Consider the following 56,166-nt stretch of genomic DNA (forward strand, 5'->3'; position numbering starts at 1 on the left):
CGGCAGATGCGCGCCCACCGTCGCGGCCATGTCGGGGGCGGCGCGCACACGCGTGGCATCCAGCGCGACCAGGGCGCGCAGCGCCCCGGCCAACGCTTCGGCGTCATCGGTTTCGGCGAGAGCGGCTTCCGCCGGCCCGGCCAGCGCGAAGGTCTCTTCGGCATCCTCGCGCGCGCCCAGGCCCAGACGCTCCAGCGGAATGAAGAAGGTGCCGCGCTCAGGCGGGCGGTGCGGCTCGCGCGCTTCGGCAACACCGACGAGCAGCAGAAGCGGAAGGCAGCGAATCAGAGATTTCGGCACGCCGATTCTCCTCGGAACGAGGGACCACCATCCCAGACCGCCGCCGCTGCGGCAAGACGACTCAGTCGCGCGCGGCGCGCTTGCGCTCGTGCTCCTTGAGAAAACGCTTGCGGATGCGGATGGCCTTGGGTGTGATCTCCACCAACTCATCGTCGTTGATGAACTCCAGCGCCTGCTCCAGGCTCATCTTCACGGCCGGGGTCAGCAGCACGTTTTCATCCGAACCGGAAGCGCGGACATTGGTCAGCTTCTTGCCCTTGAGGACATTGACCACGAGATCGTTTTCGCGCGAGTGGATGCCGACGACCTGGCCTTCGTAGACGATATCGCCGGGCTCCGCCATCATTCGACCGCGGTCCTGCAGGTTGAAGATGGCGTAGGCCAGCGCCTTGCCGGCCTCGTTGGAGATGAGCACACCGTTGTGACGATTCCCCACCGCCATCGCCGCGCGCGGCGCGAAGCGGTCGAAGTTGTGCGCCAGCAGGCCGGTGCCCGAGGTCAGCGACAGGAACTCGGTCTGGAAGCCGATGAGCCCGCGCGAGGGGATGTCGTAGGACAGTCGCACGCGCCCGCTATCGTCGGTGTGCATATCGGTCATCTGGCCGCCGCGCTCGTTGAGCGCCTGGATGATCGCGCCCTGGTACTCGCCGTCGATATCCGCGGTCAACCGCTCCCACGGCTCGTGAATCTCGCCGTCGACCTCGCGGGTGATGACCTGCGGCCGGCCGACGGCCAGCTCGTAGCCCTCGCGGCGCATGTTCTCCAGCAGCACCGAGAGATGCAGCAGGCCGCGCCCGGAGACCCGGAACTGGTCAGCCGAACTCTGCTGCTCGACACGCAACGCGACGTTGACCTTCAGCTCGCGCTCCAGGCGCTCGCCGATCTGGCGGCTGGTGATGAACTTGCCCTCGGTGCCGGCCATGGGCGACTTGTTGACCTCGAAGGTCATGCTCATGGTCGGCTCGTCGACCTCGAGCAGCGGCAGCGGCTCGGGCGCGGAGGGGTCGCAGAGGGTCTCTGAAATGCCCAGCTCCTCGACGCCGGTCACGGCGATGATCTCGCCGGCAGTGGCGCCGCTGACCTCGCGCCGGTCCAGACCGAGGAAGCCGAGCACCTGCAGCACGCGCGCGCTACGCTTGGAGCCGTCGCGGGCGAGCACGCTCACCGAAGTGTTCGGGGTGATGCGGCCGCGCTTGATGCGACCGGTACCGATGACGCCGACGTAGTTCGACCAGTCCAGCGAGATCACCTGCATCTGGAAGGGGCCGTCCGGATCGACGTCGGGGGCAGCGACGCGATCGACGATGCTCTCGAAGAGCGGGCTCATGTCGCCTTCGCGCACGTCCGGCTCCAGACCGGCGTAACCCTGCAGCGCCGAGGCATAGACGATCGGGAAATCCAGCTGATCATCACTGGCGCCGAGGGCGTCGAAGAGATCGAAGACCTGGTTCACCACCCAGTCCGGCCGCGCGCCGGGGCGGTCGACCTTGTTGACGACGACGATGGGCTTGAGGCCCAGCGCGAAGGCCTTGGCGGTGACGAAGCGCGTCTGCGGCATCGGGCCGTCGACGGCGTCCACCAGCAGCAGCACCGAATCAACCATCGACAGTACGCGCTCAACCTCGCCACCGAAGTCGGCGTGGCCGGGGGTGTCGACGATGTTGATGCGGTAGTCGGTACCGTCGCGGCTATCCTTCCAATCCAGCGCGGTGTTCTTGGAGAGGATGGTGATGCCGCGCTCCTTCTCCAGCGAGTTGGAATCCATGATCCGCTCGCCGTAATCGGTGCGTGCCTCCAGCGTGTTGGACTGGCGCAGCAGCTTGTCGACCAGCGTGGTCTTGCCGTGGTCGACGTGGGCGATGATGGCGATGTTGCGAAGCGATGCAGTCATGAAATTGGTGCGATGCACAAAATGCGGCAAAAGGCGGCGCATGGTACGCCCTAGCGGCGACCGAAGCGAGCGCGGCGCGCGCTAGCAGCTTCTGTCAAAGTGGCCCGACCTTTTTTCTGGAGCCTTCATGCGCTACAGCGTGCCTCTCGTCGCTCTGCTGTTGACCCTCGCCACGCCACCGGCCGAGGCGAACTGGTGGGAACGCCTTTTCGGCAACGCCCCACAGGAAAGCGAGACCAGCGAAGACAGCACCGATTCCGCGCCCACCGCGACCCGGCTGGGCAGCGACACCATCGCGGACGGTCTGCGTGCGGCGCTGGATCAGGGCATCTCGCGCGCGGTGGCCGAACTCGGGCGCGAAGACGGCTTCTGGGGCAACCCCGCTGCGCGCGTTCCGCTGCCGCCCGCGCTGGAAGGCCCCGCCGAGCTCATCCGCCGTGCCGGCGGCGGCGCGGCAGTGGACAGCTTCCGGCGCAGCCTGAACCGCGCTGCTGAGCAGGCAGTGCCCGAGGCTGCGCAGGTTTTCGGGCAGGTCCTGCAGGCCATGACCCTGCGCGACGTACGCAACATCCTGCAGGGCGCCGAGGACGCGGCCACGCAGTACTTCCGCACCGAAACGGCCGAGACGCTGCGCGCGCGCTTTCGGCCCGTGGTGGCGCAGAGCATCGACCGCGCCGGCGTCGGCCCCGCCTACGACGCACTACTGCGCAACGCGGGTCCCTATGCGGCGCTGGTGGGCGCTCCGGAGAATCTGGAGGGCCACGTCACCGAGCGCGCTCTGGACGCCCTTTTTGCGCGCATCGCGACCGAAGAGGCACGCATCCGCAGCGAGACGGCCGCGCGCGGCAGCGAACTTCTGGAGCGCGTCTTCGGCGGCTGAGCCACCGGCGTCGGCTTCAGGCGCCCTCTTCCTCGGCCATCTCCGCGCGCGCCTGGGCGTCCTCGCGCAGGCTGTCGTTGTCGCGCAGATTGGCCTGCGCCATACCGGTCACGGGGTGCTCGGAACCCAGCGCCTCTTCGAGGATGCCGGCGGCTTCCTTCAGCACTTTCTCGGCGGCATCGAAGTCCTGCTGGATCTGCAGAGCGGTGCCGAGGTTGTTGAGGGCCACGCCGACATTGGCGTGCGCATCCCCCAGCGCCGCGCGGTAGGCATCCACCGAGGCGCGATACATTTCCAGCGAGGCTTCCATATCGTCGGCAACCTCGTAGGTCTCTGCCATATCGCCGTAGAGCGCAGCCATGGCTTCGCTTTCCTCGGCGCCGGCATCGCTCAGCAGCGCTTGGGCGCGCTCCAGTCGGGCCATGCCGGCTTCGGCATCGCCGCCGTTGGTCAGCAGCATGCCGTAGTCGGCCAAGGTACGCGCCAGCGCCCTCGGTTCGGCGTCAACCTGCGCTTCCTGAAGCCCGACGGCGCGCTGATAGAACTGCTTGGCGTCCTCGTCCTGGCCGCGCATATGAAAAAGCCACGCCGTGTTGGCGACGGCCTGAGCGTATTCGGGACTCTGCTCGCTGAACTCGCGGGCATCCTCCAATGCCGACAGGCAGAGTGGATTCGCCGCCTCGATGTCGGCGTTGTCGACCAGCTGCCGGCACTTGTCGTTGGCGGTGCGCAGCTCGGCCACCTCGCCGGTTTTGCTCTTGCTCTGCCCGGCCTCTTCGGCCGTGCCGCAACCGCTCAGCATGAGTCCCATCGCCGCTGCCGTGAGAATCGCCTTCATCGGTCTCCCCGCTTCGATGCAAAGCGACGACCTTGCCGGTCGCCATCGCGCAGCGCAAGCACGCCGCAGGCCTGTACACAACAGCAACAGCCGTGCGCGCAGCCTTAAACTGCCGTGATGAATCTGCGCCTACCCCAGCGTTTCCGCTATCTACGCGCCCGCGGACATGCGTGGCTGCAGACACATCCGCGGACGCTGGACGCACTGGAGTTCACCGGCTGCCTGCGTAAGGGTCCCGAGGCCATTGCGCGCGGCGTCTTCATCGGCATTTTGGTCGGGCTGACACCCACTGTCGGCGGTCAAACGCTGTTGATGATCCTGGGATGCATGATGCTACGCGGCAATTTTCCCAGCGCCTTCGCGGTGTCGTGGGTCAGCAACCCCTTCACCGTCGCACCGCTCTACTGGCTCTTCCACGGCATCGGCAAGGGAGTGTTTCAAAACCTGTCGCTCTTCGACAGCGACGCCTGGTTCGTGCAGGGCATCGGCGATGACATCGTCTTTGCCGGCCTGGGCAGCCTGCTGTTGGCGCTGCCCGCCGCCTTCGGAAGCTATTTCCTATCGCACCGAATCTCGGCGGCCCTTCTCGCACGCCGTGCCGCCCGCGTGCGCGCCTAGTACTAGTCAGCCACCGAGCGCAGCTCGTCGAGCAGCACCTCGCCGGGCCAATCGCGACGGCCGTCGGCTTCGGCCTCGCGGATGAGGGCCACCATGCGCGCGTTCACCGGCGCCTGTCGCCCCAGCCGCTCGGCCAGGCGAAGGACCTCGCCGTTGATCCAGTCGATCTCCGTGCGTCGGCCACGCTCGAGGTCCTCCCACATCGAGGAACGCGCCAGCGGATCGATGGCCAGCATGCGGTTGCCCAGCCGTCGGAACAGCCAGTCCGGCATGCTCAGCGCGGCGGGCAGCCAGTGCGGCGGCAGCGCCGTGATCTTCGCGGGCCGGATACCGACGGCTTCGAGCAGCGCCAGCGTCTCGCGCTGAGCCATCGCCACGCAGCGGCGATAAGCGCGCTGGCTCAGCTCGGCCTTGAGCGGAATACCGGAGAGCGCGTTGACGGCGTTGTTCAGATTCAGCAGCAATTTCGACCACAGCACGGCGGGCATGTCGACGTGGCGCTGCAAAGGTAGGCCGGCCTTGTCGAACACCGGCTGCCAAAGATCGAGGATGCTGCTGTCAGCGACCTCGAGATCACCCTCGGAGCCGTGATGAAAGCGCCCCTGCCCCTGATTGACCACGTTGAAGGGCACCATGCCGGCCAGCACCGGCTGATCCGGCAAGCATTCGGCCAGCACCTCGGCGTTGTGCAGCCCGTTCTGGAAGCTGATCACCGGCACGTCGGAGGCGAGGTGACTGGCCAGCTCGTGGCCGGCGGACTCCGTCGCGGCGGACTTGACGGTAACCAGCACAAGGCTGGCATCGGCCGCAGCAGCGGCTTCGGTGCGGAAATCCACCGCGCCCGGCGCCAACACAGCGTGGAAGCCGCGCAAGTCGCTGAGGGTCAGCCCGTGGTCGGCCACTTCCGCGGCGATACCGGCACGACCGATGAAGCGCACCGGCGCCCCCGCGGCGGCGAGCCGGCCGCCGATATAGCAGCCGACGCTTCCCGCTCCGATGACAACGATGCAGCCGCGGGCTTCCGGCATGCGCTTGCTCCTCCTGCCTATCAGTGATCGTCCGGCGGGCGGCCGCGCAGGCGCTTGCGCGCGCCGCGCTGCTTCTTGGCTTCGAGGCGACGACGCCGGCTGCCCCGTGTCGGCTTGGTGGCGATGCGCGGCCGCGGCGCGCGGGCTCCCAGGCGCAGCAGGCGCGCCAGCGCCGCAAAGGCGTCGCGCCGGTTCATATCCTGGCTGCGATGCGCCTGCGCCTTGATGACGATGCGCCCGTCGTCGCTGATACGGCCGTCGGCTAATGCGAGCAGCCGTTGTTTCCAGGCCTCCGGCAACTCGGTATCGGCGAGATCAAGGCGCATATGCACCGCCGTGGAAACCGCGTTGACGTTCTGCCCACCCGGCCCACCGGCGCGCACGGCGTGCCAGCGCGCCTGCGACAGGGCGCGCTCGATCTCGGCTTCCGGGCTAGGCTTCATGCGTGCAGCCTACCCATACCGCCCCGCTCGCCGCCACAACAACCACCCCGCTTGCCCCGGCCGCGTCCAGTTGCCGACCGGGCGCGTAGGAAGATCATGCTGCGTACCCCCTGCCTTCTCGCTGGCCTGCTGAGCGCGACGGTTCATGCTGCGCCTTACGAACCCTATGTCCCGGCTACCGGCGAGCAGGTGCTGCTGCGCGTCGCGCCGGACGACTCGGAGGCCGCATCACGCGTTCGCGCTCTGCGCGAGGCCGCTCGCGCGGCCCCCGGTGATGTCGACGCTGCCGTGCGCTTCGCGCACGCGGCCATCGAGCGCGCCCGCGCCACCGCCGACCCGCGCTGGTACGGACAGGCCGAGAGCGTGCTCGTGCACTGGGAGGACGCACCGAGCACACCGGTAGCCATCCGCGTGCTGCGCGCAACCATCGCCCAGCACCGGCATCGCTTCGAGCAGGCACTGGCCGAGCTCGACGCGGTCATCGCCGAGCAGCCCGGCCATCCGCAGGCGCGCGTCACGCGCGCGGTGATCCACAGCGTGCAGGCGCGCTACCAGCAGGCGCTGCGCGACTGCGCGGCGCTGCTTCGCGTCGGCGAGCTGCTGACCACGACCTGCATGGCGACGCCGCGCAGCCTCAGCGGTGAGGCAGAAGCTGCGCTGGCACAACTCGACCGCGCGCTGGCGCGCGCGCCCGGCGACGCCGGCACGCGACTATGGGCGCTGACCGTGGCAGCCGAAATTGCCGATCGCCTGAACCGCGACGATGCCGACGCGCGCTATCAGCGCGCCCTTGCCGCGGAGGGCGCCGGACGGAATCTCTATCTGAAACTGGCCTACGCCGACTTCCTGCTGCACAACGACCGACCCGACGAGGTCGCGGAGCTGCTGCCGCCCTACGGCGACACCACTGAGGCGCAGATCCGCATCCTGCGCGCCCGCGCGCAGCAAGGCGAGCCCGTGGATCCCGGCCCGCTACGCGCCCGCCTCGACACCATCCGCACGCGCGGCAGTGAGCCGCACTACCGCGAGGAAGCCATGACGGCGCTGCATCTCGAACAGCGCCCGGCCGAAGCGCTGTGGCTGGCGCGCGAGAACTGGCGGCAGCAGCGCGAACCACTCGACGCGCTGCTGCTGCTGCAGGCGGCCCTCTCCGCCGACGACCCGTCGGCTGCCGCGCCCGTTCGCCGATGGATGCGCGACAACGGCGTGCAGGATCACCGGCTGCAGGCGCTGCGCGAGCAGCTCGCCGATACTGAGGAGGCCAGCCTATGAGGCCGGTGCTGCTTTCGGCCTTGCTCTTGGTCGTCGCGGCAACGGCGACGACAGCGGCGCACGCCCACAAGCCCAGCGACAGCTATCTGCGCCTAAGCGTGGCCGGGGACACGCTGACCGGCCGTTGGGATATCGCGCTGCGTGATCTGCACGAGTTGCTCGATCTCGACACCGACGGCGACGGCGCCATCACCTGGGCCGAGCTGCGCGCCAGTCGGCATGCCGTTATCGACACAGCCACGGGCGCGCTGCGAATCGACGGCGACGGCCGCGCCTGCGCGCTCGACTTCGGGCCACTGCGCGTGGTCGATCACAGCGACGGGCCCTATGCGGTGCTGGCGCTGCAGGCGCAATGCGCGGCGGCGCCACTGGAGCGCTTGCGCATCGACTACCAGCTGCTCTTCGAGCTGGACGCCAGCCATCGCGGGTTGCTGAATCTGCAGTTCGGCGGCACGCACAGCGCGATTTTCGCGAGCAACGCGCGCAGCCGGGAATTCGATCGCACACTGACCAGCGGCTGGGTGCTGTTCTGGAACTACCTCCACGAAGGCGCCTGGCACATCTGGGTTGGCTTTGATCACCTGCTCTTCCTGCTCTGTCTGCTGCTACCGGCCGTGCTGCAGCGCAGCCCGGAAGGCTGGGTCGCTGCGCCCAACGGCCGCGCGGCCTTCCTGGGCGTGCTGAGCGTCGTCACCGCCTTCACCGTGGCACACGCGATGTCGCTTTCGGCAGCCGCGCTCGACTGGCTGCGCCTGCCGACGCGCTGGGTGGAAGCCGCCGTTGCGGCCACCATCATCTTCGCTGCGCTCAACAATCTGCTGCCCATGGTGCGGCGGCGGCTCTGGCTCGTGGCCTTCGGCTTTGGCCTCGTGCACGGCGCCGGCTACGCCGGCGTGCTGGCCGGCCTCGGCCTGTCAACGGCGAGCCTGGCGCTGGCGCTGCTCGGCTTCAATCTCGGTGTTGAAGGCGGTCAGATTCTGATCGCGGCAGCTTTCATGCCGCTGGCCTGGTGGGCGAGACACGCGGGCTGGTATCGCCACGGCGTGGTCGTGCCCGGTTCGGTGGCCGCCATCCTGCTCGGTGGCGGCTGGCTGCTGCAGCGGCTTTTTCACATCCGTCTGGAGGGACTCTGGTGAGCTATCGAAACAGTGCCGTCGCACTTCTGCTGCTGACCGCGACCCCGGCCGCCATGCCCCACGGCGCCGGCTACGAGCGCGAACCGGAAGCACCGGCCGAAGTCTTGCGCTTCCGCTACGCCGCCGGGGGCGCCATGGACGGGGTGCAGGTGCAGGTATCGCGCCCGGAAGACGGCGGGCTGTTCCAGGTCGGGCGCACGGACCCGGCCGGTCGCTTCGCCTTCGTGCCGGACGAAACGGGCGAGTGGACAGTGACAGCCGACGACGGCCAGGGCCATCAGTTGCAGGCGCGCATCGCGGTGGGCGCGGCGACGCAGCAGGAGGCAGCGCAGCGCGTGATGATCCCGCCGCTGGCGCTGCTCGGAGCATTGATCCTCAGCCTGCTCGTCAACGCCGGGCTGTTCTCGGCCTGGCGCGCACAAAAAAAGCCCCGCCACTAGGGCGGGGCCAGAAAGGCCGTGATCGGGCGCAGACCTTGCCCGTCACGGCATCGAGATCGATGGGGGTCATATCGATCTCGAATTGGGCTGGCCTCTCGTACTACGAATCGAGAAGCCGGTTCAGAGGCAGTCGGAGGTGAATCCGCTAGCCCCAAGTAATGCATCCTCGGGTGTGCCAGCGGCGCCGAAACCGACGCCCCCGAGAGGCGCGGAATCCCGCGCCTCCGGAGCCTGCTGGCATTCGTCGCCTACGAAAGCGGCGAGGTCCTGCGGCGGCGGCGTGGCCACCGGGCCATCCTCCTGCATCGGATCCTCAACCATGCCCGGGGCTTGGCTGCCAACACGGTCGGTGGCGCCGTCGCAGGCCGCCAGCCCGAAGCCGGCGATCGCAATAAACGCTATGGCAATACGCATATCAAGCCTCCCTTAGTTGGCCGGCGAGCCGGGCAGCGGGGTGTTCAGATAGGGGAAGCGGTCGAGATAGGTCACGCCGCCTGCGGTATCGGAGCCGTTGGAAGTACCTGCGGTCGGCCCGAGCGCACGCGCGCCGTCAGTGACGATCGCGCCCGCGTTCACCACGGCAGGGCCGCCCTCTGCGCCTGTATCGCAGAACTGCAGCCCGTTGGGATTGCCCGCCGTGATGCTGCCCAAGGCGGCTGTCAGCGCGATGTCGGTGACGTCGTCATAGGGACGGCGGCCATTCGGGAAGCCGGCCAGATCGCAGGCGAGCACGCCCATATCGCTCTGATCCGACGGCGCCACGGGGGCTACGGCAGTGTTCAGACGCAGGATCTCGCCGGGCGCGCCTTCGCCGTCGGCTATGGCCTGGGGCTGGTTGAGGCCCGGCACGCCGGTCAGGAAGACCTGCACGAGATCGTTGCGCGGGGTTTCCGGCACGGCCGTTCCAAACAGGCTACTGGCCACCACCGGCAGCACCGGGTGGGTCACGAAATCCAGGAACTGGGGATCGTCCACCGGCTCGCTGTGGTTGAAGCGATCCTTCTTGTCGAGGCCGATGACAACCTCGTTGACCAGCGGGTTGCCGAGACGCGAGACCTGCACCCAGGGCCCACCCTCGACGGCCGGCGCACCGCTTTCACCGTCACTGCCGCTGGGCATATCCGGGAAGGGGTTCATGACGCGGGCCTGCCGCACGCTGGCGGTCGTCCAGGCACCGACGACAGGGTCACCATCCGTCAGGCAGCTGGTCGGCACCTCCATCGCGATGCTGGTGACGTTCTTGTCGCCGACGATATTGCTCTCGCCGTCGCGCGGGCCCAGAGGGTTCGTATTGATCAGGTCGAAGACCTCGCCAAGGTTGATGACGAAGCCTTCCTGGCGCTGGCCAACGAAGACGCGACCCTCACCACAGGTGCCCAGATCGATGCCATAGACATGATTCTGCGCATAGCTCTCATAGTCGCCGTTGAAGCTCTTCTCACCGATGAAGTCGATCGGCTTGCGGAAGCTAGTCGTACCGTTGCCCTGGCCGGCGGCGTTGCCGAGATTCGTCAGCGCCATCGGGTCGGCGCTGCTACGGCGGTCGCCTTGCTGCAGGGTTACCTGATAGCTCTCGACGCGGTTGACACCCTCGAGCCGACCGGCGTCGGGGCCGATGCCATCGGGCACGGAATTGATCAGCGGAATCGTGACCGGGTTCTCGGCGCCGGTGTCGATGGCGGCGTTGTTGATCTGGGTATCGAAACGGAACTGGAAGCTCAAGTCTTCCTGCGCATCGCCGTTGTTGTCGATATGGATCTCGTAGAGAGCGTTCGGATCCATCGAGAAGTAGTTGGGGCCACCGTAGCTGTCCTGCAGCGGGTGATAGTTCGCGATGAGAGTGACCATGTCATCGCGGCCTTCCTCGTAGCTGCGGAACATGTAGAAGTCGGTCCCGTCCACCTTGGGCATTTCGGTGATGAAGGGGGCCTCGCGGTGGCTGGAAGCGCCCGCGGAACCGGCGGCGGCAATGGCCGCGCCGGACAGCAAGCCGGCAATAAGTGTCTTTGACTGCATCGGTGTCTCCTGTCGACTGGTACCGAACCTCTACGCTGCTCGTCGGCTGGCGGATGCAGTTGTGGAAGCCACGAAAGGAGTTGGCGCACGGCGCGGAATGATCTGGCCGGGGCGGGCCGAAGGGTGGAATACGCGGGTGCTACCACACGGCGCGGAAATGCCGTATATTGGGAGATGCAGTTGCTTCAAGAAGAGTGTTATCAGCGTGAAGCGACCCTTTTCGGTCGCCGGTACATTGATGCGTTCCTTGATGGCTTGCACCCTGGGACCTCGGTCCCAACTTCAACTTTATCCCGTATGAGGAATGTGTCATGAGCGATACCGCTACCGGAACCGTCAAGTGGTTCAACGATGCCAAGGGCTTCGGCTTCATCACCCCCGCCGAGGGTGGCGATGATCTCTTCGCCCACTTCAAGGAAATCCAGGGCTCGGGCTTCCGCAGCCTGACTGAAGGCCAGCGCGTGGAATACGTTCCGCAGCGCGGCCCGAAGGGCATGCAGGCCACGCAGATCCGCGCTATCTAAGCGCGGCTGCCAAGCCCTGTAGTTAAAGGGCCGCGACCTTCGGGTCGCGGCCCTTTTCTTTGGGCGATCGCTCAGCCCATATGGAAGAAGTTGAGCTTGTGGCCGTCGAGGTCGCGGAAGTAGCCGCCGTAGAAACCGCTCATGCGCTCGCCGGGAGCGCCTTCGTCCGTCGCGCCCAGCGACAGCGCCTTGGCGTGCAGCTTGTCGACCGCCTCGCGCGAGCCGGCGGCCAGCGCCACCATGACGCCGTTCCCCACCGACGCCGGCTGCCCGTCGTTGGGGCGGATGACACCGAGCATGGGCGCGCCGGGACCGCTGCCCCAGATGACGAGCCGATCGCTTTCCATGAAGCGCTTGGCGCCGAATTCTGCGAGCAGGGCGTCGTAGAAAGCGCTGGCACGGGCGAGATCATCGCTACCGAGCGTGACGTAACCGATCATAAGTCTCCTCTTTGAGTGCACATCGGGTGATCGCCGCACCAGCCGGAGCCCGGCACGAACAACCGGCACAATACGCCAGGATGGCCCTCCGGTCCCAGCAACAGGAACACTGCTGATGCATATCGCCAAAGCCTTTGCCGCCGGCTTTGCCGCCACGCTGATCTTTCATCAGGGCGTCTACGCGCTCTTCCACGCCCTGGGGCTGCTACCGAACCCGCCCTTCAATATGGCGCCGACCTGGCCCTTCGGTGTGCCTGCCGTGCTCTCACTGGCCTTCTGGGGTGGCGTCTGGGGCATCGTGCTGCTGCCACTACTCAGAACGCCGCGCACGGCCAGCTACTGGTTCGGCGGCATCGCCGCCGGCGCCGTAGGCCCGAGCGCGGTCGCCCTGCTCGTGGTCTTTCCACTCAAGGGCATGCCCGTGGCCGCGGGCTGGGATCCGCTGGTCATCGGTGGCGCGCTGATTCTGAACGGCGCCTGGGGCTTCGGAGTTTGCTTCTTCCTGCGCTGGCTTGAGGCCTGAAGCTCGGACGGCCGTCGCGGGCTAGAATGACGCCATGCTAGGCGGATTTCTCATCGGCGGGCTGATCGGCGCGCTCTTCAGCGGTTGGTCCGGATTCTTCATCGGTGGCCTGATCGGTTACTTCGTCGCGCGGCCGCTGCTGCGCTGGGCGATCCGTGCCCGCTTCGGCCAACTGCAGACCCAATTCCTGGACAGCGTCTTCGCCGTCATGGGCGCGATCTGCAAGGCCGACGGTCAGGTCACCGACGACGAGATCCGGGTTGCCGAGCAGCTCTTCGAGCGCCTGCGCCTCGATGAAGCTGCACGCGCGCGGGCAAGAACTGCCTTTGCGCGCGGCAAAGCGGCGGACTTCGATCTCGATGCGGAAGTGGCGCGATTCGCTGCCAGCGCGCGCGGCCAGCGCGCACTGATGTCCATGTTCCTTCAGCTTCAGATCGCGGCGGTAGGCGCAGACGGCCGTATCCACCCGGCCGAGCACGAGATGCTGGTGCGCATCGCGCGCGGCCTCGGGCTCTCAGAAGCCGAAGTGGCCCGCATGGAGGCGATGCTGCGCGGCGCCGCCAGCGGTGGCACGGGCACCGGCCAGCGCAGTAGCGTCGATCTCGATTGGGCCTATCAGGTGCTGGACGTCTCGCCGCAAGCCAGCGACGCCGAGGTCAAGAAGGCCTATCGTAAGCTGATCAACGAGAACCACCCGGATCGCCTCGCCGCCAAGGGTCTGCCCGAGAGCATGCGCCCCATGGCGGAAGAGAAGACGCGCGACCTCACCACCGCCTACGACCGCATCCGCCAGGCACGCGGCACGGCCTGAAGGCGAGGACCGAACGGGGCCGTAACAGCGCTGCCATGCTTGCGTAGCCGGGCTGTCATGCCCGGCATCGAAGATCACGGTTTTCCACGAACAAGGGGGAATCGTGAACACCATCCTGAGAACCGCTGCGGCGGCATTGCTTCTGACCGGCCTCGTCGGCTGCGAGGGCGACGATGGGGCCCGTGGCCCCGCGGGCAGCGACGGTACCGATGGCGCCGATGGCAGCGACGGCGCGCAGGGCCCGACCGGGCCTGCCGGCCCCGGCACGAGCTTCGTCCAGCTGCGCGAGATCGGCCGCTACGAAACCAACGTCTTTGACGAAAGCGCCGCGGAGATCGTCGCCTTTGATGCCGATACGCAGCGGCTGTTCGTCATCAATTCCAATGCCGCGGAGGTCGAGGTGCTCGATCTGCAGGACCCGACGCAGCCCACGCGCATGGACGCCATCGACGCCAGCGCCGAAGGCGCCGGCGCGAACAGCGTCGCAGTGGCGAACGGCGTCGTGGCTGTGGCAATAGAAGCCCCGGTCAAGACCGACAACGGCAAGGTGGTCTTCTACAACGCCGGCGATCTCTCCAAGATCGGCGAGGTGACTGTCGGTGCACTGCCCGACATGCTCGTCTTCACGCCCGACGGGCAGACGCTGCTCGTCGCCAACGAGGGCGAGCCCAACGACGACTACAGCGTCGACCCGGAAGGCTCGGTCAGCGTCATTGATCTATCCACCGGCGCCGCCAGCGCCACGGTGACCACGGCCGCCTTCACGGCCTTCAACGGTCAGGAAGCCGAGCTGCGCGCCGCGGGTGTGCGCATCTTCGGGCCCGGCGCGTCAGCCGCGCAGGACTTCGAGCCGGAGTACATCGCGCTCAACGCCGATGCGAGCAAGGCCTGGGTAGCATTGCAGGAGAACAACGCCGTGGCCGTACTCGACGTCGCCTCGGCCAGCTTCGACGAGATTCTGCCTCTGGGCTTCAAGGATCACAGCATCCTCGGCAATGAGCTCGACGCCAGCAATCGCGACCGCAACGCCATCGATGACGACGGGCGCATCAACATCCGCAACTGGCCGGTGTTCGGCATGTACCAGCCCGATGCCATCGCCAGCTACGTCGTCAACGGACAGAGCTACTACCTGACCGCCAACGAGGGCGATTCGCGCGACTACGATGGCTTCAGCGAAGAGTTCCGGATCAAGGATGTGCAGCTCGCCGCGGGCGCATTCCCGAACATGCCCAATCTACAGAACGATGAGCAGCTCGGGCGTCTCAACATCACCTCGACGCTGGGCGTGAGCAACGGCTGCGATCCCAGCGATCCGATCACCGACGTCGAGACCGACTGCGAATACGATGCGCTCTACGCCTATGGCGCGCGCTCCTTCTCGATCCGTGATGCACAGGGCCGTCTGGTCTACGACTCCGGCAGTGCGTTCGAGCGCATCACGGCGCAGCAGATTCCGGACAACTTCAACGGCAACAACGACGAGAACAGCTTCGACAATCGCTCGGACGACAAGGGACCGGAACCCGAGGGCATCACCGTCGGCGTCGTCGACGGCCGCAACTACGCCTTCATCGGCCTCGAGCGCGTCGGCGGCATCATGGTCTACGACGTCACCAACCCGCAGAGCCCGCATTTCGTGCAGTACTTCACGAACCGGAACTTCGGCGCAACGCAGGAAGAACTGGAAGCCGGCATGGCCGGCGATCTGGGGCCGGAGGGCCTGGCCTTCATCAGCGCCGACGACAGCCCCAACGGCGCGCCGCTGCTGGTGGTGGGCAACGAGGTCAGCGGTAGCACCACCGTGCACGCCATCGACATCGTTCAACCCTGAGCCGACACGAAACCGTTGAGGGCCGGCACGCGCAACGCGTGCCGGCCCTTTTCTTTGGTGACGCCTTAGTTGCCTTCCTCGTCGAAATCGCCGCGCTCCACCGGGTTGGGCTTGGCCCTGCTGGTGGCCGACTTCGGCCCTTCGGTGATGCTGCGGCTTTCCGCCTCGCCGGCCTCCAACACGCGGACATTGGCAGCCGGGGAGCGACCCGCCTTGTCCTCGCCGAAGTAGAGCGTGGTATGCGGGAAGGGGATCTCGATGCCGGCGGCATCGAAGTACTTCTTGACCAGGCGGTTGTACTCGCGGCCGATGGCCCACTGGTTGCCCGGCGTGGTCTTGATGCGCACGCGGATATTGACGGCGCTGTCTGCCAGCTCGGTAACCCCGTGCAGCTCCAGCGGCTCCAGCACCTTGGCAGCCTGCTCCGGATCCGACACGAGCGTGTCGTAGGCCGCGTGCAGCTGCGCCATGGCGTGGTCGATGTCCTCGCGGTAGGCGATGCGGTAGACGCCGACGTGGAAGGCGAAGTCGCGCATGAAGTTGGACACCGTGTCCACGCTGGAGAAAGGCACGATGTGATAGGTGCCGGACAGATCGCGGATGCCGACCGAGCGCACGGTCACCTTCTCGGCGGTGCCGGTCACCGAGCCAGCAGTGACGACATCGCCGGTGTTGATGGCGTTCTCCAGCTGGATGAAGACGCCAGTGATGACGTCCTGCACCAGTTTCTGGGCGCCGAAGCCGATGGCCAGACCGAGCACACCGGCACCGGCGATGAGCGGCCCGATATTGATGCCGATCTCGGCGAGCACGATCATGGCCGTGAGCACCACCAGCACGATCAGGAAGGCGCTGCGGAACAGGCTGAGCAGCGTCTGCTCGCGCGCGGTGGGACCGCCGCGCTTGTTCTCGGGGTTCAGCCGCAGCTCCACCCAGCTCGCGAAGCCGATCCAGATTGCCTTGGCGACAAGCAGGATCAGACCCACCGAGATCGCGGTGATCAGAGTCGCCGTGCCGGCATCGGAGGCCAGCCATTCGGGCAGATTGAAGACCGCCCAGGCGTCGAGCACGATCAGCGCGACGATCGCCAGGATCACCACGCGCACGACCTGCAGGACACCCGGAACCGCGCCGTTGAGCCGCGCTTCCAGCAGCGGGAACTTCTGGCGTGTTTCCTCGGGAAGCTGGATCCGGCGACTGATGATCTGCGCCAGCACCACGGCCACGAAGACACCGCCGCCAATGGCCAGCAGCGTCTGCACCGTGGCGCGCAGCATGAAAGGCAATGCCTCCTCGGCCTGCAGCACGCCGACGATGACGAGCGCGGCGAAATAGGCCAGTGCCAGCAGGTGCCAGACCCGCGCCAGCCCGTAGAGCAGCAGGCGCGCGAAGCCAAGCTCGATATTCGTCGCGTAGCGCTGCATGCGCTCGCGCACATCGAGCTTGTTCTGCAGGATGATGCTCAGCGCATAGAGGAATGCCAGCAGCATGATGGCCACCGTCAGCGCGCGCCCGGCCTCCGGCGAGACATTCACATTGACGATGGGCACTGCCAGCAGCAGGCCGTAACCGATGAAGCCCGAGATACGGGCGAACCAGGCATTCCAGTAGGCCGCGCCTTCGTCGCCCATCGGCAGCAGCCGCAGGCCGTCGAAGCGCGTTGCGAAAAGCATGCGGATGAGCGCCTTGAAGGCCTCGACCAGCAGGAAGGCATTGAGGAACATGGTCTGGCGCGGATCCATCGCGCCGGGCTCGCTCAGCACATAGAGCGCCAGCGCGAAGCCGGCCACCCAGGCGACGACGATGAGCAGGATGTCGACGCCGGTCGCTGCCAGCACCGCCATCGACTTGCGCAGCAGCGCGCTGGATTCGGCACGGCGCAGTGACCACCCATTGAGCCGCCCGTACAGCGGCGCGCACAGCCGCCGCATCAGGAAGAAGGCGATCAGCACCGCGATGATCACCGCAACCAGGTCGACACTGGCGCGGGCCAACGCCCCCCAGTCCGTGGCGGCCGCCGCGCCGCCGGCCGCCGAGAAGGCCGCCATCGATTCGGAGAACTCGGCGGCGAGCTGCTCGGCAAGCCCCTGCGTCAGGCGCGCAACGCGCCGCGACATGGACACCGCTTCGGCAGCGGGCTCGGCAGCGTCGGCGTCGTCGCCCTGAGACTCGTCGGCGCCCTGCTCGGCACCGGACGCCAGCGAGTGCAGCTCCTCGATCAGGCGCTCGCGCGATACCTCGTTCTCCAGCACATCGGCGAGCTGGCCGTAGCCGCTTGCATCCGCCTCGCTACCGGAGGCTTGGGCCTGGGCGAAAGCCGGGAGCAGCAGCAACAGAATGGGCAGCAGCCCGCGCAGCAGGGAGGGAGTAGCAAGCATGACGCGATTCCTCGGGGAGCAATGGGCGCCGCAGCGCAGCACTGCTTGTTGGATTTATGCGCCCATTCTAGAGGGGCCGTGCCTCGGCATGCTGCGCCCGGACGTTGGGCCGTCGCAGACGGTGTATCGCTTTCGCCCAACAGCGCGCTGGATTTGTCATGCTGGGCGCATGACCCGATTTCTGACGTTCACCGCCCCGCTGCTGGCGGCTGGCCTGTGTAGCGGCGCGCTGGCCAGCGAGGCCGACGCCGAGCAGACAGCCACCGCGCGCGCCGAGGCCGCATCCGACAGCACAGCCGCCGTCGAAGACCCGCCCACTGCACCGCTCACGCTGACGGCACAGCTCGAGGACATGACGGGCGACGTGCCAACGCATGCGGCCTTCGAGCTGCTGTCGGGGCGCATTCCGCCCGGTGAGACGCTGCAGGTGCCGTGGTACGCCAGCGACTCCTTCACCGGCCTGGCCGAACCGACCCCGGTGCTGGTCGCGCACGGCACCGAGCCCGGCCCGGTGCTGTGTCTGACCGCAGCCGTGCACGGCGACGAGCTCAACGGCATCGAAATGGTGCGCCGCCTGCTTTACGAGGTCGATCCGGAGAATCTGCAGGGCACGCTGATCGGCGTGCCCATCGTCAACCTCTTCGGCTTCCGGCAGGGATCGCGCTATCTGCCGGATCGACGCGATCTGAACCGCTTCTTTCCGGGCGACCCCGCCGGCAGCGCGGCGTCGCGCATCGCCTACTCGCTGTTCGAGAACATCATCCGGCGCTGCGACGCGCTGGTGGATCTGCACACCGGCTCCTTCCACCGCAGCAACCTGCCGCAGCTGCGCGCCGACATGTCGAACGAGGCGGTGGCCGAGCTGACGCGCGGCTTCGGCGCCACGGCCGTGCTCAACAGCACGCCGCCGGGTGGCACGCTGCGCGGCGCGGCGACGGCCGCCGGCGTGCCGACGGTCACGCTGGAGGCCGGTGAACCCATGCGCTTTCAGCAGGAGGAGGTCGAGCACGGCGTGCGCGCGCTGCGCAGCCTGCTCAACCGCATGGGGATGGTGAAGCGCTTCAGCCTGTGGGGAGACCCGCAACCGATCTACTACGAATCGCACTGGGTCCGGGCCGACAACGGCGGCATTCTGACCAGCCGTGTCGACATCGGGCAGAACGTCACCGAAGGTGCCCTGCTGGGCACGGTGACCGATCCGATTACCAACCGACGCAGCGAGATCCACTCGCCCTACGACGGACGCATCCTCGGCATGGCTCTGAACCAGGCCGTAATCCCGGGCTTCGCCGCCTATCACATCGGCGTGCAGCGCCAGCAGGAAGAGCTGGTCGAGCCGGCCGATACCGGTGGCGACGAACCCGCATCCGGTGACCCCGGAAAGGCGGCCGAAGGCGGAGGTGACAACGGCGCCGACGACGAAGCGCACGCGGCACAGCCGATACCGACCGACTCCCTGCCGGCGGCGCCCAACGATAGCGCCGAGGACGCCGAGCGACCGGACTGAAGCGGCAGCGGCTGAGCCGCGCGATTCACCCTAGCTGCTTTCCTCTTCGTCGCCGTTTCCGGCGCCATCACCGATATCGGGATCGGGCTTTCGATCCTCGTGCAGCCGGATCTCGGCATCGTCATCGCACTGGGGGTCGTTAAGGAAGGTGCGCGTGACATCCAGCAGACCGAGATGCTGGATCGTGCGCCGCCCCAGCAGCACGGGATAGTTGAGCGCGCTGCGGTCCTCGAGGCCGAACTGCTCCTCGTGAACGACGTTGCCCATGCACAGGCGCATCAGCACCACCGGCCGCCGTGTCGTACCTGCTGCGCTGCGGATGCGCAGATTGCGATAGACACGACGCTCGATCTCCTGCGCCTCGAACTCGGCGTCTTCATCGTGAGCGTCCAGCGAGAGGCTAAAGCGCACCCACTCCTCGTCGTCGCGCTCGAAGCGCTCGATGTCGGTGGCATGCAAGGAAGAAGTCAGCGCCCCGGAGTCGAGCTTTACCTTCAGCTCGGTGTCCTCGGCCACCAGCAGGCGGCCTTTCTCCACCCAGCCGTAGACGTGAGCGACATCCTCTCCGGCCACGGCCGGCCCTGCGAGCAGGCCGGGCAGCAGAAGCATCAACAGGCGCATAACGGGCATCGGTAACTCCAGAAAAGTCAGTTGAGGGAAATCTTGGCGGCCGCCGCGCAGGCGCGCTGCCGGGCTTGGGCCGCGTTGGCACCCAGCGCCAGCGTCACGCCCATGCGCCGCCGCCCGCCACCGAGCTCCGGCTTGCCGAAGAGGCGCAGATGGACATCCGGCTCGGCCAGGGCCGCATCGAGACCCGCAAAGACTGGCGCCACGGTGTCGCCCTCGAAGACCAGGGCGCAGGAGGCCGCCGCGCCGTAATGCCGGATCGCCGGCACGGGCAGGCCAAGAATGGCGCGGGCGTGCAGGGCGAATTCGGAAAGATCCTGGCTGATGAGCGTCACCAGCCCGGTGTCGTGCGGTCGCGGCGACACCTCGGAGAACAGCACCTCGTCACCGCACACGAAGAGCTCGACGCCGAAGATGCCGTAGCCACCGAGTTCCTCGGTCAGGCTGGCGGCGATCTCCTGGGCACGCGCCAGCGCCGTGTCGGACATGGCCTGCGGCTGCCAGGATTCCCGGTAGTCGCCGTCGACCTGGCGATGCCCGATGGGCGCGCAGAAGCTCGTGCCGGAGACCGAGCGCAGCGTCAGCAGGGTGATCTCGTAGTCGAATTCGACGAAGCCCTCGACGATGCAGCGGCCCGCGCCGGCGCGGCCGCCGGCCTGGGCGTAATCCCAGGCCGCGCGCGTATCGGCCGGCTTATGAATGGTGGACTGCCCCTTGCCGGAGCTACTCATCACCGGCTTGAGCACACAGGGGGTACCGACAGCCGCGACTGCGGCCTCGCAGGCCGCGAAGTCGTCGACGAAGCGATACGGCGAAGTCGGCAGGCCCAGCGTCTCCGCGGCCAGGCGGCGGATGCCTTCGCGATCCATGGTCAGGCGCGCGGCGCGCGCGGTCGGGACGACCTTCCAGCCCTCGGCCTCCAGCGCTTCCAGCGCGTCGGTGGCGATCGCCTCGATCTCCGGCACGATCAGCGCCGGGCGCTCGGCTTCGATAACCGCGCGCAGCTTGTCGCCGTCCAGCATGGGCAGCACATGGCTGCGATGCGCGACCTGCATGGCCGGCGCGTCGGCATAGCGATCGCAGGCGATGACCTCGACACCTAGGCGTTGCAGCTCGATGGCGACTTCCTTGCCCAGTTCGCCACTGCCCAGCAGCAGCACGCGCGTGGCCGTCGCGCTTAGAGGGGTTCCGATCTTCATGCGCGCATTGTGCCGGCTCGCACGCTGACTGGACGGTGAAGGCAGCGCCACACCGGGCACGATGCCGCATCCGAACGCGTGAATCGCCAAGAAACTGCCATCGTCGAATGCCGTCGCCGGGCGGCGCAGCGTAAAGTAAGGCCATGCACGAAACGCACCGCCGCCGCACCCGTATTCTCGCCACCCTCGGCCCCGCCACCGACGAGCTGGAGACGCTGGCCGCCCTCGTCGCCGCCGGCGTCGACGCCGTGCGCATCAACTACTCGCATGGCAACCATGCCGATCACGCCCGCCGCATCCGGCAAGTGCGCGAGGCGGCCACGGCCGCCGGACGCGATATCGGCATCCTCGCCGACCTGCAGGGGCCCAAGATCCGCATCGAACGCTTCGCCGAGGGCCCGATCACGCTGGTACCCGGCGCGCGCTTCGCGCTCGACACGGCGCATCCGGCGGCGGCGGGCACGGTCGAGATCGTCGGCTGCGCCTATCCGGACCTCCCCAACGACGTCGTCGCCGGCGACGCCCTGATGCTGAACGACGGCGCCATCCGGTTGCGCGTCACCCAGGTGGCGGGCACGCGCATCGACACCGAAGTGGAGATCGGTGGCGAGCTCTCGGACCGCAAGGGCATCAACAAGGCCGGCGGTGGGTTGTCTGCGGCCGCGCTCACCGAGCGCGACCACGACGATCTCGCCCACGCCGCCGCCCAGGGCGTCGATTTCGTAGCGGTCTCCTTCCCGCGCAACGGCGAGGACATGCGTGAAGCGCGCCGGCTACTGGATGCAGCCGGCAGCAGCGCGGCGCTGGTGGCCAAGATCGAGCGCGCCGAAGCCCTGCTCGCTCTGGACAGCATCATCGAAGCCTCGGATGCGGTCATGATCGCGCGCGGCGATCTCGGTGTGGAGATTGGCGACGCCGAGCTGCCCGGCTGGCAGAAGCGCATCACCCGCGCGGCGCGCGAGGACAACCGGCTGGTCATCACCGCCACGCAGATGATGGAGTCGATGATCACCAGCCCCATCCCGACGCGCGCCGAGGTGCTGGATGTGGCGAACGCGGTCATGGACGGCACCGACGCCGTCATGCTCTCGGCCGAGACGGCCACCGGCCGCCACCCGCCCCGCGTGGTGGAGGCCATGGCGCGCGTCTGCCTGGGCGCCGAAGCGGCCATGCCCGAGCCGCGCGGCCGCGATCGCATGGATAGCCACTTCGTGAGAACCGACGAGGCCATCGCCATGGCCACGATCTGGACGGCGCAGCACATGCACGCCCAGGCCATCGTCGCGCTCACCGAATCCGGCAGCACGGCTCTGATGATGTCGCGCAGCGACACGCGCATCCCCATCTTCGCGCTCACGCAGCTGGAGGCGACACGCCGGCGCATGACGCTCTGCCGGGGCGTCTATCCCATCGCCTTCACGCCCAGCGAGCTGGACAGCGCGCGGCCCGCCCAGGAGGCCACCGACATGCTGCTGGCACACGGCTGGCTGCAGCGCGGCGACCGGGCATTGCTCACCAAGGGCGATTTCACCGGCCCCGGCGGCACCAACACGATGAAGATCGTGACCGTCGACGGCTGATGACCGAGCCACGCCTCGCCGAATTCACGCTCTTCGGGCATCGCGGGGCCGCGGGGCTGGCGCCGGAGAACACGCTGGCGGCCTTCGAGGCCGGCATCCACGCCGGCTTGCGCTGGATGGAGCTGGACGTGCAGGCGCACCCCGAGGCGCTGATCGTGTTCCACGATGACCGGCTCGATCGCTGCGCCGGCGTCTCGGGCACGGTTCTGGAAACTCCGCTGCGCGAACTGCGGGCGCTGGACGTAGGCGCCGGCCAGCGCATTCCGGAGCTGGACACGCTGCTGGATCAACTAAGCGAACGCGCCGCGCTGAATATCGAGCTGAAGGCCGGCGCCGATGTCGGCCCGCGCACAGCCGAGGCGCTACGCACGGCGCTAACCGCCGGCTGGTCGGCCGAGGACCTGCTCGTCTCCAGTTTCGACCACGCCGCGCTGACCGCCTTTCACGCGGCATTGCCGGAGGTGCCGGTTGCACCGCTCTTCGATTTCGACGCCGCCAACGCCGAAGCGGTCGCAGCCAGCCTGGGAAGCCGCATCGTACATCTCCACCGAGCTCTCGCCGACGCGGCCACCCTCGGACGGCTCGCTAGCGCCGGCCTGCGCGCGCATATCTTCACCGTCAACGACGTCGCTCAAACCGAGGCGCTGCGCGCAGCCGGCGCGGCCGGCATATTCACGGATCACCCGGAGCGGTTTAGGCTGATCAGTGCCATGTCACAAAAACGTCATTCCGCCGGGGTGCAATAAGGCGATGGACAGTCGACCACAAAGCACGCAGGAGTCCGAGACCGCCCCGGATCTGGGCGCGCCCGAGCTCTATCTCAACCGCGAGCTGTCGCTGCTCGCCTTCAACAAGCGTGTTCTGGAGCAGGCGCTGGACGAATCCGTGCCGCTGCTGGAGCGCCTGAAATTCGTCTGCATCGCCAGCTCCAATCTCGACGAGTTCTTCGAGATCCGCGTCGCCGGCCTCATCAAGATGGCCGAACTCAACCCGAACCAGCGCGCCAGCGACGGTCAGACGCCGCAGGAACTGCTGCGCCATATCGCCGAGCGCGCGCACGCGCTGGTCGACGAGCAGTATCGCGTCTTCAACGACGTGCTGCTGCCGGCCATGGAAGCCGAGCAGATACGATTCCTGCGCCGCTCGGAGTGGAGCCCCGAACAAGACGCCTGGCTGGCGCGCTTTTTCCATGAGGAGCTGATGCCGGTGCTGTCACCCATCGGTCTGGACCCGGCACATCCCTTCCCGCGCATCCTCAACAAGTCGCTCAACTTCATCGTGCAGCTGCAGGGCAAGGACGCCTTTGGGCGCAACAGCGGCTTCGCCGTCGTGCAGGCCCCGCGCGCACTGCCACGACTGATCCAGATCCCGCGCGACGTCACCGGATCGGGCCCGCACGATTTCGTCTTCCTGTCGTCAGTGATCCACGCCTACGTCGACGACCTCTTCCCCGGCATGCAGGCCACCGGCTGCTACCAATTCCGCATCACGCGCAACTCGGACCTGCTGGTCGACGAAGAAGAAACCGAGGATCTGCTGGAGGCTCTGGAAGGTGAGCTGGCCCAGCGTCAGTGGGGCGACTCGGTGCGCCTGGAGGTGGCGCAGAACTGTCCCGAGCACCTCTGGCGCTATCTGATGGAGACGGTACAACTGAGCCCTTCAGACGTCTATCAGGTCAACGGACCGGTGAACCTGAATCGCCTGATGGCACTGCCCGACATGATCGAGCGGCCCGAGCTCAAGTTCAGCGCTTTCACGCCGCGCCTGCACCGCGGCATGACACAGGACGTCTTCGCCGCATTGCGCGAGCGGGATGTGCTGTTGCACCACCCTTTCGACGCTTTCACGCCGGTGCTGGAGTTTCTGCGCCAGGCCGCGCGCGACCCGAATGTGCTGGCCATCAAGCAGACGCTGTACCGAACCGGCGCCAAGAGCCCGGTGGTGGAGGCGCTGATCGAAGCCGCGCGCAACGGCAAGGAGGTCACGGTGGTCGTCGAACTGCGCGCGCGCTTCGACGAGGCCGAGAACATCGATCTCGCCGAGGCCCTGCAGGAGGTCGGCGCGCATGTCGTCTACGGGGTGGTCGGCTACAAGACGCACGCCAAGATGATTCTTGTCGTGCGCCGCGAGGAGGGCGGGCTGCGCCAGTACGCGCATCTCGGCACCGGCAACTACCACCCCAAGACGGCACGCCTCTACACCGATTACGGCCTGTTCACCTGCGACGCAAAGGTCGGCGACGATGTGCACAACGTCTTCCTGCAGCTGACCTCGCTGGGCCGGGTAAGCGCCCTGCATCGCCTGCTGCATTCGCCCTTTACGCTGCAGAAGACGATGGTCGCGCGCATCGAGCGCGAGGCCGAGAACCATCGCGCCGGTCGGCCGGCACGCATCCGCGCCAAGATGAATCAGCTGGTGGACGCGCAAATGATCCAGGCGCTGTATCGCGCCTCGCGCGCCGGCGTACCCATCGATCTGGTCGTGCGCGGCATGTGTTCGCTGCGGCCCGGGCTGCCCGGTGTCTCCGACACCATCCGCGTGACCTCAGTCATCGGCCGCTTCCTCGAGCACACCCGTGTGTTCTGCTTCGAGAACGGCGGCGAGCCGGAAGTCTGGTTGTCCTCGGCCGACTGGATGGAACGCAATCTCTACAAGCGCGTGGAGGTGGCCTTTCCCGTACTCGACGCACGACTGCGCAAGCGCGTGCTGTCCGAGCTGCAGCACTACATCGACGACCGCGTGCGCGCCTGGGAGTTGGATGCCGACGGCAGCTACACGCGCATCGGCATTCCCGACGAACACAACCCCGGCGCGCAGCAACTGCTGCTCGACGAAGCCACATCCGGCTGAACGCTCGATGCGCGCGAGCGGTAGGCTGCGCTGGCCCAAGCGCCTCGGAGACCCGGACTTGATTGCCTCGCAATTCCGCAAATGGTGGCGTCGCCGGAGCCGGTCGGTGCCGGTCGAGGCGATGCCGCCCGTAACGCGCACCGAAGACGGCGCGATGCGCCGCCTGGGCGTCGAGCTCGAGTTCTCCGGCCTGTCGCTGCCCAAACTCTGCGAGCTTGTGCCTGAACAGGTCGGTGGACGCGCTCATGTCATTTCGGACTATGAAGCCGAGGTCACCGGCACGCGCTGGGGCAAATGGGGCATCGAGCTGGATTTCGCCTTCCTCAAGGCCCTGGGCCGCGAGAACAACGAGCCTAACGTCGAGCCACGCAACAGCCTTGAGGAGCTTTCCGAGAGTCTGCTGGCCGCCGTGGCACGGCAGGTCGTTCCCTTCGAGATCGTCTCTCCTCCGATCGCCATGGACGAGCTGGAAGTCGTCGACACGCTGGTCTCCGAACTGTGCCGCGCGGGCGCTCGTGGCACGCGGCACTCGCCGCTCTATGCCTTCGGCGTGCATCTCAACGTGGAGCTGGCCGACACCACCGCCGCGACACTGCTGGCCTATCTGCAGGCCTGGGCGCTGCTCTTCGACTGGCTGCGCGAACGCTGCCACCCCGATCTGTCGCGCCGCATATCGCCCTACATCGAACCCTACCCGCTGGACTATGCGCGCCTGATCCTGCAAGCCGACTACGCACCGGACAGCGCGCAACTGATCGACGACTACCTGGCGCACAACCCGACCCGCAATCGGGCGCTGGACATGCTGCCGGTCTTCGCGCACCTCGACGAGGCGCGCGTACGTGCAACGGTTGACGATCACCGCATCAAGGCGCGGCCGGCGCTGCACTATCGTCTGCCCAACTGCCAGATCGACGAGCCCGACTGGCACTGGCGCGATCTCTGGCGCGACTGGCTGCAGCTGGAGCACCTAGCCGGCGACGCCGATCGACGGGCACGCATGGCGAAAGACTTCCTGAGCTTTCACGACAGCGTCGTGGATCGACTGACCGGCGACTGGCAGCAACAGACGCGACGATGGTTGCTAGACGACGACGCGCTGGCCGACCACTGATCGGCATCACCGGCGGCGACTCGCGCCTGCCCTGGGGCTGGTGGTTCGCAGCCGCCGCCGTACGGCGCGCGGGCGGCCGGCCGCTGCGCATCACGCCCGGCCGGCCTCTGCCCGGGGACACCGCCCTGGAAGGCCTGATTGTCGGCGGCGGCGACGATATCGACCCGGCGCTCTATACCGGCGAGGACAACGGGGCGCCCGCCGCCGATCCGGCGCGTGATCGACTGGAGCTGGCGCTGCTGGAACGCGCACTTGGCGACGGCCTGCCAGTGCTCGGCATTTGCCGCGGCGCGCAGTTGCTCAACGTCTCGCTGGGGGGCTCGCTTTACGCCGACATTCGTCCGCGACGCCGCCTGACCAGCAACCGCCGCACGCCACTGGCGCGCAAGACTGCCGCGCTGCGTGCCAACAGCCGGCTGGCGCGCATCTGCGGCACATCGCCGCTGCGCATCAACAGCCTGCACCACCAGGCCATGCAGCGCCTGGGGCACGGCTTGCGCACGGTTGCGCGCGACCTCGACGGCATCAAGCAAGGCGTCGAGGCTATCGATGCACCGTTCCGCATCGGCGTGCAGTGGCACCCGGAGTACCTCCCGCGCCAGCGCTCCCAGCGCCGGCTTTTCGCCGCCCTGGTCGGTCAAGCCAGGCGCCGCAACCTGCGTGCGACGCGGAACGGCTGAGCGCTGCCGGTCTCGCTGTTGACAAGCACCGTCTATTAAACTATCGTTTAATTAAACGATTGTTCAGTCCCGCGAGGGAGGAGCCTGTCATGACCACCGCAAGCCTCAATGCTACCGACTGGGTGGACCGCAAGAAGTACCTCTGGTTGCTGGGCGCGCCGGTGATGCTGCTGCCGCTGATCGGCTATTTCTTCTTCGAGCTGACCGGCTGGGGCATCTTCTTCTGGTTCGCGCCGCTTTTCGTCTACGGCGTGATCCCGCTCGCCGACCTGCTCATCGGCGAGGACCGCAGCAATCCACCCGAGGAGATCGTCCCGGCGCTGGAGCGCGAACGCTACTACCGCTACGCCACCTACATGGCCGTGCCGCTGCAGTACGTCACGCTGGTGTGGGGCTGCTGGGCCGTGGCGACGCTGGATCTGGCCGGGTGGGCCTATCTGGGCGTGGCCGTCTCGGTTGGTGTGGTTTCCGGTATCGCCATCAACACCGGCCACGAGCTCGGGCACAAGACCGACGGCCTTGAGCAGTGGCTGGCCAAGATCGCGCTGGCGACCTCGGCCTATGGTCACTTCTTCGTCGAGCACAACCGCGGCCATCACGTACGCGTGGCGACGGAGGAGGATCCGGCCTCCTCGCGCATGGGTGAAAGCCTCTACGCATTCCTGCCGCGCACCGTCCTGGGCAGCCTGCGCTCGGGCTGGGAGATCGAGAAGCAGCGGCTGGCGCGCAACGGCCACGGCGTCTGGTCGATCCATAACCACAACCTGCAGGCCTGGAGCATAACGGTGATGCTCTTCGCCGGGCTGACCGCCTGGTTCGGCTGGATCGTGCTGCCCTTCCTGATCATCCAGGCGATCTACGGCTTCTCGCTGCTGGAAGTGGTCAACTATCTTGAGCACTACGGCCTGCGCCGGCAGAAGCTGGATAACGGCCGCTACGAGCGTTGTCAGCCGCGCCATTCCTGGAACAACAACCACACCGTGACCAACCTGCTGCTCTATCAGCTGCAGCGGCATTCGGACCATCACGCGAACCCGACGCGCTCCTACCAGGCGCTGCGCCACTTCGAGGACGCACCGCAGCTGCCCTCGGGCTACGCCGGCATGATCGTGCTGGCCTACATCCCCTGGTTGTGGTTCAAGGTCATGGACCCCAAGGTCGTTGCTCATCACGAGGGCGACCTCACCAAGGCAGCGTTGCAACCGGGCAAGGAAGCCGAGCTGATGACGCGCTACCACTCTGCCTGAGCCGAAAGGGCACAATACGCGGCGGCGCGCTCTGGCGCGCCGCCTTTTTTACGGACTAAAAAGAGAGTTTGAGCCCATGCGCAAGTGGCGTTGCCTGATCTGCGACTTCGAATACGACGAGGCCAAGGGCCTGCCCGAAGAGGGCATCGAGCCCGGCACCAAGTGGGAGGACGTCCCTGACGACTGGACCTGCCCGGACTGCGGCGCCTCGAAGGATGACTTCGAGATGGTGCCGGTGGATGACTGAGTGAGCGCCGCCGACCCCATCGTCATCGTCGGCAGCGGCCACGCCGGCTATACGCTGGCGCGGGAGCTGCGCAAGCTTGACGAGGCGACCCCGGTGCACATCGTCACCCGCGACGATGGCAGCGCCTACTACAAGCCGAATCTGTCCAAAGCGCTGGCGATGGGCAAGGCGCCCGGAGAGCTGGTTCAGCAGCCCGCTGAGCAGGCCGCGGAAGCGGTGAAGGCGACATTGCACCCGCACAGCACGGTCGAATCCATCGACCCCGAGGCCCACGAGATCCGCTTCGGTGGTCAAACGCTGCGCTACGCCAGCCTCGTGCTCGCCACCGGCGCCGCGCCGATCCGGCTGCAAGCATTGGGGCCAGACGCGACCTCGGTCAACAGCCTCGACGACTACCGCATCTTCCACGACCGCCTCGGCGAGAACACGGAGATCCTCATCGCCGGCGCCGGCCTCATCGGCTGCGAGTTCGCCAATGATCTCGCCGCGGCAAGGCATCGCGTCAGCGTCATCGACCTGGCCGACTGGCCGCTGTCGCGCCTGCTGCCCGAGCCGCAGGGTCGTGCGCTGCAGGCCGGCCTGGAAGATCTCGGCGTGCGCTTCCATTTCGGCCGCTCCATAGAGCGGGTCGAAGGCCGGCGCGCACATCTCGACGACGGCAGCGAGCTGGACTTCGAGCTGCTGCTGTCGGCCATCGGTCTGAAGCCGGATACGCATCTGGCGCAGGCTGCCGGCCTGGAATGCGGCCGCGGCATCCGCGTCGATGATCACTTCGCGACCTCCGCGCCAGATATCTACGCCCTTGGTGACTGCGTGGACGTGCCGGGCGATGCCACATCGCTGCCGATGCCCTATGTGCTGCCCATCGCCCACGCGGCGCGCGCACTGGCCAAGACGCTGAGCGGCGAGCCGACACGGGCATCGCTGCCGGCCATGCCCGTCATCGTCAAGACACCGGCCTGCCCGACGCTGGTCTGCCCACCGCTGGTCGCCGAGGGCGCGTGGCAGGTTAGCGGCGAGGCGCCCGATCTGGAAGCGATCTTCGTGGCCGACGACGGGCGCGAGACCGGCTTCGCGCTGACCGGCGCGGCGACGAAGAAGCGCGGCGAGTACACCAAGCGCGTGCCGCCGGTGCTTGCCGCTAAGGACTGATACGCGAGCGGGGCAGTGCGCGGCATGCTGGTCCGACAGCGTGCAGCTGGCATCGACAGCGACCAGAGACCGACCGCCCACGGGCCCGGCCGCAGCCCTATAGCCGGTCAATAACTAAAAAACGGCCGGCCCCCGAACCGCGGGACCGGCCGCCACACCGTTACTCTTTGAGTTGCAGCCTCGAAAGCGCGTGCCTCGAGGTCAGTAGGACAGGCTGATGCTCACCATGCCGGTCAGGAAGTCGTCTTCCGGATTGCCGATAACGGCGTCGTCGGTCATGTAGTAGGTGGTGGCGAGACCGAGGCCCCAGTCGCCGTAGGCCGGCGGAACGAAGGCCATCGGGATGGAGGCGGAGAGCCCCAGCGAGGAATAGCCGTAGCCGCCCTCGTCCGGGTTGTAATAGCCGTCCGAGAAGAAGGCGACGCTGGCCGGCACCGAGAAAGACACCGAGCCGACATCGAAGCCGGGGCCCACGGAGAAGACGTAGGCCTCCCCTTCCTCGGCACCCGACTCGCTGCCGATGCGCATATGCACGGTCAGACCCGGGTTGAGGGCGAAGTCGCCGCCCCACATGCCCGAGTCATCCAGCCCGGCGCTCAGGTCGAGAATGCGCTCGGCGGTGACGCCGCCATAGTTCCATTCCTGGTAGGTCGCACCGAAGGATGCGATGCCGGCGGCGTAGCCGACTCCGATATAGGTATCGATTTCCTGAATGTTGCCGCCCACCGTGGCCGGGCCGTCGGAATTGTCGTTGACGTCGCCCCAGACGCCGAAATTCACGGAGAAGCCCTTAGGAAGGGCCAAGCCGATATCGAAATAAACGAAATTGGTCGACTCCGAACCGAAGAAATCACTGCCGCCGCCCCAGACGTCGGCGCCATAGGAAACGAAGTGCGAGGCGTAATCAACGCCGAAGGACCCGCTCACAGCACTGCCGGCATCGTCGGCGAAGGCCGGGCTGGCTGCTCCCCACACCAGCGTGCCCGCAAGCACGGGATAGATGACCTGTCTCATTTGCTTCATGGTTTCTCCCTAGAGAAGTTCGGATGAAATACGCGCCCAACGGGTCCCCTTGTTGCATTCCGTCGCATCCCCACAAGCCGGCGGAACGGCTGGAATGCTTATGGCTCGAATCATCAGGGAAGGCGCCGGGCCAAAGACATACGTCAAATGACGTAACTTCCGACGGCCGTCGTATTCGATTTTCCGCCCGACATCAGGCCCTTAGGTGATGCGCCAGCCACCCGGCCTGCGCGGCGGCATCGCGCACCACGACCAGCATCGCCGGCGACTGTCGGTGGCAGCCGCGCACAAGCGACGTTCCTGGCCCGAGCGGCCCCGTCCACAGGAAAAGGCGGGCGTCAGGTGCTGCCAATCTTCCCGGTAGTACCGGTGCGCGCGGCCGTCGGCAGATTCCCCACCGGGCACTGCTCGGTACCTGTCGCCTCTCGAGTGATGCGCTGGACGCGGGTACGCGCCGCCACCGGATCGTTAACCCAATCACGATAGAACTCGAAGGGACAGTTCGCCACGCCCTGGTCGCCATCACCGCCGGTATAGCCGCGATGCAGGAGCTTGAAGAGGTGATTCTGCGACTGGTCGTGGGCACGGGCATCGCGAATGGCGCTCACCGAGAGCTGCGCGTACTGGATACCCATCTCCTCTTCACCGCACTCGCCGAGGGTACGGCCGTCAAAGCCGATGATGGCGGAATGCCCGAAGTAGGAATAGACGCCGTCGAAGCCGGCGGCGTTGGCGACGGCGACATAGCAGTTGTTGGACCACGCCATACACTTCGACATCATCACCTGCTGCTCCTTGGCCGGATACATGTAGCCTTGGCAGCGGATGATGAGCTCGGCACCCTTCATTGCGCGGTCGCGCCAGATCTCGGGATAGTTGCCGTCGTCGCAGATGATGAGGCTGATCTTCAAGCCCTTCGGGCCATTGCAGGCGTAGGTGGCATCGCCCGGGTACCAACCCTCGATTGGGCACCACGGGATGCACTTGCGATACTTCTGGACGATCTCGCCCTGGTTATTGATGAGGATGAGCGTGTTGTAGGGGGCCTTTTCGGGATGCCCCTCGTGACGTTCGCCGGTGATGGAGAACACACCCCAGGTATCCGCCTCGCGGCAGGCCGCCGCGAATACCTCGGTCTCGTCGCCGGGGATCGGTGCGGCCGTGGCCATCATCTCGTCACGGTCGTACATGATCCCCATCGTCGAGTACTCGGGAAAGACGACGAGATCCATGCCGGGCAGTCCGACCTTCATGCCCTTGACCATCTCGGCGATGCCGCGGGCGTTGTCCAGCACATCCTGTCGCGTATGCAGCCGCGGCATCTTGTAGTTGACGACGGCTACACCGACGGTATCGGCGCTGCTCGAGATATCTCCGTGTCGCATGATCGTGCTCCCTTGACAGGCCACCCGCTCTTCGGGGGCGAGGCCTTCAGTGACTGATCACCCAGGAATGCCTGGCAGCGCGCGCCTCGCGCTCCGTGCCCCCTGCCGGCCGCTTTTGATGAGCCGCTGCAGCATTGGCAACCCGCCGGATGACGGCTGCGATAGCTCTGCACGCTTTCCGGCTGATGCGCGCTGCGTTCATTGCTCGCGTGCGCGACGCGCGTTGCTCTGGGCATCGTGGCCAGTCTCGGCACGGTGGCGATGGCGCGCTGCCGGCCGGCGAGGCCCTACCGGCCTTCGAGGCCGCCATCGTCTGGCTGGGCGCACGACTGCCGGAGGCGGCGCCGCCGCGGCTAGTGCACGGCGACTTTCGCAACGGCAACTTCCTCGTCGGTCCCGAGGCCGGCCTCACCGGCGTGCTCGACTGGGAGCTGGCGCACCGTGGCGACCCGGCCGAGGATATCGGCTGGCTGTGCATGCGCTCCTGGCGCTTCGGCGCCGACGCGCGGCTGCGCTTCTGGGAGGGCCGTGGCTGCGCTCAAGTGGGGCGTGATCTGCCAGTCCTTCGCCTGGCAGCATCTGCGCGGCGAGGCCCCGGGCCTGGAGCCTGCCCTGATCGGCCGGCGCGTCTCCGAGGTCGAGCTGCATCTGCTGGACCTCATGGAAGGCCGGGAGGCCGCATGAGTGGCAATCGCCCTACCGACGCCGAGCTGGCCCGTGCGGCGCGCAATGAGCTTGCCGCCTTGGGCGAGGACAGCGCCAATACCGCCTATCGCCTGCGTCTGGTCGCCGGGGCCCTGAGCATCGTCGAACGCGCGCTGGCCGAGGGGGCCGAGGCCGCGGAAAGCGAGCGCGCCGCGCTGAGCGCCCTGCCGCTGGCGAGCGAGGAGGATCTCGCGATCCTCCGCTCTCGGCTCTGCGCAGCGCTGCCCGAAGGCCAACTCAGCCCCGAAGATCCCGCCGTGCTGGCCGCCTTGCGCGCCTGCGCCGGAGCGCATCTGCGCGTCGACAACCCGGAGCTAAGGGCACTACCGAAGGTCAGCGAATAGGGGCACAGCGTGGTTCGTGGAGTAACGCAGACTCTCTAGCTGCTTTCGCGATGTCGTGAAGCAACGAGACAGAACCATACGTGCTCCATCAAGGGCACCGAAGCGGGCGGTATCACGACAGGAAGCTCGCGTCGGCGCTCGCGCCCGACTCAGCGCATAGCGGGCAGGGGCCAAGGGTCTTACTCTGTGAACGCAGCTTGGGATTTCCGAGATGGTCTCAAGCCCCTTCCGGGTCGGATTACCGGCTGCACAACAAGAGAATGGGCCGCCGGATCGCCGGGAGACAGATGGCAGGGGAGCAGATAGCACACGGCGATTCCAAGGCCCACTCTGGCCGGAGGCGGACCTGGCGATGTCTGGGCATGGTTGGCGCGGCCCTGCTCTTGGCGGTCACCGCTTTCTGGGTCTATCACCAATACAAGCCGCTGCCCCAGGGCCTGGATGCGGCGACACCGCTTCGGCCCGCGGTCAATCTTCGCTTCCTGAGCGACGAGACCTGGCAAACCGACGGCGGCGACCGGCGCATGGAGCAGGCCATCTTCGATGAAGCGCTCCGCCTGATCGCTCAGGCGGAGCGCTTGGTAGTGATGGACATGTTCCTGTTCAACGATTTCGCCGGCGCCGGAAGCGATGACCATCGGCCGATTTCCAGCGAACTTACCCGGGCCCTGATCGCGCGGCGGCGGGCCGTCCCCGGCCTGCAGGCCATGGTCATCACCGACCCCTTCAACACGGTCTACGGAAGCCTTCTGCCCGAGCATCTGTCCGCGCTTGAAGCGGCCGGCGTGCGGGTCGTCATGACACGGCTGCCCCGCCTGCGGGACCCGAATCCCTTGTGGTCGAGTATCTGGCGACTCTGTTGCCAGTGGCTGGGCAACGACCGGGACAGCGGCTGGCTGCCCAATCCCTTCGGGGAGAAACCCGTCACCCTGCGGAGTTACCTGCGGCTGCTGAATTTCAAGGCCAATCACCGCAAGACCCTGGTCGTGGATGAGGGCGATACCTGGACCGGGCTGGTGACATCGGCCAACCCGCACGATGCAAGCAGCGCCCACAGCAATGTCGCGCTTCGATTCAGCGGTGCGGCGGCACTGGATCTGCTCGCGACCGAAGGGGCAGTGGCCCGAATGTCGGGAGCAGGCTTGCCGAAGATGCCGGAACCGGGAGCATCCGATGCTGTAGATGGACCGGCCATCCAGGTCCTCACCGAGGCAGCGATTCGCCGGGCGTCCTTGTCGCTGCTGCGCGAAAGCCGCCCGGGCGCGCGCGTTGACATGGCAATGTTCTACCTGTCCCATCGGGGCATCGTGGATGGCCTGAAGGAGGCACACGAACGCGGTGTCGTGCTCCGCGTTCTGCTGGATCCCAACCGGGATGCCTTCGGCCGGACCAAGCAGGGGATTCCGAATCGCCAGGTGGGGCTGGAACTGCACCGGGCCGGGATTCCGGTTCGCTGGTGCCATACCGCTGGCGAGCAGTGTCACAGCAAGCTGCTGATGCATACCGACGCAGCGGGCGAGGTGGAGCTGATACTCGGTTCCGCCAATTTCACGCGCCGCAATCTGGACAACTACAACCTGGAAAGCGATGTGCGCTTGCTGGCGACTACCGGCCACCCCGCCATCCGACAGGCAAAGGCATTCTTCGAACGCGCCTGGCGCAACGAACCCGAGGGCCGCTCATACAGCCTGCCCTACGAAGCCTTTGCGGACGATAGCCGCTTGCGCTACTGGCAATACCGGGTCATGGAAGCAAGCGGGCTTTCCACCTTCTAGGCGAGTCCGGTCATCGACCCGGCGATTCCAGCAGCTGCACGCTCGACGACCAGGCTGCGACTGACAACAGGCCATGCCGCGCCGCCCCACCGGCGATCGCCATGCGCCCATTCCACACCGCGCCATCGGCCCCGTGGACATACAGCGGCGGCGCCGGGCCCTCCTCCCAGCGCGGACGCTCGGCGGAAGGATCGAGCACCCAGTGCCGCCGCTCGATACCACCGCCGAGCAGATCGGGCGCCTCGCCCCCGACGATATGGATGCGCCCGTCGACGACGGCCTCCGCCGCGCCGCTGGTGGGTTCGGGCAGCGCCGGACCCGGTTCCCACTTGTCCGCGCCCGGATCGTAGATATCGACGCGCGCCATCGACTCCGGGCTGCGACCGCCGATGGCCCAGATGCGATCATCGACCACCACCAAGGACAGATGATTGCGCGGCCCCGGCAACGGCGCGGCCTCGGCCCAGCCCTCGTGGTCCGGGCGGTACACCCAGGTCCGCGCCGAAGGCCCCTGCCCGCCGATGACGTAGAGACGATCGTCGAGCGCCACCATGCGATGCCCCAGCCGCGGCTCCGGCAGCGATGGCATGGCCTCCCAGCCATCGGCACCGGGACGCCAGCGCCAGACTTCGCGTCGCGGCGTCCAGGGGCGCGCATCCAGCGCGCCCGAGCCGCCGGAGAGCACGACCGCGCCCTCGTAAGCGGCCGCCGCGGCGTGATGGCGCGTGCCGGGCAGCCGTGGCCCCGCCTGCCAGCGCCCATCGGGGGCGTCGAGCAGCAGCACGCGATCGACCACCTGGCCGAAGCCGCGAATTCCGGAGAGCACCACCAGATCCTCGCCGCCGTCGTCGCGCTCCAGCGCCACCGTCGCCAGCTCGCCGAAGGCCTCCGGCATGGGCGGGCCCAGCGCCCATCCGGCACGATCCGCCGGCTGCGGCGGGAAGAACAGCAGCCAGCCGAGGCCGAGCGCCACGGCCAGCAGCAGGATCAGGATGATGCGCTTGAGCATTCCGAGCATGTCGGCGTCCGGCGAGATTGCGTTCCCGATCTTGGCAAAGCGCGCCGCGCTCAGCTAGCCGGGTCCTGGATGCGCGCAAAAGGCGCCTCGGCTTCCAGCGCGAAGGCCAGCTCCAGCAGCCGTCGCTCCTGACCATGGCCCGCGGCCAGCTGCGCGCCAATGGGCAAGCCCTCCGGGGACAGACCAGCGGGCAGCGCGATGGCGGGGCTGCCGTTGGCGTTGTTGATGGGCGTGAAGGAAACTGTCTCCTGCAGCGCCGGAAACAGCGCCTCGAAGCCGCGCGCCGGGCTCAGCTCGCCCAGCCGCGGCGGCACGCGCGCCAGCACCGGCGACAGGCCGACGTCATAGCGCGCGGCAATCTTCTGCCAGTGGCGCGCGCTTGCGCGCAGCCGCGCGATGACCAGCGGGATGCGCAGCATGCGCTTGCGGAAACGCCGCTCCAGTCCGCGCGTCAGCGCGTCGACCCTGCTCGCATCGAAGTGCGGGTGAAGGCTGCGGTGGCCGAGACGAGTCACCAGAAAGGCGAGGAAGGCCCAGTAATCGCTGAAGTCCTCCACGAAGCGCGGCCCGGCCGGCACGGGCATCGGCTCGACGCTGTGCCCCAGCTTCTCCAGGCGATGGGCCATGCGCTCCACGGCCGCGCGGGTGGCGGCGTCGGTGGCCGTGCCCGTCACCGAGTCGAGCACCAGGCCGATGCGCAGCCTGTCGCGACCGGGCCCCTCCACCAGCCCGACTTCGGGTAGCTTCGGATTGCGCCGGTACGCCTCCGCGCCGGCGAGAAAGGCGGCCGAGTCGCGCACACTGCGCGTCACGACGCCGTCGCAGACGATGTCGACAGGCAGCTGGCGGCCGGTGGCGTTGGGCACGACGCGGCCACGCGTCGGCTTGAGACCGACGAGCCCGCAGCAGGCCGCCGGAATGCGGATGGAGCCGCCGCCGTCATTGGCATGCGCGATGGGTACCGCACCGGCCGCCACCAGCGCCGCCGAGCCGCCCGAGGAGCCACCCGGCGTATGTTCGGGCTGCCAGGGGTTGCGCACCGGCGGCGCGGTCTCGAACTCGGTGCTGCCGTTGAAGCCGAACTCCGGCAGGCGACTTTTGCCGAGCAGCGTGAAGCCCAGCGAACGGTACTGGCGCGTGAACTCGGCGTCGTCGTTCACCGGCGTCGCCGGCACGGCCTCGCTGCCATGGCGTGTCGGCAGGCCGGCGACATCGGTATTGTCCTTGACCAAGCTGGGCACGCCGGAGAGCGGACCCGGCGTGCGACCGGCCGCGGCCAGCCCGCGCTCGAAATCGGAGCAGGCCATCGCCGACAGCTTGTCGTCCACAGCCTCGATGCGGGCAATGGCCGCGCGCGCGGCCTCCTCGGCACCGATCGCGCCGGCGCGGATGGCGTCGGCCAGTCCGACGGCGTCGAGCTCGCCGAGCACATCGTCGGAAGAAAAGGCGTGAATGCGCGTTAGCTGCATCGAGGTCCCCTGTCTGTCCATTGCGGAAGCGCGATGACCGCACCAGTGACGGGCATACTGCCCGGATGGCGCAACATCTGCCGGGCAGCGAGCCGATTCCCTTCATCACCCTGCCCAACTGGGTCAAGGCGGCGGGGCAGTGCGGCTTCAATATCGAGCCGATCTTCGCCGAGCTCGGCATCACGACGGATCTGCTGCATCTGGAAACCGCCACCATCGAGCGGCAGCACCTGGAGCAACTCATGCGGCGCTGCGTCGCGGCCTCGCGCGAGCAGCACTTCCCCTTCGTGCTGGGCGAGACCTTCGCCTTCGACTATCTGCCCGATCTGGAGGCCTTTCTCACTACCAGCCCCAGCCTGCGCGAGGCCGCAGGCGTCTTCGACTGGGTGCGCGAGCTGATCAACCCCATGCTCGATGTCGTACTGCGCGAGGAGGAGGACACGGCCCGGCTGCTGCTGCGCTTCGACGAGGCCGGCGCCGACAGCGCCTCGCGCGCCTGGTTCGTCGAGACCACCTTCGCCACCGTGCAGAAGTTCACGCGCTCGCTGCTCGGCGACGCGCTGCCGCTGGGCCGGCTCGACTTCCGCCACGCGCCACCGCCGCACGCCGGGCGCTACGAGGCCTTCTTTCGCATGCCGGTGGCCTTCGCGCAGCCGGAGGACGCCCTGCGCTTTCCGCGACGGCTGCTCGACGTGCCGCTGCCCGGCGGCTACCCGGCGCTGCACGAGCAAGCGCGCCAGCGCATCGAGCGCCGCTTGCGCGCGCTGCCGCGCAACCCGGGGCTGGTGGCGGCCATCGAGCGGGCGCTGCTGCACCGGCCGGCGCTCTTCGGACTGGGCATGGAGGCCACCGCCGAAGAACTGGGCATGCACCCGCGCACGCTGCAGCGGCGCCTGCGCGCCAAAGGCACGCGCTTTGCCGAACTTCAGGCCGAAGCCCGCCAACGCCTGGCACGGCAGTATCTGGCCGACGAGACGCTGGACATCGATCGCATCAGCGAGCTGCTCGGCTATTCCGACCGGCGCAGCTTCACGCGCGCCTTCCAGCGCTGGACCGGCCTGACACCCAGCGCCTTTCGCGCCCGGAACAGCGGTGAGGACCTGCCCCCGATGTCGTGAAATGTTCCCCGGCGTCGTGGCCGGTCCTAGCCGGCAGCGCAGCGCAGCCTCAGGATCGGGGCATCGCAATGGAGACCGCTGACATGAGCCAGCAGAAAGAACAACGCATCGTCCCGCGCAAGGGTCCCGATTTCGACCTGGACGGCGACATTCCGAAGTACTGGTTCGGCGGCGACGCCTTCAAGAGCCGTTTCTTCGACGCCATGTCGCTGCTCTTCCCCGAGGGCGAGAAATTCTTCATCAGCTGCGTGCGCGACTACCGCGACGCCATCGACGACCCGGAGCTGGAAGCACAGGTCAAGGACTTCATCTATCAGGAAGGCCAGCACGGTCACGTCCACACGCAGTTCAACAACCGCCTGAAGGCGCAGGGCATCGCCGTCGACCACATCCTGGAGCAGCAGAAGAAGCTGATGTTCGGCTTCTTCCGCAAGCGCTTCTCGCGCCGCTTCACGCTCGGCCAGACCGCCGCCGCCGAACACATGACGGCCTTGATGGCGCACGGCTTCTTCGGTACCGACATGTTCACCGACGCCGACCCGCGCATCCGCGGCATGTACGCCTGGCACGCCGTAGAGGAGATCGAGCACAAGGCGGTGGCCTTCGATGTCTTCCAGAAGGTGGCCCGGGGCGGCTACTTCACGCGCGCCATCACGATGATGCTGGTCTCCTTCAGCTTCCCCTTCCACGTCTTCGCGATCATGCGCCACATGTTCAAGGTGGACGGCCTCGAGAATCGGTGGCGCGTCTGGGCCAAGGGGCTGTGGTGGCTCTACGGCCCCGGCGGGCTGTATCCGCGCATGCTGGGCAGCTACCTGGCCTACTACAAGCCCGGCTTCCACCCCTGGAAGCACGGCGAAATGGCCACCTACGAGAAGTGGAACGCGCACTTCGAGCACAGCGGTGACGCCATCGCCGCGGCCGATGCCGTGATGGCCGCCAATCAGGAGCGCGCCGCGGCCTGAAGCCCGCTTGCCGGCGCCACCGCCTGGTGGCGCCGGTATCAGCTCGACCGGTCCTGATAGGCGGGGTCGTGCTCGTGCTCCGGGTCGATGGAATCGGCCTCGTCGGCAGCGAATAGGCCTTCCAGCTCGTCGGCAATCTCCTTGTCGCTAGGGCTGCGGCTTCCCTGCTCCTGGTGGATGGCGTAGTGCTTGTGCAGCTCTTCCTCGTCGTGACGCCGGAAATGCGCCATGGCCTCGGCGGCTTCGTCGGCCGCCCAGCCGAAACGCTGCAGCAGGCTCTCGCCCATGTCGAGCGAGCCGGCCAGCGTCTCGCGACTGATGACCTGGCATTCCAGATCCATCAGCCGCCAGGCGTGCTGGCGGTTGAGCGCGCGCGCATAGACCGGAACCTGCGGGAAATGGCGGCGAATATGCTCGACCGTGCGCATCGAGGCCTCGACATCGTCGAGGGCGATGATGATGGCCTCGGCGTGCTCGGCGCCGGCGGCGCGCAGCAGCTCGACGCGCGCCGGATCGCCGTAGTAGATGCGATGCCCGTAGCGGCGGATGAAGTCGACCTGCACCGGATTGGCATCCAGCGCCGTGAAGGGGACGTGCGCGCTGTGCAGGATGCGCCCGACGGTCTGGCCGAAACGGCCGAATCCGCAGATCAGCACGCGCGGCGCCTCCGCATCGTCGACCCGGTCGTAAGGCCGCGCCTCCGGTGGCGCTGCCTCCAGCCAGCGGTCCAGAAGCAGGCGGTTGCCGAGAATGGTCAGCGGCGTGGCGGCCATGGTGAGCGTGACCACGGCCACCAGCACGTCGGCCGTGGGCGTGGCCAGCACGCCGTAGGCTGCGGCAGTGGAGAAGAGTACGAAGGCCAGCTCGCCGCCCTGCGGCATAACCGCCGACAGCGCCCGCGCCGAGTGATCGGCCATGCCGGTCGCGCGCGCCACGCTGTAGATGATCAGCAGCTTGGCCAGCAATACCGCGGCGGTCAGGCCCAGCACCAGCCCGGGGGTCTCCGCCAGCAGGCCGAGATCGGCCGACATGCCGACGGCGATGAAGAACAGCCCCAGCAGCAGCCCCTTGAAGGGCTCGATAGCAACGTGGATCTCGTGCCGGTACTCCGAGTCGGCCAGCAGCACGCCGGCGAGAAAGGCACCCAGCGCCATGGGCAGGCCGGTCCATTCGACCAGCAGGGAGACACCGAGCACGACCAGCAGGGCCGTCGCCGTGAAGGTCTCGCGCTCGCCAACGCGTGCCACCGTGCGGAAGACCGGGCGCAGCAGGAAATGGCCGCCGACGACGATGACCACCAGTACGCCCGCGGTCTGAAGCGCCGCCAACGCGAGGCCGGCGGGCTGCAGCCCAGGCTCGCCGCCGGCCAGCAGCGGAATGGCCGCGAGCAAGGGCAGCAGAGCCAGATACTTGAAGAGCAGCATGGCGAAGGCACCGCGGCCGTGCGCGGTGGGTAGCTCGTTGCGTTCGGCCAGGGCCTGCATGGCGAAGGCCGTCGATGAGAAAGCCAGCCCCGGCCCGACGATCAGCGCCGCCTGCCAGGACAGCCCGAAGGCGCCCCAGGCCAGCAGCGCGAAGGGCAGCGCGCAGGCCGTGACCCCGAGCAGACCGAGCCCGAAGATGCTGTGCCGCATGACCCAGAGCCGCCGCGGCGCCAGCTCCAGCCCGACCAGGAAGAGCAGCAGCACGACGCCGATCTTGGACAGCTGCAGGATGCTATCGACGTCGGTGATCAGGCCCAGCGCCGAGGGACCGATGAGCACGCCGGCGGCGAGATAGCCGAGCACGGCCCCCAGCCCAAGCAGCCGGAAGAGCGGCACGGCCACCACGGCGGCCGCCAGGAAGATCGTGATTTCCAGCACGCGGCTTAGCGCCCGGCCGGGGCGAGTCCGGACAGCACCGCCAGTACGGTGTCGCGCGTGGCCTCCGGCGCGATGACCGCGTCCAGCTCCAGATGTGCGGCCATCTCGGTGGCGCGGCCGCGCTCGTAGGCCTGCGCCAGCAGCTCGTCGAAACGCTGCTGCCTCTGCTGCACGTCGGCGATGGCCTCCAGCTCCTTGCGATAACCGAGCTTGACGGCACCCTCCAGGCCCATGCCGCCGAACTCGCCAGCCGGCCAGGCCGCGACATAGGCCGGCCGCGAGAAGCTGCCGCCGGCCAGCGCCATCGCGCCCAGACCGTAGCCGCGGCGCAGGAAGATCGCGACCCAGGGCACCGGCGCCTGCGCGCCCTCGGCGAAGAGCCGCGCCATGCGGCGCACGGCGCCTTCGTCCTCGCTGTCCGGCCCGACCATGAAGCCGGGCGTATCCACCAGCGAGACGACGGGCAGGCCGGAGCGACCACAGAGGGCAATGAAATCGGCGGCCTTGTCGGCCGCCTCGGCGTCGATGGCCCCGCCCAGATGCCGGCAGTCGCTGGCGAGCACGCCGACGGGCCGGCCGCCGAGGCGCGCCAGCGCCGTGACCACGGCGCGGCCGTAGCCGGCACGCAGCTCCAGCAGATCCGCGCGGTCGAAGAGCCGCTCCAGAATCCGGCGGACCTCGTAGGCATAGCGCCGGTCGCTCGGCAACAGCCCGCCGATACCCGTCTGCTCGTGGGCCTCGCCGCGACCGGGCTGGCCGCAAAGCAAACCCAGCGCCTGGCGCGCGCGCTGCGTCGCTTCGGCTTCGTCCTCGGCGACGATATCGAGGACGCCGTTGGTCGCCTGCGTTTCGACCGGGCCGATCTCGGTCGGCGCCACCCGGCCCAGGCCGCCGCCCTCGATCATGGCCGGGCCCGCCATGCCGATCCAGGAGCGGCGCGTGGCAATGGTGATGTCGGCGGCGCCGAAGAGCGCCGCGTTACCGGCGAAGCAGTAGCCGTTGGCGACGGCGATGCGCGGCACGACGCCGCGCAGACCGGCCCAGGCACCGAAGGTGGACAGATCCAGCCCTGCCACCTGGGTGACGACATCGGTATCCCCCGGCCGTCCACCACCGCCCTCGGCGTACATCACCACGGGCAGCGCCTCGGCCCGCGCCAGCGCGAAGAGGCGATCCAGCTTGTGGTGATGGAAATAGCCCTGGGTTCCGGCGAGCACGCTGTAATCGTTGACGACCACCGCCGCCGGCATGCCGAGAATGCGCGCGCGGCCGGTGATGACGCCGTCGGCGGCCGTGTCGCGGCGCAGGCTGTCGGCATCGCGCCGGCCGCGCTGCGCCGCCACGGCGAGCTGGCCGTACTCGACAAAGCTGTCCGGATCGACAAGATCGGCAAGATTCTCGCGCGCCGTGCGGTAGCCCGAAGCATGGCGCTTCTCCGACTGCTCGGCACGGGCAGCGTCGCCGGTGGCTTCGAGCCGCGACTGCAACTGCGCCAGCGCCGGATCAGCAGCGGCGCCTTCCGCGTCCGCTCCCGCACCCTCAGAGGCCGCGGCCTCCTCCGCGACCGGGCCCAGCCGAAGCAGCACCTGATCCTGCGCCAGCGTGTCACCTTCCTCGGCCAGCCACTCCAGCACGCGACCGGCTGCCGGCGCGGCCACCGGAATCTGCATCTTCATGGACTCCAGCACCGCCAGCGTCTCGCCGGCGGCCACCGTCGCGCCCGCGGCCACCCGGCGCTGCAGCAGCACGGCAGCGGTAGGCGCGGCGACGCTCAAGGCATTGTCGGAGACAGACATCGGCGGTGGGAGCTGGCGGGACAGTGCGCAGCCTAGCAAGGGGCGCCGGCGCGCGAGCGTAAAGGCGCCGCCCGCGGTAGGCTGCCGCTGTATCTCTCAGCACATCCTCCATGCCCTCGCTTCGTTGTCTGCTCGCCACCCTGCTGCTCGCCGGCTGCGCCGCCGGCCCCGCCACCTCTAACGCCCCACCGGACCGCGAGGCCGCCTTCAGCGAGTGGCTGGAAGACTTCGCCGCCGAAGCCCGCCAGGCGGGTGTCACGGCCGAGGTCGTGGACAAGGCTTTCGGCGAAGCGCGTTATCTGCCTGATGTCATCGAGCGCGATCGTCATCAGCCCGAGTTCACGCGCGCGATCTGGGACTACCTCGATTCCGCCGTCTCCAAGACGCGGGCGGAAACCGGCCGCCAGATGCTGGCGGAGCACGCCGAGGCCATCGATGCCGCCGACAAGCGTTACGGCGTGCCCGGCAAAGTGCTGGTCGCCATCTGGGGCATCGAGAGCAACTTCGGCCGCAACTTCGGCGACACCGCGACTATCGACGCTCTGGCCACGCTGGCCTTCGAGGGCCGTCGCCAGAGCTTCGCGGAGCGCGAGCTGCTCGCAGCTCTGAAAATTCTGGCGGACGGCGATATCGCCCGTCAGAAGATGCGCGGCTCCTGGGCCGGCGCCATGGGTCACACCCAGTTCCTGCCCACCAGTTTCCGCGCCTATGCCGTGGATGCCGATGGCGACACGCGGCGCGACATCTGGGGCAGCATCCCGGACGTCATGGCCTCGACCGCGAACTATCTGGCGGAGGCCGGTTGGCGCAGCGACGAAGGATGGGGCGTAGAGCTGCGCCTGCCCGAAGACTTCGATTACCGCGATGCCGACCGCGGCGAACGCCGCGACAGCGCGCAGTGGCAGGAAGCCGGACTGCGCACAGCCGCGGGCGGCACGCTGCCGGCCATGGAGAACGCTCGGGTACTGCTGCCGGCCGGGGCCGAGGGCCCCGCCTTCCTGGTCGGAAAGAACTTCGATGCCATCCTGCGCTACAACAACGCCACCAGTTACGCCCTGGCCGTGGGCTTGCTCGCCGACCGCATCGACGGTGGCGACGGCATCGGAGATCCGTGGCCGCGCGAGCAGGAAGCACTGAGCCGCGACGAGATCGAGACCATGCAGCGCCTTCTCAATGCCCGCGGCTTCGACGTTGGCAAGCCGGACGGCCTCGCCGGGCCTCGAACGCGCAGCGGCCTGCGCGAGTTCCAGGCATCCATCGGTGCCGTGCCCGATGCCTTCCCCACGCAAGAGCTGCTGGACACCCTGCAGAAAACGGATCGAGCAACCGAGAGCAAGCCATGAACACCATCGCCAATCGCATTCTCTTCTGTCTCGCGCTGGCCTCCGCGCCGACGCTGCACGCCGCCGACGACCAAGCGCCGCTCACCGCCGAGGTACTGGCGCAGTGCGCCGAGCAGGTGAAGACGCTGCGCAGCGAGGCCGAGCGCCTCAATGCGCAGGCCGCCGAGCAAGCCGAGCGACGCGAGCGCTTGGAAGCGCAGCGTCAGAAGCTGCGAGAAAACAGTGAGAGCCGCAAGCGCTACAACGAGGCCGCGCGCGCCTTCAACGACAAGGTCGCCGCCTTCCAGGAGGAGCTCGCCGAGATCAACGCGCTGAAGACGCGCTACGCGGAGAACTGCGCGAGCCGCGACTATCGCCGGGAAGATCTCGACGCACTGCCGCAGGCGCAGCGGGAAGCGATGCGTCGTGGCTTATCCGGCGTGCGTGTTCCCTACGACCCCCGCACCGCGACCGACGGCGACTAGGAAAACGTTCTACACGTCGCGACTGACGGCAGGTGGGGTGCGCCACCGGAGCGCGGGAAGCACAATGTCTGCGGTAGTCCATGCGGGTTATCAGGCACGTCCATGTGCCTGACCCCTTCAAGCTAAGGCGCCGTTTCGTTTCGGACGAAACAGCTCAAGCACCGCCGGCGGTCAATCTGCCGAGCACGGCGGTTTTACAGAGCCCGCCCTAGCCGACCGTTGCCGTGCTACCGACTCCGAGCAGCATGTAGATCATCATGCTGACCACCCAGCCGATGAGGACAACCACCACGGCGCGCCAGGTCGCCGTGTAGTCCAGCGCCGAACGCACCGCGATAACCACGGCCACGATCTGCCAGATGCCGGAGGCCAGCACGATGAAGGGGCCGATCACCGGGATGAACCCGAAGATGCGCAGCAGGCCCGGCGTCTGCGCGAAGCCGGTGGTGCGCGCGACCTGACCCCAGTCCGCCTCTGTGCTCGGCTCGGCCAGCAGTTTGGTGCCGATGAGCCAGATCAGGCCGGCCCAGACGGCCCAGCCCAAAACGGCGGCGACGATGCCGAGCAGCATGCCGGAGAAGCCGACGTAGCCCAGCGAACCGAGCCCGGTGGCAACTGCCACCAGCACAACCACGCCCAGCGCCTGGACCGTGGCGTCGCTGTCCTTTTCGACTTCCTCATAGGTAGCGACATCCAGCTTCGCCGCTCCCAGCATGCGCTGCATGATGTTCTGCATGAGCCCCTCACTATTTCAAGTGTTGAGACCCATCCTGCGGCAGGCGCGCGGCGACGTCCAGCCGCCGCGCATCCGAAAAACTCAATCGGCGCAGCTTTCCGAGCCCGGATAGCGTTCGTCGTCCGCCACGACGACATCGTTGATCCACTGCCGGAGCAGCGCGTGTGCTTCGCTGTGGACGACGCTGCGCGCGATGGGCGGCATCTGCGCCGCCGGCGTATCGGCCTCGGGGCCATTGCGGTAGGCGAGGATGGAGCCATCGGCATCGCCGGGCTTGACGTCCACCGTGCGACCGCCGCTGCCCTCGGTGCCGGCAGCGGTCGGCCCCTTGCAGATACCGTAGCTCTGGTCGACCTGCCGGAAGACATCGAGGTAGTAGCCGGTGTTCGCTGCGAAGCCGCGCGGGTTGTGGCAATGCTGGCAGTTGACCTCCAGCCATGCGCGCGTGCGCGCCTCGATGTCGGCATCCGAGCCGGCCGGGTGGCCGGCGTCGCCCGGGATGTTGAAGCGCGGCACGTGCTCCAGATTGGTGGCGACCTGCGAGATCGGATCGACGCCCAGATCATCCGGACAACCAGTCATGAGATCGTTGTCGCACATCCAGGCGATCTGGTTGTTGCCGGCGATAGGATGACGACCCTGATCGGTGACCACCATCGACTCGGAGCGGTAGGCGCGGTTGAGATTGCGCACCTTCGGACCGATGGGCGGCGAACCCGCCTCCAGGTCGTTGTTGGCATGGCAGCTCAGGCACTGGTTGGCAGTCGGGACGCTGTAGTTGTCGGTGCTACCGCTGTGGCGCACCCCGCTCTCGACATTCTCGTAGTCCCATTCGACCGCGATGCCCTCGCGCCCGCTCATCTGCAGGGTGGCCACGCGCCCGCCGTTGCCGTCGCTTTCCCAGACGTAGGGAATACCGTCCCAGCGCAGCGTGCCCTCACTCGATTCGCGCTTGATGATCAGCCGCGTCTCGATGTGCTCCTCGCTGGCGTCGGCCACGAAGGAGAAGGTCTTGGCGATGATCGTGCCCACCGGGAAGACGATGCTGCCCGTCGGCTGATCGGCGCCTGGCGCCTTGTAGGTCGCACGCGTGCCCGGCGGCATGTAGGCGACGCGGTACTTCACCGCGTAGTCCGAGAACAGCTTGGTGTTCAGCACGAAGGGGAAGCCGCGACCATTGGGCTCGCTGGTGGGGTCTTCCGGATCCGCGAAGAGGTTGTAGTGATCCAGACGCGGGCAGTTCACCGGCGCGGCATCGAAATTCACTTCGCCCGCGGACACGTCGGCCTCGCAGAGGGTGGCGACCTGCTCCGGCGACGGCGCCGGATCGAAATCACCGCTGGGCTCGAAGGGCGGAATGACCACCGGCTCGATGGGCTCCAGCGTTTCGCCGAAGCGCGCCTCGCAGTCGTGCACACTCATGTCGAGATCGGCCGCCAGCTGCGGCACGCCGGTCAGAATGGCCTGCAGCGTGGTCGGGTCGAGCAGCGTACCGAGCGGGTTCTCGTCGAGCAGCGCCAGCGCCGCTTCCAGGCCGCGCAGGCCGTGGAAGTTGGTGTAGGTCAGGCTGTCGTCGGAGAAGGTATTGCTGTCGTCGATGCAGGAGGGGAAGAAGATCGGCACCTTGCGCGGATTGTCTTCCTGGCTGGTGTCGAACTTGTAGGCGTTGTAGTGGCACTCCGGATTCGGGTCGGAGTCGGTGTGCCGCGGCTTGCCGGGGAAGTTCTCTTCCTCGGGCACCGGATCGCCGTTGGCATCGACCGGGTAGGGACAGTCCGGATCGTACTCGTCGAACAGGCCGTCAAAGACGATATGCCCGCCGCGCACGCCTAGCGTGCCGTCCACCGGACATTCGCCCGGCGTCGTCAGGCAGCCCAGAGCCGTCTTCACACCCACCAGCGTCGGTAGCAGGCGTGCGACATCCCCGTCCGCGAGATCATTGGTCGTCGGTCGCGGCAGGCCATTGCCGTTGTTCTTGAAGCTGTTGCGGTAGACCCGCAAGCCCTCGGTGTAGAAGTCGATCTTACGGTCGGTCGGCCGGCCGGCGCCTTCCGGGAAGAGCTCGTAGCTGACGTGGAGGATGCCGCCGGTGTTGTTGTCCTCGAAGACGTTGTCGTAGACGTCGATGCGGTCGTAGGCCAGCGTGATCATGCCGCTGCCCGGAGGCACGTTGGCGACGAAGCCACCCGCGGCGAAATTGTAGGTGTTGTTCATGCGCGCGACGTTGTTGCGCATGATCGTGCGCTCGCCGTACTGCGTGAGATTGTCGAGATCGTAGATCAGGAAGCCGCCGGTGTTGCACTCGGCCAGGTTGCCGCTGTACTCGCCGTGACGAACGTTCTCGATCTCAAAGCCGAAGACGTTGTAGACCGCGCGGCTGTCGCGAATGATCGCGGTCGAGGTCTGACCGACGTAGATGCCGGCATCGGAGGCGCCAATGGACTCCGATTCCTCTACGAGAATGTTCTGCGACTTCACCGGGTAGATGCCATAACGGCCCGCCTTCTCGCTCGGCGTGTAGTCCGGCGAGGTCGTATCGCCACCCAGATTGTTCTCGGGCGCACGCGGATCCTGCGTCGGCGGGTCGGTACAGGCGACGTTCATCGGCGTGTCCTCGCCCTGGTAATTCTCGGCGCTGAGTGGGGTCTCAGACTGCGCGCCACCACCGGAAGACCAGAAGGTGCGGACATTGCGCAGCGTGCCGTGATCGACGCTGCGCAGCTCGATGCCGTTGCCGGCTGGGTCGGCGACGGTCAGATCCTTGATGGTGATGCCGCGCGCGCTGTTGATCAGGATGCCCTCGACGCCGCTGCTGTTGCGGAAGGACAGCACCGTCTCGTCCGGGCCGCAACCGCTGATGGTCACCGCCTCGGTGTGGGTCAGGAGCAGGGTCTGATCAATGGCGAAGAAGCCGCAGTCGAAGCGGATGGTGTCGCCGGGCCGGGCGCTGATGAAGGCCTCCACCGCATCGAAGGTGGCGCGGTCACCGGGCTCGATGAGGAATTCCCGGCCCTCGGCGGCAGGCGGCTGCGGCGAGCCGTCGCCCGACCCGCTGCCGACACTTTCGCTGCTGCCCCCGCAGGCGGCCAACAACGCCGCACCCAAAACGATCACCCCGAACTTCCGCCACGTCTGCATTGCTTTTCCCCTGGCCGGCTGCTTGCGCCGTGCCTCGTAATCGGTCTAGAGATCAAGATAGCAACGCTTGGGGGTCCGCGATAGCAGGCGCGTGTCGCAATTTCTCAGTAGGCGACGGTACTCAGCGCCCGCCAACCGTGCCAAACTGATCAGCGATGCGCATCCACTGTGCCGAGGAAACGATGATCAAGCGTGCTCCCCACCTTCTCGCAGCCATGCTGGCATCCGGCCTCGCCGGATGCATGACCACCGACGCGACGACCCTGCCTTTCGACCTGGCCTCCACCTCCGGCGACGCAGCCAGCTCGGCCAGCAGCTCGACGGAAGGCGACGACGAAACCGCCAGCCTGCGCACGCGTCACTACGTACGCACGCAGCTTGACTGGATCGAGCGCGAGGCCGCCGGCGGCGAAGGCGAACACATCGAGACCCTCGCGGTGCTTCTCGGCGAGGAGGACCCGGGCGCTTTCGCGAGTTGGGCCCAAGCCCACCACGGGCAGCTCTTCAGCGACTTGCGCGAGCCCGAGGAACTGATCGCACGCATCGACGCGACGCGCTGAACGCCGCCGCATCAGCCGGGCCGCGCCGGCGGCCCGGTGGCGAACACTTGATCTAACCGCCGATGGAACCTTTGGCGGGCTGCCTTCGTGTACGTGAAAGAGGACAACCTCATTCACTCACGGAGAGCATCCCATGCCGAAGATTTCCAGATTCCTGCTTCCCCTGCTCGCCGCGTCCGCTGTCGCGGCCTGCGGCAGCGGTTCCGACGGCCCCAGCGCCAATGACGGAGGCGGCGGCACCGAGAGCACCGTCAACCTGGCCGTCACTGACGCGCCGGTCGATTCGCTCGCCGAAGTCAACATCCAGTTCACCGGAGTCGTTTTCAACCCCGCTGGTAACGGCGAGGACGAGGAAGGCGGCTTCATCAGCTACGACTTCGACGAGCCGCGCACCTTCGACGTGCTGGCCCTGGCCGGGGGCGACACCGAGGGCCTGCTGATCGACGAGCCGATTCCCGCCGGCGACTACGAGTGGATTCGGCTCAAGGTCAACGCCGAGCGCGGCGTCATGGACTCCTTCGTCGTCGAGGACGATGGCGGTGAAGAATCGCTATTCATCCCGAGCGGCTCGCAGCGCGGGCTGCAGTTGAATGGCCCCTTCAGCGTCAATGCCAATCAGGGCGTCTTCTACGTAGTCGACTTCGATCTGCGCAAGTCCATCAACAACCCGCAGGGCTTTCCGGACTACCGCATGAACCCGGTTCTGCGTATCGTGGAAGTCGAGGAAGCCGGCAGCATCGGCGGCAGCATTGATCCGGCGCTGCTGATCGGCACCGATTGCGACGCCGACCCCGCCACGGGCGAGGGCGCAGCGGTATACGTCTACGAGGGCAATGACGCCACGCTGGGCAGCCTCGGCTCGGACAGCGAGCCGCTGACGGCGGCACGCGTGACACTCGACATCGAGACGGGCGACTTCGTCTACACGGCCGCCTTCCTGAATGCGGGCGAGTACACCGCCGCCTTCACCTGCCAGGCGGGCCGCGACGATCCGGCCACGCAGAATGACATCCGCTTCGACGATCAGACCAATGCCACCGTTGAGGCCGGCGTCGTCACGACGGTCGACTTCGAGGCCGAACTCGTGGAGAACGAAGGGGACGGCAGCACGCCGAACGCAGAATAGCCCTCCGCCGACGTCCCCCCGTCGGCCCATGGGCGGCGACCGATGGTCGCCGCCCTTTTTTGTTTCGGGGCTATAGCACCGACGCTTTCGCTACTGTCGACAGCGTCACCGCCCTCACAAGGGTGCGCACAGCGCCGATCGTGCTACGCCGCCTTCGCGGCTTGGGCCGACCTTATCCCCTTAGCCGGTGCATGCTCACGGCTGCTTGCGGGCACCGACCAGCACGTAGTGCTGGATGTAGCGCACACGCTCGTAATACGGGCGGAGCGCGTGCTGCAACGCTTCCAGCGTGAAATCACCATGCAGGTAAGCCTCGTGCGCATAACGCGTGATGTGCCGGTAATGATTCTTCCAGCAGGCTTCGGTGGCATCTTCCAGATGATCGATGACGAGACCTGCCTCTTCGAAGAGACGCCGGTACACGTCGAGGTCCGGCACATAATTGTCGGGAACACGGCGAGCATGCTCTCTCTCAGCCGAATCGTCGACGAGAATATCGCTCAGCACGAGATAGCCGCCCGGCTTCAGGACTCGGCAGGCCTCGCGCAGGAAACGCTCGCGTGTATTGAAGTGGAAGGCCGCCTCAACGCAGACCACCGCATCGAAAGACGCGTCGGGGAACTCCAGCTGAGTGGCATCCATCATCTGGAAGCGTGCACCCGGAACGATCTCCCGGCCGCGCGCCAACTGACGCTCGGAGATGTTGATGGCGTTGATATCCGCCTCGTCATAGTGGCGGGCAATGTAGCGCGTCGTCTCGCCCTTGCCACAGGCAACATCAAGGACCTGGCCCTTCTTGTCCGGGATGAAGCCCAGCAGTCGGGCCATCAGCGCATCGCACGCGGTCTTGGCATCCGCGGTTCCCGCCTCCCAGTAGCCGAAATTCGTGTACTCGCTGCCGGCGTAGTACTTCAGAAGCCGGGGGCCGAACATCGCCTCGTCGTAAAACGCGTTAACGCTCTCGGCGAGTTTGGCGGGGTTATCAGTCATCACGCACTCCGTGCCAGTGACAAAGCAATAGAAAGACCCATCCCGTGCAGAGGTACGCTTGCGCGAACCTCGGACGAGCTAAAGGGGAGTCTGTGCGGTTGGTATGCGGGCTGAAAGGGGGCCGCACCCCGAAGCAGCTGTACTATTCGTAGCACGTCGCGCGCACGGTCGCTACCGGCGCTCTGTCATCGCAGGCCGAAACACGCACGGCGAGGGATGGGCGATGGTCTCCCGCGCGGCGGGATGGCCCCTAAGCCAGGAGCGCTTTCAATTGCTCGGCGGTTGGCTCGATCACTTGCGGGAAAAGCTCATCCAGCGGCGTACCCTTGAAGTTCGGGAGATGCATGGCGTTCCAGTTGGCCCAGAGCGGCATGCCTTCCGGGCACTCCGCACCAGCTATGCCGATGGCCAGCAGCACATCTCGGTAGAAGCCGGGCGCGGCTGCTGCGTGCGCTTCGCGCCATTGCGCGGCATCCATGTAGCGGCGCTCAACCTTGCGGCCGAGCAGCTGCTCGCGCTTGTCCAGCAGCTCGTTCCAGCTCATATAGGCCGTGGCCGCCACCGGGCAGACCGCGTTGCGCGACAGCGGATGCGCCAGTACGTGCGGGATGATGCGGCCGACATCGGCGCCGGTGGACCAGGAAACCTTGCGTTCGCCATCACCGGGGATAAGCACCGGCTCGGCCATGTAGTACTCCGGCCAGAGACCGGCCGGAATGATGGTGTAGTCCATGCCCGCCAGCTCGATGACGCGCCGGATGAAGGCCTTCTGGCGCGCAATCATGCGGTGGGCGTGGGGCGAGGGCCAGAACTGCTCCCATTCGTAGATATAGCCGAACTCGGAGGGCACGAAGCGCTCCACGCCCGCTTCTGCCGCAGCGAAGATGAGCGGGTACTGCGATTCGGTGGCGAAGATCGGTACGCAGGAAACCAGATAATCCGTCCCCTCAAGCGCCGGAATCAGCTCGGCGTGACTGGTGACATCGGCTTCGCGGATCTCGGCGCCGCGTGCAGCCCAGGCATCCCAGATGCGCTGCTTCTCGTCCTGCTCGAGGGTTTGCCCGGAGGATGACTTCTCCTGCTGCCCCGGCTTGCGCTGCAGCACACGGACCTCGAAGTCCGGATGATCCAGTAGCTCGTTGACGCAGGCCTGCCCGGCCGTACCGGACGCCGCGAATACCGTAACGATCTTGCCCATGTACCCCTCCTTGCGTGCCTTCGGGTGGCTCCTGCGCTTCGCCGCGAAGACGCCGACGCGCGTGCGGACCGAAGCCACCCTTTCGTTGTGTAGTAGCTAGATTGTGGGGTGGGGGGCTTGCGATGGGCTCTACACCTTCGGGTAGGTTTGGGACGAAGCCGCGCTGCGCGGGCCCTGCTCTCGACGCATGTCGATAGCGGGCGATGGCTGGCGTCAGCTCTCGACAGGAACCTCTCGCAGCGAAGCCTCGCCCAGGCGCGCGAGCGGGCTACCCTGGAGCCAGCGGGGGAGCTGTCTGCGGAAGTCGTCGCTGCCGAGTACCTGCATGCTGCGCTGTCGCTCGGCCTCGGCGATAGTGCAGCGGCACAGCCAGACTTCGGTGAGTGCGCGCAGGCTGCTTAGCACGACGACGTCAACATCGTGGCCGGGATCCTCCATGCAGAGATCGGTTTCGCCGCCTTCCGAGACCAGCCACCAGTCACGATGGCCACCGGGTGCATCGCTGAAGCGCACCTGCACCACGACGCGATGCGGCGGGAAATGCGCCGGGTCGACACCGCGACGGATATCCCACATCAGCAGCCCGACGTCGAGATCGTCTTCCTGCAGCTGGCTGCCCACCCAGCGGTGGCCCCAGGTGCCCATCAGCTCGACCATCGGCCGCAGCTCGCGGCCGGCCTGCGTCAGCTCGTAGGCCCACGCCCCGTCGTTGTCGCGCACTTGCTGAACTACACCGGCGCTCGCGAGCTGGCCGAGCCTCCGCGACAGCAGCGTCGGCGACATCAGCGGCAGGCCGCGACGCAACTCGTTGAAGCGCCGGCTACCGGCCGACAGCTCGCGCACAAGGATCATCGTCCAGCGCTCGCAGAGCAGCTCGGCCGCCTTCGCCAGGGGACAGAACTGGCCGTACCCTTTTGCCATGTGCCTAGTCTAGGCGCCCGCATTCGGGCCACGCCAGTACAGCTTGTGTACTACCCGAGCGCCAATGACCTCCCTAGCCTCTTGCCCCGTACCCCTCGGGGTGCATCGTCCAATTCGCAAAGGAGGACACGATCATGAGCACGCTCTACGAACGCCTGGGAGGTGCCGACGGCATCGCCGCTCTGGTCGACGATATCGTCGAAGCCCATCTGCGCAATCCCGTCATCAAGGCGCGCTACATCCCCATGAGCGAGGATCCAGAGCGCCTCGCGCAAGGCAAGAAGCACCTGCGGGATTTCCTCAGCGCCGGTAGCGGAGGGCCGGAGCAGTACGGCGGCCGCAACATGCTCGATACGCATCGCGGCATGAATATCGACGCCGCCGAGTACATGGCCGCAGTCGACGACATCATGGGCACACTGGAAGCCCACGGCGTCGACGAACAATCGCGCAATGAGGTGCTCGCCATCACCTACTCGCTGAAGGACGAGATCGTGCACGTCTAGGCAGGCAACGCTTCCGGCAAGGGCCGGCAGTTGCCGGCCCTTGCCGCTTCAGCGCGCCGCTGCGCGCGTCTGCTTCCTCCGGCTTAGCCTAGAGCGATCGCCGCCCGTCCCGCGATCCACGGATGCACATAAATCAGCGCCACGGCGACGGCCAACCCGATCACGGCGCTGAGCACGGTCTTCGGCCAACCGACGCGGGCGAGCTTCTGCCGCGCACCGTCGCGCCGCTTGATGAAGATGACCTCCAGCACAGCCCAGGCCAGCATGCCGCCGAAGAGGATCAGCGAGCGCCACTCGCCATTGGCCAGCAGATGCGCCAGCGCCCAGAGCTTGACGCCGGCCAGCTGCGGGTGAGCGATCAGCTGCTTGATGTCGGTGGGTGCGCGGGCGCTGATGAAGAGCACCACTGCGATCGGCACCAGCAGCAGCGTCGCATGCCGCATGCCCATCGGCGGCACCCAGAGCGATGTCGGCGGCATCGCGCGCCAGCCGAAGATGATCACCAGCAGGGCAGCCACGATGCCCAGCGCGAAGAGCCCCTTGTAGGGCCACAGCCCGATGCGCTCGATGACGGCGGCACGGGCGTTGGGCGCAACCGCCGGGAATAGATGAATCCCGGCCCACAGCAGAACCCCGAGTGTCAGCAGCATGCTCTCCCCCTCATCTGGCCGCGGCAAAGGCGCCGGCACGATCCATCGAAGCCTAGCAGGCACTGGCCCCACCGCATAACCCGGCACCCCATCTATGGCTATGCTCCGCAACCCATTCTCGCGACGAGCCACACCATGGTGACGGTCTACGGCATCAAGAACTGCGACACGGTGAAGCGGGCGCGCAAGGCGCTGGATGCCGCAGGCATCGACTACCGCTTCCACGACTTCAAGACCGACGGCCTAGAAAGCGCCAAGGCACAGCAGTGGATCGACGCGCTCGGCCTCGACGCCGTGCTCAATCGCCGCGGCACGACCTGGCGCCGGCTCGACGAGACCTCCCGCGAGGGTGTCACCGCCGACAACGCCGCGGCCCTGCTCGCCAGCCAACCCTCGCTGGTCAAAAGGCCGGTGATCGAGTACCCCGGCGGGGTGCGCATCGGCTTTGCGCGAACCGACGAGACCACGATCCTGGCGGAGCTTCGCGGCGCTTCCTGAGACGCGCGCTGCCGCTACGCCTCGTCCTCGGAGCTGGGATCGAGCGCCCTGTCGGAGGCCGCGTCGTCCGACTGCATCTCCGGCGCCGACAGCGGTCGGGAGGCGTGGTCCAGCGTCTCCAGCGGCGTGTGCTCCTCGCCGCCCACCTGCAGGTCGCGGAACTTGCGGGCCGAGACCAGCACGCGCGTCTCCAGCGAGCCGACGGCCTTGTTGTAGGAATCAACGGCGTTGTCCAGGCTCTTGCCCACCTTCTGCCAGTGACTGGCCAGCGTGCCGATGCGCTCGTAGAGCTCGCGGCCGAGCTTGGCGACCTTCTCGGCATTCTCGGCCAAATCCTGCTGGCGCCAGCCGTAGGACACCGCCTTGAGCAGGGCGATGAGGGTGGTGGGCGAGGCGACGATGACCTTGCGCTCGGCGCCGAACTCGATGAGGCTGGGATCGGCCTTGAGCGCTTCGGAGAAGAAAACCTCGCCCGGGACGAAGAGCACGACGAACTCGGGCGTGCGATCGAACTGCGCGAAATACTTCTTGTCGCCCAGCTGCTGAATGTGGGTGCGCAGCTGCTGAGCGTGCTGCTTGAGCAGGCCGGCGCGGCTGTCCTCGTCGGCGGCCTCGATGGCCTCCAGATAGGCGGCCACCGGCGCCTTGGCGTCGACAACGATGCGGCGGCCGCCGGGCAGGTGGACGGTCATGTCCGGACGCAGACGCCCGCCCGCATCGCTCGTCACGCTCTCCTGCTGGCTGAAGTCGACGTGCTCGACCATGCCGGCCATCTCGGCGACGCGCTTGAGCTGGACCTCCCCCCAGCGGCCGCGCGTATGCGGCTGGCGCAGCGCCTTGACGAGGCGGTCCGTCTCGCCGCGCAGGGCCGGAAGATGCGTGTCGATTAGGGCCTTCATCTGCTGGTTGATGGCGCCGTAGGCCTCGCTGCGCGCGGCTTCCAGCTTCTGGTTCTGCGACTCCAGCTTGGACAGCGACTCGCGCAGCGGCTTGACCAGCTC

General features: G+C 67.3%; 53 protein-coding genes and 1 pseudogene (2 of these 54 only partly in view). 30 read left to right on the top strand and 24 right to left on the bottom strand.

What is annotated here, in order from left to right; genetic code table 11:
• Together U743_RS15015 and typA are read right to left on the bottom strand one after the other, a co-directional pair.
• On the bottom strand, window positions 1-300 hold the 5' portion of the coding sequence (locus U743_RS15015; RefSeq protein WP_043769342.1) for a hypothetical protein. Its footprint begins 192 nt before the window's first position; the window shows 300 of its 492 coding nt (coding positions 1-300); its start codon is at window positions 298-300; its stop codon lies beyond the left edge, outside the window.
• Window positions 301-361: 61 nt separating this feature from the next.
• Window positions 362-2,191, bottom strand: a complete 1,830-nt coding sequence (typA, locus tag U743_RS15020) for a translational GTPase TypA (protein ID WP_043772415.1) — start codon at window positions 2,189-2,191, stop codon at window positions 362-364.
• A 127-nt stretch (window positions 2,192-2,318) separates the two neighbouring features.
• Between typA and U743_RS15025 the strand changes: the two genes are divergently transcribed.
• Entirely contained in the window at window positions 2,319-3,071 is a 753-nt protein-coding gene (locus U743_RS15025) for a DUF4197 domain-containing protein (protein ID WP_052368248.1), read from the top strand.
• Between the two features lie 16 nt (window positions 3,072-3,087).
• On the opposite strand, the gene U743_RS15030 is transcribed toward U743_RS15025, so the two are convergent.
• Entirely contained in the window at window positions 3,088-3,909 is an 822-nt protein-coding gene (locus tag U743_RS15030) for a tetratricopeptide repeat protein (protein WP_043769344.1), read from the bottom strand.
• Between the two features lie 117 nt (window positions 3,910-4,026).
• Here U743_RS15030 and U743_RS15035 point away from each other — a divergent pair, with 117 nt between their 5' ends.
• The gene (locus U743_RS15035) at window positions 4,027-4,527 is read left to right on the top strand and encodes a DUF2062 domain-containing protein (protein ID WP_043769346.1); all 501 of its coding nucleotides are present in this window, start codon (window positions 4,027-4,029) and stop codon (window positions 4,525-4,527) included.
• Between the two features lie 2 nt (window positions 4,528-4,529).
• Here the strand turns inward: U743_RS15035 and U743_RS15040 are convergent, their stop codons facing one another.
• Window positions 4,530-5,555 carry a 2-dehydropantoate 2-reductase gene (locus U743_RS15040; protein WP_043769348.1) on the bottom strand — a complete coding sequence of 342 codons (1,026 nt, stop codon included), beginning with the start codon at window positions 5,553-5,555 and terminating at the stop codon, window positions 4,530-4,532.
• A 20-nt stretch (window positions 5,556-5,575) separates the two neighbouring features.
• Window positions 5,576-5,998: an alternative ribosome rescue aminoacyl-tRNA hydrolase ArfB gene (gene arfB, locus U743_RS15045; RefSeq protein ID WP_052368249.1), complete on the bottom strand. Its 423-nt coding sequence runs from the start codon at window positions 5,996-5,998 to the stop codon at window positions 5,576-5,578.
• 96 nt (window positions 5,999-6,094) lie between these two features.
• Here arfB and U743_RS15050 point away from each other — a divergent pair, with 96 nt between their 5' ends.
• From U743_RS15050 to U743_RS15060, 3 genes are read left to right on the top strand one after another with little or no spacing between them, the layout of a single operon-like run.
• Window positions 6,095-7,270 (top strand): tetratricopeptide repeat protein, encoded by a 1,176-nt coding sequence (locus U743_RS15050; RefSeq protein ID WP_052368250.1) that lies wholly within the window; start codon window positions 6,095-6,097, stop codon window positions 7,268-7,270.
• Window positions 7,267-8,406 carry a HupE/UreJ family protein gene (locus U743_RS15055; protein ID WP_043769349.1) on the top strand — a complete coding sequence of 380 codons (1,140 nt, stop codon included), beginning with the start codon at window positions 7,267-7,269 and terminating at the stop codon, window positions 8,404-8,406. Before U743_RS15050 ends, U743_RS15055 begins: the two co-directional genes overlap by 4 nt.
• Window positions 8,403-8,846: a hypothetical protein gene (locus U743_RS15060; protein WP_052368251.1), complete on the top strand. Its 444-nt coding sequence runs from the start codon at window positions 8,403-8,405 to the stop codon at window positions 8,844-8,846. The genes U743_RS15055 and U743_RS15060 overlap by 4 nt, the downstream gene beginning before the upstream one ends.
• 120 nt (window positions 8,847-8,966) lie before the next feature.
• Here U743_RS15060 and U743_RS15065 read toward each other — a convergent pair whose 3' ends face one another.
• Window positions 8,967-9,260 (bottom strand): hypothetical protein, encoded by a 294-nt coding sequence (locus tag U743_RS15065; protein ID WP_043769351.1) that lies wholly within the window; start codon window positions 9,258-9,260, stop codon window positions 8,967-8,969.
• Between the two features lie 12 nt (window positions 9,261-9,272).
• The gene (locus U743_RS15070; RefSeq protein ID WP_043769353.1) at window positions 9,273-10,862 is read right to left on the bottom strand and encodes a DUF4331 domain-containing protein; all 1,590 of its coding nucleotides are present in this window, start codon (window positions 10,860-10,862) and stop codon (window positions 9,273-9,275) included.
• Window positions 10,863-11,173: 311 nt separating this feature from the next.
• Here U743_RS15070 and U743_RS15075 point away from each other — a divergent pair, with 311 nt between their 5' ends.
• The gene (locus U743_RS15075) at window positions 11,174-11,386 is read left to right on the top strand and encodes a cold-shock protein (protein WP_043769355.1); all 213 of its coding nucleotides are present in this window, start codon (window positions 11,174-11,176) and stop codon (window positions 11,384-11,386) included.
• A gap of 71 nt (window positions 11,387-11,457) precedes the next feature.
• Here U743_RS15075 and U743_RS15080 read toward each other — a convergent pair whose 3' ends face one another.
• A complete protein-coding gene (locus tag U743_RS15080; RefSeq protein ID WP_043769357.1) occupies window positions 11,458-11,826 on the bottom strand; it encodes a VOC family protein in 369 nt (122 codons plus the stop codon).
• A gap of 115 nt (window positions 11,827-11,941) precedes the next feature.
• Here U743_RS15080 and U743_RS15085 point away from each other — a divergent pair, with 115 nt between their 5' ends.
• The 3 genes from U743_RS15085 (at window position 11,942) to U743_RS15095 (ending at window position 14,994) form a co-directional block, all read left to right on the top strand.
• Window positions 11,942-12,349 carry a membrane protein gene (locus U743_RS15085; RefSeq protein ID WP_043769359.1) on the top strand — a complete coding sequence of 136 codons (408 nt, stop codon included), beginning with the start codon at window positions 11,942-11,944 and terminating at the stop codon, window positions 12,347-12,349.
• 34 nt (window positions 12,350-12,383) lie between these two features.
• The gene (djlA, locus tag U743_RS15090) at window positions 12,384-13,160 is read left to right on the top strand and encodes a co-chaperone DjlA (protein WP_043769361.1); all 777 of its coding nucleotides are present in this window, start codon (window positions 12,384-12,386) and stop codon (window positions 13,158-13,160) included.
• Between the two features lie 103 nt (window positions 13,161-13,263).
• A complete protein-coding gene (locus U743_RS15095) occupies window positions 13,264-14,994 on the top strand; it encodes a choice-of-anchor I family protein (RefSeq protein ID WP_198022070.1) in 1,731 nt (576 codons plus the stop codon).
• A gap of 65 nt (window positions 14,995-15,059) precedes the next feature.
• Here U743_RS15095 and U743_RS15100 read toward each other — a convergent pair whose 3' ends face one another.
• Entirely contained in the window at window positions 15,060-17,372 is a 2,313-nt protein-coding gene (locus U743_RS15100) for a mechanosensitive ion channel domain-containing protein (RefSeq protein ID WP_043769365.1), read from the bottom strand.
• Between the two features lie 169 nt (window positions 17,373-17,541).
• On the opposite strand from U743_RS15100, the gene U743_RS15105 reads away from it, so the two are divergent.
• The gene (locus U743_RS15105) at window positions 17,542-18,879 is read left to right on the top strand and encodes a succinylglutamate desuccinylase/aspartoacylase family protein (protein ID WP_052368252.1); all 1,338 of its coding nucleotides are present in this window, start codon (window positions 17,542-17,544) and stop codon (window positions 18,877-18,879) included.
• Window positions 18,880-18,909: 30 nt separating this feature from the next.
• Here U743_RS15105 and U743_RS15110 read toward each other — a convergent pair whose 3' ends face one another.
• Both U743_RS15110 and purT read right to left on the bottom strand, forming a co-directional pair.
• Complete coding sequence (locus tag U743_RS15110; RefSeq protein WP_052368253.1) at window positions 18,910-19,509, bottom strand: ATP-dependent zinc protease family protein; 600 nt, start codon at window positions 19,507-19,509, stop codon at window positions 18,910-18,912.
• A 17-nt stretch (window positions 19,510-19,526) separates the two neighbouring features.
• Complete coding sequence (gene purT / locus U743_RS15115; protein ID WP_043769366.1) at window positions 19,527-20,705, bottom strand: formate-dependent phosphoribosylglycinamide formyltransferase; 1,179 nt, start codon at window positions 20,703-20,705, stop codon at window positions 19,527-19,529.
• 143 nt (window positions 20,706-20,848) lie between these two features.
• Between purT and pyk the strand changes: the two genes are divergently transcribed.
• The 8 genes from pyk to U743_RS15155 all read left to right on the top strand — a co-directional run bounded on the left by pyk (window position 20,849) and on the right by U743_RS15155 (window position 29,575).
• A complete protein-coding gene (gene pyk / locus U743_RS15120) occupies window positions 20,849-22,285 on the top strand; it encodes a pyruvate kinase (RefSeq protein ID WP_043769368.1) in 1,437 nt (478 codons plus the stop codon).
• The gene (locus U743_RS15125; RefSeq protein ID WP_052368254.1) at window positions 22,285-23,031 is read left to right on the top strand and encodes a glycerophosphodiester phosphodiesterase; all 747 of its coding nucleotides are present in this window, start codon (window positions 22,285-22,287) and stop codon (window positions 23,029-23,031) included. The genes pyk and U743_RS15125 overlap by 1 nt, the downstream gene beginning before the upstream one ends.
• A 4-nt stretch (window positions 23,032-23,035) precedes the next feature.
• Window positions 23,036-25,135, top strand: coding sequence for a polyphosphate kinase 1 (ppk1, locus tag U743_RS15130; protein ID WP_052368255.1), 2,100 nt, complete (start codon window positions 23,036-23,038; stop codon window positions 25,133-25,135).
• 106 nt (window positions 25,136-25,241) lie between these two features.
• A complete protein-coding gene (locus tag U743_RS15135) occupies window positions 25,242-26,249 on the top strand; it encodes an amidoligase family protein (protein WP_052368256.1) in 1,008 nt (335 codons plus the stop codon).
• Window positions 26,213-26,929 carry a gamma-glutamyl-gamma-aminobutyrate hydrolase family protein gene (locus U743_RS15140; RefSeq protein WP_043769370.1) on the top strand — a complete coding sequence of 239 codons (717 nt, stop codon included), beginning with the start codon at window positions 26,213-26,215 and terminating at the stop codon, window positions 26,927-26,929. The genes U743_RS15135 and U743_RS15140 overlap by 37 nt, the downstream gene beginning before the upstream one ends.
• An 89-nt stretch (window positions 26,930-27,018) precedes the next feature.
• Window positions 27,019-28,176: an alkane 1-monooxygenase gene (locus U743_RS15145; protein WP_043769371.1), complete on the top strand. Its 1,158-nt coding sequence runs from the start codon at window positions 27,019-27,021 to the stop codon at window positions 28,174-28,176.
• Window positions 28,177-28,252: 76 nt separating this feature from the next.
• Entirely contained in the window at window positions 28,253-28,423 is a 171-nt protein-coding gene (locus U743_RS15150; protein WP_043769373.1) for a rubredoxin, read from the top strand.
• Window positions 28,424-29,575, top strand: a complete 1,152-nt coding sequence (locus tag U743_RS15155; RefSeq protein WP_043769374.1) for an NAD(P)/FAD-dependent oxidoreductase — start codon at window positions 28,424-28,426, stop codon at window positions 29,573-29,575.
• Between the two features lie 201 nt (window positions 29,576-29,776).
• Here the strand turns inward: U743_RS15155 and U743_RS15160 are convergent, their stop codons facing one another.
• Together U743_RS15160 and U743_RS15165 are read right to left on the bottom strand one after the other, a co-directional pair.
• The gene (locus tag U743_RS15160) at window positions 29,777-30,598 is read right to left on the bottom strand and encodes a hypothetical protein (RefSeq protein WP_043769376.1); all 822 of its coding nucleotides are present in this window, start codon (window positions 30,596-30,598) and stop codon (window positions 29,777-29,779) included.
• A gap of 338 nt (window positions 30,599-30,936) precedes the next feature.
• On the bottom strand, window positions 30,937-31,983 hold the full coding sequence (locus U743_RS15165; protein ID WP_043769377.1) for an aliphatic amidase: 1,047 nt from the start codon (window positions 31,981-31,983) through the stop codon (window positions 30,937-30,939).
• A 185-nt stretch (window positions 31,984-32,168) separates the two neighbouring features.
• Here U743_RS15165 and U743_RS19800 point away from each other — a divergent pair.
• The 4 genes and pseudogenes from U743_RS19800 to U743_RS15180 all read left to right on the top strand — a co-directional run.
• Window positions 32,169-32,456: pseudogene (locus U743_RS19800) on the top strand (phosphotransferase); the annotation flags it as partial.
• Window positions 32,457-32,511: 55 nt separating this feature from the next.
• Window positions 32,512-32,667 (top strand): hypothetical protein, encoded by a 156-nt coding sequence (locus tag U743_RS19550; protein WP_232226806.1) that lies wholly within the window; start codon window positions 32,512-32,514, stop codon window positions 32,665-32,667.
• Window positions 32,664-33,032 carry a DUF6285 domain-containing protein gene (locus U743_RS19555; protein WP_052368257.1) on the top strand — a complete coding sequence of 123 codons (369 nt, stop codon included), beginning with the start codon at window positions 32,664-32,666 and terminating at the stop codon, window positions 33,030-33,032. The genes U743_RS19550 and U743_RS19555 overlap by 4 nt, the downstream gene beginning before the upstream one ends.
• Before the next feature lie 362 nt (window positions 33,033-33,394).
• Window positions 33,395-34,807: a phospholipase D family protein gene (locus U743_RS15180; RefSeq protein ID WP_043769379.1), complete on the top strand. Its 1,413-nt coding sequence runs from the start codon at window positions 33,395-33,397 to the stop codon at window positions 34,805-34,807.
• 10 nt (window positions 34,808-34,817) lie between these two features.
• On the opposite strand, the gene U743_RS15185 is transcribed toward U743_RS15180, so the two are convergent.
• Together U743_RS15185 and U743_RS15190 are read right to left on the bottom strand one after the other, a co-directional pair.
• Window positions 34,818-35,825: a Kelch repeat-containing protein gene (locus U743_RS15185; protein ID WP_043769381.1), complete on the bottom strand. Its 1,008-nt coding sequence runs from the start codon at window positions 35,823-35,825 to the stop codon at window positions 34,818-34,820.
• A 50-nt stretch (window positions 35,826-35,875) separates the two neighbouring features.
• Entirely contained in the window at window positions 35,876-37,294 is a 1,419-nt protein-coding gene (locus tag U743_RS15190) for an amidase (RefSeq protein WP_198022073.1), read from the bottom strand.
• Window positions 37,295-37,359: 65 nt separating this feature from the next.
• On the opposite strand from U743_RS15190, the gene U743_RS15195 reads away from it, so the two are divergent.
• Together U743_RS15195 and U743_RS15200 are read left to right on the top strand one after the other, a co-directional pair.
• Window positions 37,360-38,412, top strand: coding sequence for an AraC family transcriptional regulator (locus tag U743_RS15195; protein WP_043769384.1), 1,053 nt, complete (start codon window positions 37,360-37,362; stop codon window positions 38,410-38,412).
• A gap of 83 nt (window positions 38,413-38,495) precedes the next feature.
• Window positions 38,496-39,377, top strand: a complete 882-nt coding sequence (locus U743_RS15200) for a metal-dependent hydrolase (protein ID WP_043769386.1) — start codon at window positions 38,496-38,498, stop codon at window positions 39,375-39,377.
• Window positions 39,378-39,415: 38 nt separating this feature from the next.
• Here U743_RS15200 and U743_RS15205 read toward each other — a convergent pair whose 3' ends face one another.
• Window positions 39,416-41,239, bottom strand: a complete 1,824-nt coding sequence (locus U743_RS15205; RefSeq protein ID WP_043769389.1) for a monovalent cation:proton antiporter-2 (CPA2) family protein — start codon at window positions 41,237-41,239, stop codon at window positions 39,416-39,418.
• 5 nt (window positions 41,240-41,244) lie between these two features.
• A complete protein-coding gene (locus tag U743_RS15210) occupies window positions 41,245-43,035 on the bottom strand; it encodes a carboxyl transferase domain-containing protein (protein ID WP_043769391.1) in 1,791 nt (596 codons plus the stop codon).
• 110 nt (window positions 43,036-43,145) lie between these two features.
• Here U743_RS15210 and U743_RS15215 point away from each other — a divergent pair, with 110 nt between their 5' ends.
• Window positions 43,146-44,378, top strand: a complete 1,233-nt coding sequence (locus tag U743_RS15215) for a lytic murein transglycosylase (RefSeq protein ID WP_084191595.1) — start codon at window positions 43,146-43,148, stop codon at window positions 44,376-44,378.
• Window positions 44,375-44,842 (top strand): hypothetical protein, encoded by a 468-nt coding sequence (locus U743_RS15220; protein ID WP_043769393.1) that lies wholly within the window; start codon window positions 44,375-44,377, stop codon window positions 44,840-44,842. Before U743_RS15215 ends, U743_RS15220 begins: the two co-directional genes overlap by 4 nt.
• A 208-nt stretch (window positions 44,843-45,050) precedes the next feature.
• On the opposite strand, the gene U743_RS15225 is transcribed toward U743_RS15220, so the two are convergent.
• Window positions 45,051-45,578 (bottom strand): YIP1 family protein, encoded by a 528-nt coding sequence (locus U743_RS15225; protein WP_043769397.1) that lies wholly within the window; start codon window positions 45,576-45,578, stop codon window positions 45,051-45,053.
• An 81-nt stretch (window positions 45,579-45,659) separates the two neighbouring features.
• On the bottom strand, window positions 45,660-48,716 hold the full coding sequence (locus U743_RS15230; protein WP_043769398.1) for a parallel beta-helix domain-containing protein: 3,057 nt from the start codon (window positions 48,714-48,716) through the stop codon (window positions 45,660-45,662).
• A gap of 155 nt (window positions 48,717-48,871) precedes the next feature.
• Between U743_RS15230 and U743_RS15235 the strand changes: the two genes are divergently transcribed.
• Both U743_RS15235 and U743_RS15240 read left to right on the top strand, forming a co-directional pair.
• Window positions 48,872-49,276: a DUF3015 family protein gene (locus tag U743_RS15235; RefSeq protein WP_043769401.1), complete on the top strand. Its 405-nt coding sequence runs from the start codon at window positions 48,872-48,874 to the stop codon at window positions 49,274-49,276.
• Between the two features lie 133 nt (window positions 49,277-49,409).
• On the top strand, window positions 49,410-50,402 hold the full coding sequence (locus U743_RS15240) for a DUF4382 domain-containing protein (protein WP_052368258.1): 993 nt from the start codon (window positions 49,410-49,412) through the stop codon (window positions 50,400-50,402).
• A 195-nt stretch (window positions 50,403-50,597) separates the two neighbouring features.
• Here the strand turns inward: U743_RS15240 and U743_RS15245 are convergent, their stop codons facing one another.
• From U743_RS15245 to U743_RS15255, 3 genes are all read right to left on the bottom strand, one after another.
• The gene (locus U743_RS15245; protein WP_052368259.1) at window positions 50,598-51,392 is read right to left on the bottom strand and encodes a class I SAM-dependent methyltransferase; all 795 of its coding nucleotides are present in this window, start codon (window positions 51,390-51,392) and stop codon (window positions 50,598-50,600) included.
• A gap of 250 nt (window positions 51,393-51,642) precedes the next feature.
• Window positions 51,643-52,590, bottom strand: a complete 948-nt coding sequence (locus U743_RS15250) for an NmrA family NAD(P)-binding protein (RefSeq protein WP_043769403.1) — start codon at window positions 52,588-52,590, stop codon at window positions 51,643-51,645.
• A gap of 213 nt (window positions 52,591-52,803) precedes the next feature.
• Window positions 52,804-53,511, bottom strand: a complete 708-nt coding sequence (locus U743_RS15255) for a winged helix-turn-helix transcriptional regulator (protein ID WP_043769406.1) — start codon at window positions 53,509-53,511, stop codon at window positions 52,804-52,806.
• Between the two features lie 134 nt (window positions 53,512-53,645).
• On the opposite strand from U743_RS15255, the gene U743_RS15260 reads away from it, so the two are divergent.
• Window positions 53,646-54,017: a group I truncated hemoglobin gene (locus U743_RS15260; protein ID WP_043769409.1), complete on the top strand. Its 372-nt coding sequence runs from the start codon at window positions 53,646-53,648 to the stop codon at window positions 54,015-54,017.
• A gap of 83 nt (window positions 54,018-54,100) precedes the next feature.
• Here the strand turns inward: U743_RS15260 and U743_RS15265 are convergent, their stop codons facing one another.
• On the bottom strand, window positions 54,101-54,667 hold the full coding sequence (locus U743_RS15265) for an NnrU family protein (protein ID WP_043769411.1): 567 nt from the start codon (window positions 54,665-54,667) through the stop codon (window positions 54,101-54,103).
• A 135-nt stretch (window positions 54,668-54,802) separates the two neighbouring features.
• Here U743_RS15265 and U743_RS15270 point away from each other — a divergent pair, with 135 nt between their 5' ends.
• The gene (locus tag U743_RS15270; RefSeq protein WP_043769413.1) at window positions 54,803-55,165 is read left to right on the top strand and encodes an ArsC family reductase; all 363 of its coding nucleotides are present in this window, start codon (window positions 54,803-54,805) and stop codon (window positions 55,163-55,165) included.
• A 14-nt stretch (window positions 55,166-55,179) separates the two neighbouring features.
• Here U743_RS15270 and rmuC read toward each other — a convergent pair whose 3' ends face one another.
• Window positions 55,180-56,166 carry the 3' portion of a DNA recombination protein RmuC gene (gene rmuC, locus U743_RS15275; RefSeq protein ID WP_052368260.1) on the bottom strand. The gene runs 501 nt beyond the window's last position, so the window shows 987 of its 1,488 coding nt (coding positions 502-1,488); its start codon lies beyond the right edge, outside the window; its stop codon occupies window positions 55,180-55,182.

Source organism: Algiphilus aromaticivorans DG1253, from assembly GCF_000733765.1.
GTDB lineage: Bacteria > Pseudomonadota > Gammaproteobacteria > Nevskiales > Nevskiaceae > Algiphilus > Algiphilus aromaticivorans.

Bases quoted from the DNA above. Each gene is read 5' to 3' on its own strand.
- typA (WP_043772415.1), bottom strand. From the start codon at position 2,191: ATGACTGCATCGCTTCGCAACATCGCCATCATCGCCCACGTCGACCAC.
- U743_RS15145 (WP_043769371.1), top strand. From the start codon at position 27,019: ATGACCACCGCAAGCCTCAATGCTACCGACTGGGTGGACCGCAAGAAG.
- purT (WP_043769366.1), bottom strand. From the start codon at position 20,705: ATGAAGATCGGAACCCCTCTAAGCGCGACGGCCACGCGCGTGCTGCTG.
- arfB (WP_052368249.1), bottom strand. From the start codon at position 5,998: ATGAAGCCTAGCCCGGAAGCCGAGATCGAGCGCGCCCTGTCGCAGGCG.
- pyk (WP_043769368.1), top strand. From the start codon at position 20,849: ATGCACGAAACGCACCGCCGCCGCACCCGTATTCTCGCCACCCTCGGC.
- U743_RS15195 (WP_043769384.1), top strand. From the start codon at position 37,360: ATGGCGCAACATCTGCCGGGCAGCGAGCCGATTCCCTTCATCACCCTG.
- U743_RS15240 (WP_052368258.1), top strand. From the start codon at position 49,410: ATGCCGAAGATTTCCAGATTCCTGCTTCCCCTGCTCGCCGCGTCCGCT.
- U743_RS15200 (WP_043769386.1), top strand. From the start codon at position 38,496: ATGAGCCAGCAGAAAGAACAACGCATCGTCCCGCGCAAGGGTCCCGAT.
- U743_RS15255 (WP_043769406.1), bottom strand. From the start codon at position 53,511: ATGGCAAAAGGGTACGGCCAGTTCTGTCCCCTGGCGAAGGCGGCCGAG.
- U743_RS15220 (WP_043769393.1), top strand. From the start codon at position 44,375: ATGAACACCATCGCCAATCGCATTCTCTTCTGTCTCGCGCTGGCCTCC.
- U743_RS15065 (WP_043769351.1), bottom strand. From the start codon at position 9,260: ATGCGTATTGCCATAGCGTTTATTGCGATCGCCGGCTTCGGGCTGGCG.
- U743_RS15030 (WP_043769344.1), bottom strand. From the start codon at position 3,909: ATGAAGGCGATTCTCACGGCAGCGGCGATGGGACTCATGCTGAGCGGT.
- U743_RS15270 (WP_043769413.1), top strand. From the start codon at position 54,803: ATGGTGACGGTCTACGGCATCAAGAACTGCGACACGGTGAAGCGGGCG.
- U743_RS15105 (WP_052368252.1), top strand. From the start codon at position 17,542: ATGACCCGATTTCTGACGTTCACCGCCCCGCTGCTGGCGGCTGGCCTG.
- U743_RS15250 (WP_043769403.1), bottom strand. From the start codon at position 52,590: ATGGGCAAGATCGTTACGGTATTCGCGGCGTCCGGTACGGCCGGGCAG.
- U743_RS15215 (WP_084191595.1), top strand. From the start codon at position 43,146: ATGCCCTCGCTTCGTTGTCTGCTCGCCACCCTGCTGCTCGCCGGCTGC.
- U743_RS15025 (WP_052368248.1), top strand. From the start codon at position 2,319: ATGCGCTACAGCGTGCCTCTCGTCGCTCTGCTGTTGACCCTCGCCACG.
- U743_RS15180 (WP_043769379.1), top strand. From the start codon at position 33,395: ATGGTTGGCGCGGCCCTGCTCTTGGCGGTCACCGCTTTCTGGGTCTAT.
- U743_RS15035 (WP_043769346.1), top strand. From the start codon at position 4,027: ATGAATCTGCGCCTACCCCAGCGTTTCCGCTATCTACGCGCCCGCGGA.
- U743_RS15075 (WP_043769355.1), top strand. From the start codon at position 11,174: ATGAGCGATACCGCTACCGGAACCGTCAAGTGGTTCAACGATGCCAAG.
- U743_RS15050 (WP_052368250.1), top strand. From the start codon at position 6,095: ATGCTGCGTACCCCCTGCCTTCTCGCTGGCCTGCTGAGCGCGACGGTT.
- U743_RS15150 (WP_043769373.1), top strand. From the start codon at position 28,253: ATGCGCAAGTGGCGTTGCCTGATCTGCGACTTCGAATACGACGAGGCC.
- U743_RS15085 (WP_043769359.1), top strand. From the start codon at position 11,942: ATGCATATCGCCAAAGCCTTTGCCGCCGGCTTTGCCGCCACGCTGATC.
- U743_RS15235 (WP_043769401.1), top strand. From the start codon at position 48,872: ATGCGCATCCACTGTGCCGAGGAAACGATGATCAAGCGTGCTCCCCAC.
- U743_RS15225 (WP_043769397.1), bottom strand. From the start codon at position 45,578: ATGCAGAACATCATGCAGCGCATGCTGGGAGCGGCGAAGCTGGATGTC.
- U743_RS15040 (WP_043769348.1), bottom strand. From the start codon at position 5,555: ATGCCGGAAGCCCGCGGCTGCATCGTTGTCATCGGAGCGGGAAGCGTC.
- U743_RS15210 (WP_043769391.1), bottom strand. From the start codon at position 43,035: ATGTCTGTCTCCGACAATGCCTTGAGCGTCGCCGCGCCTACCGCTGCC.
- U743_RS15165 (WP_043769377.1), bottom strand. From the start codon at position 31,983: ATGCGACACGGAGATATCTCGAGCAGCGCCGATACCGTCGGTGTAGCC.
- U743_RS15100 (WP_043769365.1), bottom strand. From the start codon at position 17,372: ATGCTTGCTACTCCCTCCCTGCTGCGCGGGCTGCTGCCCATTCTGTTG.
- U743_RS15080 (WP_043769357.1), bottom strand. From the start codon at position 11,826: ATGATCGGTTACGTCACGCTCGGTAGCGATGATCTCGCCCGTGCCAGC.
- ppk1 (WP_052368255.1), top strand. From the start codon at position 23,036: ATGGACAGTCGACCACAAAGCACGCAGGAGTCCGAGACCGCCCCGGAT.
- U743_RS15230 (WP_043769398.1), bottom strand. From the start codon at position 48,716: ATGCAGACGTGGCGGAAGTTCGGGGTGATCGTTTTGGGTGCGGCGTTG.
- U743_RS15260 (WP_043769409.1), top strand. From the start codon at position 53,646: ATGAGCACGCTCTACGAACGCCTGGGAGGTGCCGACGGCATCGCCGCT.
- U743_RS15185 (WP_043769381.1), bottom strand. From the start codon at position 35,825: ATGCTCGGAATGCTCAAGCGCATCATCCTGATCCTGCTGCTGGCCGTG.
- U743_RS15245 (WP_052368259.1), bottom strand. From the start codon at position 51,392: ATGACTGATAACCCCGCCAAACTCGCCGAGAGCGTTAACGCGTTTTAC.
- djlA (WP_043769361.1), top strand. From the start codon at position 12,384: ATGCTAGGCGGATTTCTCATCGGCGGGCTGATCGGCGCGCTCTTCAGC.
- U743_RS19555 (WP_052368257.1), top strand. From the start codon at position 32,664: ATGAGTGGCAATCGCCCTACCGACGCCGAGCTGGCCCGTGCGGCGCGC.
- U743_RS15070 (WP_043769353.1), bottom strand. From the start codon at position 10,862: ATGCAGTCAAAGACACTTATTGCCGGCTTGCTGTCCGGCGCGGCCATT.
- U743_RS15190 (WP_198022073.1), bottom strand. From the start codon at position 37,294: ATGCAGCTAACGCGCATTCACGCCTTTTCTTCCGACGATGTGCTCGGC.
- U743_RS15110 (WP_052368253.1), bottom strand. From the start codon at position 19,509: ATGCCCGTTATGCGCCTGTTGATGCTTCTGCTGCCCGGCCTGCTCGCA.
- U743_RS15140 (WP_043769370.1), top strand. From the start codon at position 26,213: ATGGTTGCTAGACGACGACGCGCTGGCCGACCACTGATCGGCATCACC.
- U743_RS15055 (WP_043769349.1), top strand. From the start codon at position 7,267: ATGAGGCCGGTGCTGCTTTCGGCCTTGCTCTTGGTCGTCGCGGCAACG.
- U743_RS15125 (WP_052368254.1), top strand. From the start codon at position 22,285: ATGACCGAGCCACGCCTCGCCGAATTCACGCTCTTCGGGCATCGCGGG.
- U743_RS15160 (WP_043769376.1), bottom strand. From the start codon at position 30,598: ATGAAGCAAATGAGACAGGTCATCTATCCCGTGCTTGCGGGCACGCTG.
- U743_RS15265 (WP_043769411.1), bottom strand. From the start codon at position 54,667: ATGCTGCTGACACTCGGGGTTCTGCTGTGGGCCGGGATTCATCTATTC.